Genomic DNA, 47,965 nt, shown 5'->3' with positions numbered 1-47,965 from the left:
AGACTGGAAAGGGAACTACCGAGACCAGGTACTATATAACTTCCCTGAAAGCGGATGCAAAGCTGATCCATGATGCGGTAAGGAGTCACTGGGCGGTGGAAAACAACCTCCATTGGAGTCTGGACGTGATCTTCAGAGAAGATGCCTCACTAAAGAAGAAAGACCACTCAGCACTCAACTTCAATATAATCGCCAAAATGGCGCTTACACTGATCGATCAGGAGAAATCAACCAAAAATAGTAAGCCCTCCAAAAGACACCTGGCTGCACTGGATGACGGGTATAGAGCTAAAATCCTTAAAATCTAAAAGCGATTTCCCTGGGTTCAAACACATTTCATTTCCCTCTTAAGCATCTTTAACTTCCATAAATTTAATAGCTACCAAAAGCCTTCTTATTTTTGGACTTCATGAAATTCACATTCTTAGTCATTTTATATTTTGCTTTTGCGCCAGCTATCCTAGCGCAAAGAACCTACTCTGGGAATGTTCTAGATGCTACTGATAAGACGTACTTAGAAGGGGTAAATGTGGAAATACTAGGTTCTGGAAGCTCAGATATCACCAATATCCGAGGGTACTTTTCGGTAAAGGGAAACTTAGGGGATACCTTGAAAATCTCTTTTCCTGGATTTATAGAGCAAAAAATACCCTTAGGTGAAGAGACTTTTTTGATGCTTCAGATTCAGGATAGGGCGAGATTACTTCCAACGTTTGAAGTGAAATCTGAACCTTATGCCTTTCGGTTCAAAGACGGAAAATTAACCTTGATCGATCCAGATGAGGAGAAAGCTACTTCTAACAAGGGAGGAATCAGCGCAGGATACCTAGATTCTCCAAATGGAGGAATTGCAATTGCAGGCGTTTTGTCATCCCTGACTAAGCGGGCAAGATTGGAACGGGAATATCAGAAAAAGCAGGAATGGATGAGGAGACGCGCCGGGTACTACGCAGTAGTTGAATCAGATACAATCCGTCAAAATCTTATGGTAAAATACCAGCTTCAGCGCTCAGATTGGGATAGAATGATCATTCGCTTCAATGAAGGGAATGCTTATCATGAATTTTTGGACTGGAGCAAAGAGCGTGTCTATGCGACGCTGAGCGAGTTTATTGACCGAGAAAGACGTTGGATTAATTAGGATTTTCTTTTGAATGACCAGGTCACATGAAATCGTGCAACCTCTTCTCCTTGGGGATTTTTGCCAGAGGAAATCATAGTTAGTTTTCCTGTGTCATTTGGTTGTAAAGATTCGAGAAGGCTACCTAATTCCTGCCCTTGGCCACAGGTAAATGTGATTTTCTGATTCGCTTTTTTAGAGTATTCTGCCCTAAAGTCCACGACGAGCATAGAAAATTTTCCCAAGCCACTGATCGCTAATTGGCAAAGAGCACCAGTGCTAAGTTCTGCCGCACCAGCCAAAGCAGCGAAGTAAATGGAGCTAAAAGGATTTTGTGTTCTCCAGGAATAGGGTATGGTAACTATGCATTTTTCAGCATCAAGCGATTTGATCCTAAAGCTCCAAAAAACGGCAGACGGTAGCTTAATAAGCATGCCAAACCAAAAATAGAGTGGGTTGCTCATTTTTCTTTGATAGGCTAAAGCAGCTGGTTTCAAAGTAGTTTGGGTTTTTTCAGTCTGCATTGTTTATTTGTTTGAAGTCTTAAAGTAGTAAAAATTGCTTTCTGGTATTTAATTTGGGTCTATTGAAAGAAAAAATAACCACCATGAAAAAAATAGCAATTTTGTTTTGTGCCGGACTTGTACTTTACTCCTGCGCAAAAGTGCCTTTGACAGGGAGGAATCAACTTGCATTGATTTCTAATGAAGAAATACAACCTTTAGTAGATGAGCAGTACGATCAGGTACTGAAGGAGGATAAGGTAGTTACCAATACTGCCGATGGGCAAAAAGTACTCAAAGTGGGGAAACGCATGGCTGAAGCAGTTGAGAGTTACTTGGTCTCCCAAGGCTATCAAGAACTCGCAAACTCCTTCGATTGGGAATTCAACTTGCTTCAAAGCGATCAAGTAAATGCTTGGTGTATGCCTGGCGGAAAAGTTGCTTTTTACACAGGAATAATGCCGCTGACTCAAACTGAAACGGGAATTGCAGTAGTGATGGGGCATGAGATTGCCCACGCCGTAGCATCTCACTCAGCAGAGCGTATGTCAAATGGTATGGTCACTAACTTAGGCGTGAGTGTTTTGTCAAGTGCCATTGGACAGAACCCTTCTATGACTCAGGCGATTTTCTTACAATCTGTAGGTATCGGCGGAGAGTTGGGAATGTTGAGTTTCTCTAGGAAACATGAATTAGAAGCAGACGAACTTGGCTTGACCTTTATGGCGATAGCGGGATATGATCCTCGTGAAGCTCCGATTTTCTGGGAAAGAATGCTGGCAAATGAAAATGGCCAGGCACCACCTGAGTTTCTCTCTACTCACCCAGCTTCGCAAACAAGGATTGATAAGCTAAATAAGCATATGTCTAAAGCATTGACTTTTTACAAAGAGTAGAATTCTAAGAGGAATTTTAATTTAAAAAAGACGGGCATATGTCCGTCTTTTTTGCTGATAATCGTAGTTTTAATAGATTGAATTAGAACAAGATAAATAATAGAGCAATGAGAAAATTAATGATTATAAGTTGTTTGCTTGTTATCGGTTTGGCTGGATGCGAAGAAGAAACGCCTACTGGAATAGACTACTCCTTGGATCAAGTTCTTTTTGCCTGCAATAGCAACAACAGCGCTGATTTTGTCTGGCTCGATAAGTTTGTCGCCAATGCTGAAGCACAAGCTTCAGGCTATTATGGGGTAGATTTGATGAACTATAATTCCTCGGTATATATCATGCTTCATAATAATTTGAGCGCAAGTCCACCTGCAATTTATAACTGCAATGGAGAACTTGCCTTGGCGGATTTAGGCTTGACCTATAATGAGTTTGTGGATCAATCTACCAAACTGAAAACGGTGTATTCAAAATAATAAACCAAAAATCCAGAAATGAATTTATTCTTGGATTTTTGTATTTTGTAGGTATGGAAAAAGAAAAATCTTTAGGTAAGCTTTCAAATCTTCAACTTGAGTTGCTAAAAGTTTTTAGTCAAAACCTAGACGATACCCAGCTTTTAGAAATAAGGGAGCTATTAGCAAACTACTTTTCCGAGAGGACCACCAATGAAATGGATAAACTGTTTTCTGAAAAGAATTGGGGTGCTGAGAAGATTGAGGAATGGGCAAGTGATCATATGAGAACAAAGTATGAGAAAAAATGAAAGTCATATTGGATACCAATGTGCTCCTAGTTTCTATTCCAAGATTATCTCAATATCGGCTTATTTTTGATAGCCTACTTCAAGGCAAATTCAGTATGGCTGTTAGCGAAAGCATTTTACAAGAATATGAAGAAATTATAGCTATAAAGACGAATAAAACGATTTCAAATAACTTAATCGAGCTGATTTATTCTCTTCACAATGTAGAATTAACAGATGTCTATTTCCATTGGAATTTGATTGACCTAGATCCTGACGACAATAAATTCGTTGATTGCGCGATTGCAGCAAATGCAGATTATATCATTACCAATGACCATCATTTTCAGATTCTTAAACAAATAAAGTATCCTATTACAACCACCTTGAGTGCTGATCAATTTCTAGAGTTATTGTAGAAAAACCCGAAGTTTCCTCCGGGCTTTTTGTTATTGATTAAATCCTCTCAGTTTGATCTGGGTTAGTTTTCGTTTGGTATCCAGCGGGAAGTCTCCTCGCATCATCCAATCGTAGTAGCCTGGCTCATCTTTCAATACCTGTGTAACCGGAGTTCCTTTTTGCTTTCCGAAGTTAAATACTTCTAGACCTTCATTATTAAAGACAAACCTTCCAGCTAGATCTACCATTTTTTCATTGAGCAGATCGTGTAGTTTCTTCATGTCATTCTCGATCACTCCCATTTTATTTCCTTGGAGATCTTCCATTTCCTCACCTAAATAGCGCTCTATTTGTGCTTTAAACACATCTAGTGTAGCTAGCGTGTCGGCTTCTGCACTGTGTGCATTCTCGAGTTTTTGGCCGCAATAGAATTTATAGGCAGCAGATAGATTTCTCTTTTCCATCATGAAAAAGATCTTCTGAGCATCCAACAGGTTTCTTTTGTCCAAGTCAAACTCAATCCCGGCCCGAAGAAATTCTTCTACCAATAAGGGGATATCATATTTCAATACATTGAATCCTGCCAAATCTGACTGACCTATAAACTGGAAAATTTCTCTAGCCAGCTCTTTGAAGGTTTTCTCTTCTTTCACATCCTTGTCATAAATACCATGGATGAGGGAAGATTCCAGAGGAATTGGGATCGTCGGGTTTATCTTTCTCGTATAGATTTCCTGTCCGCCATCGGGAGTTACCTTGACGATGGAAATCTCCACGATCCGGTCTGTTGAGATATTGATTCCAGTTGCTTCTAAATCAAAAAAAGCAATCGAATTCTTTAAGTTTAATTTCATGGTTAATTGAATTTAGCTTTAATCGGCTCCAGATCCATTTTGTCATAGGATCCTGAGCTCATCAAAAGTAGGTTGGAATTAGTATAGTCTTGTGCCAAAAGGAATTCTTTCAGGCTTCTACTATCGGTAAATAATTTTAAATCAGGTCGTTGGAATCCCTCTCTCAAGGTTTGCTCGTCCATTAGCTCTAGTTTTTTCAAAGCCACAGCATGAGGGTCAAGATACACAATTGCTAGGTCTGCTGCCTCCATTGATTTGGCATAATTTGGTAAAAACTCCTTATTCAGCGAAGAGTAGGTATGCAATTCCTGCACAGCGATTAGCTTTCTGTTTGGGAACTGAGTTTTCACTGCGGAGACTGTTGCCTTCAATTTGGATGGCGCATGGGCAAAGTCTCTATAAAGACTGGAGTTATCTGTTTCCACCAGAAGTTCCTGACGCTTTGCTGCACCTTTAAACGTCTGAATGCTTTGGTAAAACTGCTCTTTAGTCAATCCCAAAGCCAGGCAGATATCCATGGCGCCTTGCAGGTTTTGAAGATTATGCTCTCCGAAAATGTATATAGGAATCAAGCCATTCTCAGTTTCCAAGAATGTCTTTCCATCTTTTATTATCGCTGGGTGAGCTTTATATGCCGTTTTCGTTGCTGAAATACTTGTATTCTCTGCTGCTTCTTTCACTAAAGGATCAGCTTCGCAGTAAATCAATTCTCCAGTATCAGGAGTCAAATTCATTAGTTTGCTAAACTGCTCTTTGTACTCGTCAAAATCAGGAAATACGTTGTAATGATCCCAGGCAATTCCACTCACTAAAGCAATGTCATGCTTGTAATGGAAGAACTTCGGAGTTCTGTCCAGTGGAGAAGTGAGGTATTCGTCGCCTTCAATGATGATTACAGGCGCATCTGAGAGTTTCACCATTAGGTCAAAACCTTCGATCTGAGCACCAACCAAATAGTCAAAATCTACATTCTGATCTTTCAGTACATGCAGGATTACTGAAGTGATTGAAGTCTTTCCGTGTGAGCCCGCTACGATCACTCGCTTCTTATTCTGGCTTTGATTGAAGATGAATTCGGGAAAAGAGTAAACTGGAATTCCCAATTCCTGTGCTTTGACAAGTTCTGGATTGTCTATTCGAGCATGCATTCCCAGAATAATCCCGTCTAAATCAGTTGTTATTTTCTCGGGATACCAGCCATACTCAGCGGGTAAGATTCCTGCTTTTTCCAGTCTAGTCCTTGAAGGTTCATAGATTTCATCATCAGAACCTGTGACCTGATAGCCTTTTTCTACAAGTGCAAGAGCGAGATTGTGCATTACTGCTCCACCGACAGCTATAAAGTGATATTTATTCATTGGGTAAAATAACGAGTGGGAATTGTTCTCCAAACTTAAAAATAATTATTGGCTGCATGGGAGCATAGCAGTTCTATTTCAAAAGAATTTCTCAGGATGTTGAACTTCAATTGTAATTGATGGGAAGAATTTAGAATAATTGGTTTCAATCGTTGCAACTGCCTGAGAGTCTGAATTAATCTATGATAGTAGAGTCTAAAGTAAGTTTTGGGGAAAATAGTTAGCACTTTTTGCCTTTCTGGGCTTGGTTATTGAGACCTTTTGATTGTTGATAACTCTGGCAAAAATTGTTTAAAACTCTTGCCTTTTTCCCAATACATTTGTTCCATGGCCGAAAATAGTAGCAATCCCCGAATCACGCGTAACAAACCAACCCATCAAAATTCCAGCATGCTGGGCAAAGTGCCACCTCAAGCAATTGACCTTGAGGAAGCGGTGCTGGGTGCCTTGATGTTGGAGAAAGATGCGTTGACCAATGTGATTGATATTCTAAAGGTGGAGAGTTTCTACAAGGATTCCCATCAGGTTATTTTTCAGGCGATTCTCGACCTTTTTACTGAGAGTCAGCCAATTGACTTGCTTACGGTGACTTCCCAGCTTCGCAAAAGTGGGAATCTTGAGATAGCTGGTGGAGCATTTTATGTGACCGAACTTACTTCAAAAGTTGCATCGGCAGCGAATATAGAATACCACGCCAGAATAATCACTGAGCAATCCATCAAGCGGGAGATGATCAGAATCGCTTCTGATATCCAAAAAGATGCTTACGAGGAGACTACAGATGTTTTTGAATTGCTGGACAAAATGGAGCAAAATCTCTTTGAAATTTCTGAAAAGAATATCCGAAAGAATTACTCCGATATGAAGTCCATCATGCGTGAAGCCATCATAGAATTGGAAGCTAGGAAAGGCCAAAAAGATGGTCTTACAGGCGTTCCTTCTGGATTAACAGCTTTAGATCGTGTGACTTCAGGTTGGCAAAAATCCGATTTGGTGATTATTGCAGCGCGTCCTGCAATGGGTAAGACGGCTTTTGTACTTTCTGTTTTGAGAAATGCAGCAGTAGATCACAGTCGTCCTGTGGCCATTTTCTCTCTGGAAATGTCCTCGGTTCAGCTGGTGAATCGTCTGATCTCATCTGAAGCAGAACTGGACTCTGAGAAAATCAAAAAAGGAACGCTAGCTGAGCATGAATGGGCTCAGTTGGTTCATAAAACTGCAAAACTTTCCAAAGCTCCGCTTTTTGTTGATGATACTCCGGCACTTTCTATTCTTGAGCTTCGGGCAAAATGTAGAAAACTGAAAGCTCAGCACGACATTCAGATGATCGTAATTGATTACTTGCAGCTGATGTCTGGTGATTCCAAAAGCGGGGGAGGAGGAAACCGAGAGCAGGAAATTGCGAGTATTTCCCGAGCTCTTAAGAAAATAGCTAAAGAACTGGAGGTTCCTGTAATTGCACTTTCACAGCTTTCCAGAGCTGTAGAAACTAGAGGAGGAGATAAGCGACCACAACTTTCGGATTTGAGGGAATCAGGAGCCATCGAGCAGGATGCTGATATGGTTATGTTCCTCTACCGTCCCGAATATTATGGAATCACCGAAGATGAAGATGGAAATTCCACTCAAGGAGTCGGAGAAGTGATTATTGCCAAGCATAGAAACGGTTCTTTGGATACAGTTAGACTTCGGTTTATCGGCCGTTATACTAAGTTCCAGGATTTGGATGGCTTTGGAAATATGCAGGATCCTCAAGGAGGTAATGCTGTTTATCGTCCAACTTTCGCGGCTCAATCCAGTGGCATTTCTGAATTTGACTCTGGCAACACCATTAAGCTTCAAAGCAAGGCAAACAGTGATGATGGAGACGATCTATTAAATAGAAATAACTCAGAAGACGCGTTTTAATTTCCCAATGAAAGCCATAACTCTAAATAGCGCACAGCAATCAAAATTGCTTCTGACCGACGTTCAAACCCGAAGTTTACTGCCAGGTGAAGTACGGGTTCTGATAAAAGCTGCAGCACTGAATCATCGGGATGAATGGTGTAGACAAGGCCTTTATCCAAATATTAAAGACGGTGTAATTCTAGGTTCTGACGGAGCTGGAATAGTGAGTGAGATAGGAGAGGGAGTTGATTATGAGCTTTTGCAGAAAGAGGTAATTATTAATCCTGCCTTAAACTGGGGTGATAATCAAAAAGTCCAAGGTTCTTCTTTTGAGATTTTGGGAATGCCACGCAATGGCACTTTGGCAGAATCTGTTATCGTTCCGGCCGATAGACTTTATTCCAAGCCGGCTCATTTGACTTGGGAGGAAGCTGCAGCGTTACCGTTAGCTGGTTTGACAGCGTACCGCGCAGTTACTTATCAGGGAAATATTCAACCTGGAGAAAACTTATTGGTAACGGGATTTGGAGGGGGAGTAGCTCAGTTCGCTGTACAGTTTGGATTGGCGCTGGGAGCTAATGTTTCCACAAGCAGTAGCAGCCCAGAGAAATTAGAAAAAGCTAAAGCTTTGGGTGTTTCAACGACTTTTAATTACTTGGATCACAATTGGATATCAAAGGCAAATGAAGATACAAATGGCTTTGATTTGATAATCGATGGAGCTGTGGGAGATACGCTGAATCATCTGATTCAAGTCGCAAAGCCAGGCGGGAAAATTGTTTTTTATGGTGCTACCCTTGGGAATCCTACAAAGTTGGAGGCTCGAAAAATCTTTTGGAATCAGCTTAAAATCATGGGTACCACCATGGGGTCTGACCTGGATTTTAAGAATATGCTTTCTTTTGTGTCTGAGAAGAAATTACAGCCTGTAATAGATCAGGTCTTCAGATTTGATCAAGCTGAAGAAGCTTTTGATCGCATGCGTGATGGGAAGCAAATGGGGAAAATTGTGCTGGTTCCTTAAATCTCCACGTAGGTTTCTCCGAATTCCTTTTTCGCGATTCTATATATTTCATCCTTTTCTGGAGGCACGACCAACATATCACCGGGTTTGACGACCATTGTATCTTTCCAGGGTGCCTGAAATTCCAATACATTTGTAGCATCCAAACCTTCTAAATGCTTCTCACTTACTATCAATCCCAATATTTCACCTTTCGGCTGATAGCAACCCCAGCCTTTTTCCAAGGATTGGATCAGTGAATATTTTTTCTGAAAAGTCTCAGCTTTTACCAAATATAGCTCGTTTGAGCTAGTCTGGTTTTCTACCAACCAATCTCCAGCTTCAGCAGTGTTTTTGGTTTCATCTCCATCTGAAGTTTTCGTTACTACCTCTAGTCCAGGCTGAGCTTTTTTTGCCCGAACCAAGCTCTTCTTTTTATAGCGTTTCCCGCTTTTTTCTAAAATGTGAAGAAAATGAGCCAGCATTTCTTTTTGGGTGATCATGGGGCGAAGAGATTTTATTATTTGATATAGATCATATAAAACTAAGAATAACAAATTAAGGATTGCTCACTTTTCAGATGTTTTTAGTACATTTTATCTATACTTTTAAGCCTCAATCCATATCATTTTCAAAAAGAAAATTCTGATAGGCATTTTGCAATTCCTGCTGGGTCTTCAAGTTCTTTTGCTCACGAGCTAGAGCTATTCCCTTTTCAAAAATCGTTTTAGATTGCTCTAAATCACCTATTTCTGCATACAAGTGGGCCGCCGGAAAGTAGGTGGGGAGATAAGTCGGATGCTCAGAAAGTAATTTTTCAAAGAGTGAGTAGGCTTCTTCTGGGTCAGTTTCCCGGAACTCTATCGCCAAAGCATACCAGTTGAAGGGATTTTCGGGTTCTTCTTCGGTAAATTGTCTAAGTAGCTGTATCCTGTCCAGATTGCTCATCAATAGTTTTTTTAATTAAGTCCATACTGTTATTTTCACGAGAAATAAATCTAAACTAATCTAATTCTAAACCAATGAAGATTCTTGTTTGTATCACCCATGTACCCGATACTACCTCCAAGATTCAGTTTACGGCCGACAATACCAAGTTTGATTCTACTGGAGTTCAATACATTATTGGCCCATACGATGACTATGCCTTGGCGAGAGCCGTAGAACTGCGAGATCAGGCGAGCGGAAAGTTAACAGTTTTAAATGTAGGAGAGGCGGATTCTGAACCAACTTTGAGAAAAGCATTGGCAATAGGCGCCGATGATGCTATTCGCGTGAATGCTGCTCCAAAAGATTCTTTTTTCGTTGCGCAGCAGATCGCACATTATGCTAAAGAAGGATCATATGATCTGATCCTGATGGGAAGAGAGTCCATTGATTTCAATGGTGGAATGGTTCACGGCATGGTAGGAGAATTGCTGGGAATGCCATCTTTTTCGCCAGTGATGAAGCTGGATGTAGATGGGTCTATGGTAAAAATGTCCAGAGAAATAGAAGGCGGTAAGGAACTGTTGGAAGCAAGTCTTCCGTTGATAGCAGGTTGCCAGGAGCCAATAGCAGAGTGGAAAATCCCAAATATGCGTGGTATCATGTCTGCCAGAACAAAGCCATTGAATGTAGTAGAGCCCGTTTCTCAGGAGACTCAAGCTGAAGCAAGTAAATATTCACTACCACCGGCTAAAGGTGCTGTGAAATTAGTTGATAAAGATAATGTAGCAGAGCTTGTGAAGCTTTTGAAAAATGAAGCAAAAGTGCTTTAATGAAACCCAATAACTTGTTATAAATTAGGATATTATGTCAATTTTAGTATATATAGAACAAGCTGAAGGAAAAGTAAAAAAGACCAGTCTTGAGGCTGTCTCTTTTGCAAATTCTTTAGCGGCACAGACAGGAGAAGGAGATGTAGTGGCAGTAGCACTTGGTACCATCGGAAACGAAGAGCTTGCTGCTATAGGAAAAGCTGGTGCAGCAAAAGTGCTTCACGGTGATGAAAGTAAGTTGGATGCAGGGGTAATCCAGGCACATGCTTCGGCGGTAGCTCAAGCCTTCAATCACATTGGTGCGAAAACCTTGGTTTTGGCTAAATCATCACTTGGAGATGCCGTAGCTGCTAGACTTGCGATCAAACTGAAAGCAGGCTTGGTATCCAATGTGGTAGAATTGCCGAAAACTGATGGGGGATATGTAGTGAAGAGGAGCATTTACACAGGAAAGGCCTTTGCGGAAACTTCCATAACAACGGAAAACAAAATTCTTGCAATCAAGAAAAATGCAATAGATCTGAAGCAAGACGGTGCTGACGCGCAAGTGGAGAACTTTAGCGTATCGATAGATGAAGCTGATTTTGCTTCCAAAATCACTTCTACAGAGCGTGCAACTGGAGATGTCTTGCTTCCTGAAGCTGATATCGTTGTGTCAGGAGGTAGAGGATTGAAAGGCCCGGAAAACTGGGGAATGGTAGAAGAAATGGCGAAGATTCTTGGTGCGGCTACTGCATGTTCCAAGCCTGTTTCTGATCTAGAATGGAGACCTCATCATGAGCACGTAGGGCAGACTGGAGTAAAAGTAGCTCCAACTTTGTACATAGCGATAGGAATTTCAGGCGCTATTCAACATCTTGCAGGGGTCAATTCTTCAAAGTGTATAGTAGTCATTAATAAAGACGCAGATGCGCCTTTTTTCAAAGCTGCGGATTACGGAATCGTAGGAGATGCTTTTGAGGTTGTGCCAAAATTAAACGAAGCATTTAAAGCTGAATTATAAATTTTTGTGGAAAAACTCATAGAACTTGAGATTTTGGGACTATCGTCCAATCATTCCCAATCAGGGTCATTTACCTTGGTGTTAGGGGAAGTTGGTGGAGCTAGACGTTTGCCGATTGTGATCGGTATGTTTGAAGCTCAGGCGATAGCTCTGGAAATCGAAAAGATTATTCCGAATCGTCCCATGACGCATGATTTGTTTAAGTCATTTGCCTCAGGGTTCAATTTTGATATTGAAAGAATCGTAATTACTGATATGAAAGAAGGAGTCTATTATGCTAAAATCCAGTGTAAAGGAGACACGATCGAGACTGAAGTAGATGCTCGTCCTTCTGATGCCATAGCAATTGCGATACGATTTGGAAGTCCCGTATTTTGTACTGAAAAAGCCATGGCCGAAGGAGCTGTGGAGCATTATGAGGTAGAAAAGAAGGACGAAAAATCTCCTCCAAAACCTTCCACACAAAAATTCACAACTAAAAAAGAACCTTCTTTGAAGGATTTCAGCTTGGACAAGCTTAATCAGATGCTCGATAAAGCAATCAACAACGAAGATTATGAGCGGGCAGCTCGGATCCGGGATGAAATCAATAAAAGAAACTAATATATTTTAAAGCCCGGGTTAGCTCGGGCTTTTTTTATGATTTTATTAACCGCAAAGAAAGTACAAAGAGCGCAGTTGTTCTGCTTCCCAATTTGGTTCAAGTCTTCTGACTTGGACTTCTTAGTTCTCATGACTTGGACTTTAGATGATTCAGTCTTCAGAATGTTATTTTTAAGCAAAACTCTAATTGCAGTCTGAAGACTGCAATTCAGGAGTCACAAGTCTGAAGACTTTCGCCAAAGATCTGAGAACTTGAACAGAAATCTGCTTACTGCGACTGATCACTGCTCACTAATTACCCTGAATTCTCAATTTATAGCTTAACCGCTTAAGCCATGATTGTTTTATGAACCTACGTTCCTTATTTTTAGGCCTTATCTGCAATAATTACTGAATGGATTACATAAGAGGAGTCTTTGGTCTGGCCGTCATCGTTTTGGTGGCTTTTGTTTTTTCTAGCAACAAGAAAAGAATCGACTGGAGATTAGTTGGAATCGGAATATTATTACAGCTGGTGTTCGGTTTTCTTATCACTCAAGTTCCTATCGTAGAAAGTGGCTTTGCCATGGTCAGTCGTGGCTTTGTGAAATTCCTAAGCTTTAGCCGGGATGGAGCAGCATTTATTTTTGGGGATTTGGCTGGCGACAGCTATGGTTTCATTTTCGCATTTCAGGTTCTTCCCACGATCATCTTCTTTTCCACAGTTTCAGCTGGGTTATATTATTTAGGAATACTTCAGAAAGTGGTTTTCGGCATTGCCTGGGTAATGGCAAGAACAATGAGACTTTCGGGGCCTGAGAGTTTGTCAGCAGCTGGAAATATCTTCTTAGGTCAAACGGAAGCCCCTCTTTTGGTACGCCCTTTTATCCCTCAAATGAGTAAATCTGAATTGATGTGTTTGATGACTGGAGGAATGGCGACAATAGCTGGTGGTGTTTTGGCTGGTTACGTGGCTTTTCTAGGTGGTGACAGTTTGGAGGAGCAAAGTCGGTTTGCAGCCTATCTTCTTGGAGCTAGTATCATGAATGCTCCAGCCGCAATTGTGATGTCTAAAATGTTTATTCCTGAAGTTGAAAAGGAATTGGTTCAGGATAAACTGGAAGTAAACGAAGAAGCGATGGGAGTGAACCTTATCGATGCGATGTCTATCGGAGCTTCAGAGGGTTTAAAGCTCGCATTGAATGTTGGAGCAATGCTATTGGCGTTTATCGCAGTGATAGCAGCCGTCAATTATTTGTTGATGGGAATCTTGGGTGATGTGACTGGCTTGAATGAATTTGTAGTAAGAACTACCAATGGACAGTTTCAAGGTTTTTCTTTGGAATATCTTTTTGGGCAGGTTTTCCGGGTCTTTGCCTGGGTGATCGGCGTGGATTGGGTGGATACCCTTCAGGTAGGAAGTTTGCTGGGACAGAAGACTGTAATCAATGAATTCGTGGCTTACCTCAGCCTTTCCGAAATGAAGGAATTGGCAAGTCTTAGTCCCAAGTCAATTGTGATCGCAACCTACGCACTTTGTGGTTTTTCCAACTTCAGTTCGATTGCGATTCAGCTGGGAGGAATAGCCATTATCGCTCCAAACCAGCAAGCAAATATTAGCCGCTTAGGTCTCAAATCACTGCTCGCAGCATCACTTGCCTGTTTGATGACAGCTACGATTGCTGGGATGTTATTTGGGTGATTTTTTAAGTATCAAGTAGCTAGACGTTAGATATAGGATTTTAGAATCAAGAATACTGTGTTCCATGTGATAATGATTAGATCATTGATATCAACTCTTTCTGCAATAAGTGGAACACTTGTGGTATATGGAATTTTGAAACTTGATTCTTTTATATCTTCAGTGAATAATCCTGAATATTACGATATGTTGAATGATTCAGCTGAATTTGCAATTCCGGATTTAGGATTGATTTTGTTATTTTTTCTTGTAGTCTTTCCATATCAATTTATTGCAATAACACCTCTCCAAAGGTTGTTCAAACAGTTAGGGATTTCAGTTTTAAAGTCATGTTCTATAATAGTTATTATTTCTATTCTTATATATTCTTTCGGATTTACAATAATCTTTAGAAGTCCATACTTAGGTATTATGGATACTTTACAAACATTCGGTTTTGGAGTCTTGATATTTGGGGTTTACTTCATTACTAATTTAGCTATACAACAGATTTTGTTAAAGAAATCCCTAAATGAATATCTTAATAGAAACTACGAGTAACTTTACCTGTTTAAAAAACCAAAAGAGGTAGAAAGTAAGATGAATTACATCTTTCTTTCTACCTCTCGTTTTTTACGATAAGAATTGCTTACAAGCGATACGACTTACTTATCTCCATAAAGCTTTTTTCCTGCCTCTTCGTACTTATCACCGGCAACCCACATTGGCTGATTTGCGGCGTTGGCGATATTTTGCGCAGCTAGGATATAAGACTTCCAATATAACGTCACGTAATCCAGATCAAGGGAATCTACTTCATCTCCTGCCTTGTGATAGTATTTGTTGATCTCATCATCAAATGCCGTGAATCCCAGGCTAAAAGTAGGAGCAGGGATACCTTCTTTGGCGAAGTTAACATTGTCAGACCTATCGTAAAGTCCCTGCTCAGGTGCCGGATCTGCAATAGCTTTCAATCCAAAATCTGCCACCGCTTCTGACACCAAATCATCAGCGGTAGTTCTACCCAAACCGATTACAGTAATAATAGAAGTGTCATTATACCCAGCTCCGTCAATATTCAGGTTGTATATAATCTGGTTCAATGGAATCAATGGATTTTCGGCAAAGTATCTACTTCCCAACAATCCCTTTTCCTCCGCAGTCCAAAGTGCCAATAGCACAGATCTCTTTGGTGGGTTTTTAGCAAAGAATTTGGCGGCATTCATCACGGCCACGGTTCCCACAGCATTATCTCTCGCTCCATTGTAAATTGAGTCACCTTCTGCATCTGGACGACCAATTCCTACGTGATCGTAGTGGGCAGAAAGCATCACATATTCATCTTTCAGATTTTTGTCAGTTCCCTCAATCCATGCAATCACATTTTTTCCATCAACAGGAGTGTTTGATTTACCTTCGATCTCCAAAACTGCTGATTTTGCACTTCTGGTTGCGATTGCTTTCGGCAAATCATTAGAGAGATCCTTCACCCAGATATAAGGCAATTTGCTGGATTCACCTTTATCGATGCCCATTTGAGCTCTGTTTAGGTAATTTGCAATCAGCTGCCAAGGAATAGAAGGGATGTTAAATCGTTCGATCAAAGCTACTGCACCTTGTTTTTTTGCATTGGCTGTTTTCTCATTTCCTAAAGCAAATAAATCTGCCGGGCTCATCTTATCCGGTGCACCTACACTGCTTACCGCGATTTTACCAGTGAGATCTTTTCCTTCAAAATCTTCGGGAGTACCAAATCCCACATCCACCAACTCGTACGATCCGCTAAGAGATTCCCCGTCTAATACCAGTAAGTTTTCACCTTGGTTATAGGTAGAATCACCCAGTGTGATTTTGCCTGTGGAAGGAGGAGATGAAAGCCGAAAAGGGATGTTTTGAAAGTAGCCATCAGCGCCTGGGACAGGTTTTGCACCTGCTTCTTTCAGTTGCAAAGCGATGTAATCATAAGCTAAGGCCATTTCGGGACTAGCTGGATCTCTTCCTTTCAACTCATCGGAAGTGAGGTAAGTCAGGTCGGTAATTGCATCTCGTTCATTGAATTTCTTTTCGATCTTCTTTTTTTGAGCTTCAGCCACAAACGTAAAAGAAAGCAGTAGGCTGAGGCCTAAAAGTGATTTTTTCATATGATTGTAATTTGATTTTTATTGGAAACTAAACGGGATGTTCTAACGAGAAATTCATCCAAGTAAAGTCCCCTTTGGTAGGGTTTATACAATGTATAATCTAAAGTAATTGAATTTTGGGAAAAGGTGACTCTCAACATTCCAATTGAAGTTCTGGCCAGCCCAAATCTGCAAGTGTTTTTTGGAAATGGGAGGGAAGCTTAGCGAAAAGAATGATAGTTTCATTTGATACCGGATGTCTGAATTCTAATTTTCTGGCATGTAACAGCAGATTTTCCATCCCAAATTGCTTCTGGAAAAATTGGTTCTGCTTGTTGTCTCCGTGCTTTTTGTCTCCCAAGATATAGTGCCTCAAATGGGCCAGATGGCGACGGATCTGATGAGTTCGGCCAGTTTCAGGTTTCAATTTTAACAATGCATATCTACTGGTGGGATATCTTCCGGTTGTATCAAATGGGATTTCCGATTCAGCTAAAACGTTATAATGGGTTTGTGCTTCCTGCAGTTTATTCGAGCGTTCGCTGGTCAAAGGATGATCAATCAAACCTGATTTAATTGCTGGAATTCCGCGTACAATCGCTAAGTAGGTTTTCTGAACCGATCTATTCGCAAATTGCTCTTTGAGTAGGGGCAGGATTTCTTCCTTCTTGGAAAACAGCAAAACACCACTGGTCGGCCTGTCCAAACGATGCGCCGGGGACACATGCTGACCAATCTGATCCCGTAGCATCTGTAAAGCAAATACTGTCTCCTCAGCAGCAATGGAGGTTCTATGAACAAGCAAACCCGAAGGTTTATTGATAGCGATAAGGTATTCGTCTTCGAAAAGGATTTCTAACACGGAAGAATTTGAAATTGTTATTTGAAATTGAACTAGTGGTCAGTCTTGGACCTTCAAAAATGCAGTCTCAGGATTGCGCTTTCTAATGATTCATTATAATAAAACTTGTCCAAAGATTGCAATACAATTGTACGAAAGTGTGGAAACCTTTTACAGGTTAGATTAATAGTCAGTCTTTAATCTGTAAAAAATCAAAACAGGGTTATCAGTACTTTCAGTACTAGAAACCATTTCCCTCAAAGTTTCACTAGCTGTGTTCGATTCTAGAATAACTTTTTTCTTAGCATAAATTTCTTCAGAAGATAGATAGCTAACTAAAACATTTTTCTCAGGAATAATTGTGGAAATTTGAAAAAAGCCTAGCGAATATATGTCATTATTAACTCTTCCATGAAATAGCTTTCCAGTGTTGTTAGATCTGAAAAGGTGTGATGTTTTACTACCTTCATATAAATGTTCAAAGTAGGTTATATCGTCTAAAAAATGAGCATTTCCTACCATATAGGAGTAATCAGGGTACTCTTCCCAAAAATCTCGTGCCTCTGAAAAATTAAAGTTCGTTTCTTCAGGTAAGGTTCTGTTTCCAAAGTCTATTCTGCAATAGGGAGTTAAGTTGTCTTGATCAATTCTATAAATGTCATAGGTGAAAGGGCGCAGGTAGAACAGTTCCTTCCCTTTTCTACTGAATACATCTCCGGTAAAAAACAACTTTTGCTCCTGTGCTGCATTATAGGCTCCTCCTTTTGCCAAAACCTTCCAAGTGGTGTCTACCAGCACCAATTGGTTGTTACTAATTTCTAAAATGTGGTCATTATATGTCTTGTTTAGATCGACGGCTATTATGCTATCATTTACATATTCGAAATCATTAAAACGATAAGCTACTCGATGTTCCCTAATAAATTCTCCTTGCAAAGTGTAGTAAAGCAGCTTTGACAGACGATCATCATGTACTACCAGCTGATCTCTAAAAGGGTCAATCGCTATGCTGCTTGCTCTAGTAAATTCGCCTGGTCCTTCACCTTTTGCATTCAAGGAGTACAAATGTTCTCCCTTTATACCAAAAACAAAAACTTCGTTTTTTTGCCCATCCATGAGAAAAATCCTGTCTTTATGGAATTTCAAGCCACGAGCCCAATCTGTCAAAAGGTCATTTGGAATATCTCCAAGCTTCACATACCAGACGCTGTCTATTACATCTGACATCAAAATTTCATTCTCATTATTCTCAGGCACCTTAATTTCCATTTGGAAGGAAACTGCTTGGCCTAAAGAGTCCAAATCTGTGAGATTCTGAGACAATACCTTGTTCACATCTATGTCACTGAATTTATTGCTTCTAGTTGAATTTGCTATTTTATCACATGATGTGAATAAGATATAAAAGAGGAATAGGAGGGATAAAAATTTTGGTTTGAATTTCATAGACTCGAGGTTTTTCAATTATCTCAAAAATTAAGTTCACTAATACTTATCAATGGAATGAGAATACTAAAAAAGAGAGAAATTATTATTTCATATTAATGATAACTAAAAAATTGCTTTTAATAAAGCATAAAGTGTAAGAATTACCTAAAGACTATATTTTCATTCCCTTAGGTTTATTTTCATTGAAAGAAACACCCCAGCTCAATAAATAAAAAGAGGCTAGGGAATTGAACCCATGTTCTCAAATATCCTTTTCGGTTCAAGTCTTCAGACTTGGACCGTCAATAATGTAGTCTTCAGACTGCCAGGCCGCCCATTTATGGTAAGTTACAAGCAGTCTGAAGACTGCAGCATAGCACAAGTCAGAGACTCATATCTTTAAATTGAATCAAAAAAACAGAATAAAGGTGTAGCCAGACTTCGAGACTAAGTACGGCAATGTCGATACTGTGCGCAAGGAATCACATCTTTATTCTTTCCTCTGCAAATCTGAATAGTACCTAAACATGGAGGCTATATATCTTTCAATGTTCCATACTATGAGTAAAGAATTAGAGGGGATACTGTTTTTTTAAACCATCAAATCACATGATAAAGTATTCTGTCGGACTGGACATTTCCAGTAAATCCATCTACGGCTGCCTATCTTCTATAGATAGCGGTCAAAAAGTAACAGTGAAGTCAACCCAGACTTTTCCCAATACCACGTCCGGCTTCAAATCCATGGATGGCTGGATAAGAAAACACAGGAAGGTTGAAAACATCCCTGTGGTGATTTGTATGGAAGCTACGGGGAATTACCATGAATCCTGTGCTCTGTGCCTGTTTGAGAAAGGTTATTCTGTTTCAGTGATCCTACCTACTAAAGCGAAGAATTACCTGCGGTCATTGGGAAACAAGTCAAAAAATGACAGCATAGACGCAAAAGGCCTTGCCCGGATGGGAGCAGAACAATGTCTGCGTGTCTGGTCGCCCTTTGGCAGGTTTTTCTATGAACTCCGATCTCTGACCAGACATCACCAAAGCCTGCAGGAACAAAAGACTGTTGTGAAAAACCAACTCCATGCCCTAAAAAGCGGCATGTATTCCTCAAAGGCCGTTGAAAAACAGTTGGAAAGCATGATCAAACTGATTGACAAGCAGCTCGAACAACTAGAGATAGCTATCAAGAATCTGCTCCAAACTGAAAAAGAAGTCTGGGAAAAGGTCTGCAACATCTGTATGATCAAAGGAGTAGGTGTATTGACAACTGCTATCCTGCTGGCCGAAACCAACGGCTTTGAACTGTTTGAAAATAGTAAGCAGCTGGTCAGCTATTCTGGATATGACGTGATCGAAAACCAGTCAGGAAAGCACAACGGAAAAACCAAAATCTCAAAAAAAGGCAATTCAAGAATCAGGCGGGCGATGTTCATGCCCGCATTCCAGGCTGTCACCTACCAAGTAAAACCTTTCTGCAACCTATTCGATCGTACCTTCGAAAAGCATGGCCTGAAAATGAAAAGTTATGTAGCTGTCCAAAAGAAAATTCTAACCACCATCTACGCATTATGGAAAAACAACACCCCTTTTGAAGATGATTATAAACCCCAAATATCCAAAGAACAGGAGCTGGAGCTTCCCTCTCCGGTCAGCTTTGCAAAAGCTGAAAAAAGTAGTGCCGATCAAGTCGGCACTACACAAGGTAAACATCCAAGTGAACGATCACTGTATGCTTCCTCTCCGGTATCGTAAAGGTAAAAATTTTCACAAAACTCTTGTTTCGAAAGATAGTACCTTGCGCTAATTGCCGAATAAAACGTAAACCCTAAAATATCGTACCAGAACCTATACATTCCTCACCTTCGTACCAAGCGACGAATTGCCCTGAAGCCACGCCTTTTTGAGGTTGATCGAAGATGACGTATAGTCCGTTTTCTTTTTGAATCAAAGTCGCTCCGCTGAGTGGTTGGCGGTATCTGATGCGAGCATCGTATTTTCTGGTCTCTCCCACATTTAGCGTTAAGTCTTCCCGGATCCAGTGGATATCTTCTGATTTGACAAACAAACCATCACGAAGTAACCCAGGGTGGGTTTCTCCCAAACCTGTGTAAATCACATTTTCCTGTGTATCAGTAGAGATCACAAATAGCGGTTTACCAGTTCCTCCTACATGAAGCCCTTTTCTTTGGCCTACAGTGAAATAGTGTGCACCGTTATGTTCGCCAAGTACTTTTCCTTGATCAGCGGTATAGTGAATAGGAAGAGAAATAGCATCCAAGGTCTCCTGATCGTAATCTTCCGGAGCAATTCCAGCAGGAATCTGTTGTTTTTGGTAGATTGGAAGCTCTTCAGGAATTTGGATGATTTTACCTTTTTTCGGCTTTAGCTGCTGCTGTAGGAAGTCTGGAAGTCTTACTTTTCCGATAAAGCAAAGTCCCTGACTGTCTTTTTTGTCGGCTGTGATCAAGTCCATTTCCTTTGCTTTGGCCCGTACTTCAGGTTTCTGCAAATGACCGATTGGGAACAGGGCTTTTGCTAACTGACTTTGGTTCAATTGGCATAAGAAGTAACTCTGATCCTTGTTTGGGTCAGCTCCCGCCAGCAACTGATAGGCTGTTTTGCCATCAGCTCCCATGATTTCACCTTTTTGGCAGTAGTGACCTGTTGCCACAAAATCTGCTTTTAGCTTTTCTGCAGCTTTCAGAAAAATATCAAATTTTATTTCCCGGTTGCAAAGAATATCCGGATTGGGCGTTCTGCCGGCTTCATACTCCGAAAACATGTAGTTTACAATTCTTACTCGGTATTCTTCACTGAGATCTATAGCCTGAAAAGGAATCCCAAGTTTCTCTGCCACCAGCATGGCATCGGTGGAATCTTCAATCCAAGGGCATTCGTTAGAAATGGTGACAGATTCATCGTGCCAGTTTTTCATAAACATCCCGATGACTTCGTAGCCTTGCTCGATGAGTAAGTGAGCGGCGACGGAACTATCGACCCCTCCGGAGAGGCCGATTACTACTCTTGGTCTTTCTTTCATACGCTGTAATAAGTAATGGATTCAAGGTCCATTAAGTTACAATGAATTGCAGAACAAAATTTCGACTGAAATTGGTTCTGCTTAGCGCAAAGTTAATGAAATCTAAGCTGGATTTTTTTATCGTTCGTGAAGACACGAACGATGGCTGTGCAGAGTATCCTAACCGCTATTGGTTCTGTTCAGAAGAAATTAATCTGAAAGTGGAGAAACTTTAAAACACGATAAATTCTTTAAATTTGAGAAAATCAAACTCTTTGAGGATGAACTTACTAAATAGAATTACGATAGATGCCGGGATATGTCATGGGAAACCCTGTGTACGAGGCATGAGGTGGCCAGTTGAGGTGGTTTTAGACATGCTGGGTACTGGCATGAGTGTGGAAGAAATTTTAGATGATCATCCTGAATTGGAAAGACAAGATATATTAGCCTGCCTTCAGTACGCCAAACTTTCTCTTTCTGGACATAACATCGTGGATGTGGCTTGATGAAATTTCTCTGTGATGTTCATATATCGTATAAAATAGTTAATCATCTCAGATCTTTGGAATTTGAAACAGTTCATGTCAATGAAATCTTGGATAGATGGTTCACTAATGATAGAGCAATTTGTGCCTATGCCGACACGAATGATTTTATAGTGATATCCAAGGATGCTGATTTTAAGAACAGTAAACTCATCAGCAATACGCCAAAAAAATTAGTGAAAGTTAATCTTGGCAATATTTCAAACTCAGTTTTAATAGATGCGATTACTAAAAATCTGGGTGCTATTCAAAAATTAAATGTAAAGGGCGATTTTTTGATTGAACTTGATCAGGCTTCGGCAACTTTCATCAAAAATTTAAAGTAAAATTCAGCCCTTTCTTCGGAGAAATGCTATCCTTAAATTTTTCTGACAACTACTCAATTATCAAAATTTTCTTAATCAGTTTTTGGATACTGCAGGCTGATATTTCCCATATACAGCATCTTTAAACTTTTTGTGAAGCTTAATCTGATCGTAAGGGTAAAGCTGTACGAAAAGCACGGCCGTGATTTCATTGACTGGATCTACCCAGAAAAGTGTGCTGGCGGCTCCATCCCAAAAGAATTCACCCACAATTCCATTGACTTCCTCAGCACTTGTAGGTTGGGCTACTCTCACTGCAAAATCAATTCCGAAACCCACATTTCCTTTGCTTGGCAGCCAAGATCTCTCTGTCACGGAATCCGGAAGCTGATTGGTACTCATCAGTTCTACCGTTTCAGGTTTTAGGACTCTGACACCATCAAACTCCCCTTTATTTACCAGCATTCTGGCAAAAGTCATGTAATCATCCAAAGTAGATGTAAACCCAAATCCACCTGGGGTTAAAGGCCATTCGTTGATATTGAATCGATGAGCTTCTTCATTTGGAAGTTGCTCCAGCTGCCCTTCACCGGTTCTTCTGTAAGAAGCGGACATTCTAGCTCTATCTGATTCTGGGACAAAATATCTGGTTTCGCTCATCTTAAGAGGATCAAGCACATGCGTTTGCACATATTCTTTATAAGGAATTCCTGCGATTCTTTCAACCAAAAATGCCTGTACATCTACGGATTGTCCATATTCCCACTGTGTTCCTGGCTGAAACCAAAGTGGTACTTCTCCGATTCTTTTGGCCATTTCATTCAAATCAATTTCAAAGCTCCTTGGGTCTTTTTCTGCAAGAAGTTCACTTAAGCCAGGAATATCGGCCCGATTGGGAAAGCCTGCGGTATGACGTGTGATATCACGAATAGTTACAGGTCTTTCGGCATCTACCAATTTGATCTCACCGTTTTCATCTACACCGTCATAAACTTTCATTTCGGCGAACTCGGGCGCATACTTTGATAGGGGATCATCCAATTGAAATTTTCCTTCTTCGTAAAGCGTCATTAACGCGGTGCCTGTGATCGGTTTGGTCATGGAATAGATCTGCACAATCGTGTTTCTATCCATTTTAACCTGATTCTCCCGATCAGCATACCCAAAAGCATTGTAGTAAACCTCTTGATCCTTTTCGAAAATCAATGCAGAGACTCCAGCTAAATTACCGCTTTCTACAAAGCTCGAAAGGGTAGAGTCGATTCTAGCTCGAACCTGATCATTTACCAGTAAAGTTTCGGTAGAATCCTCTGTTTGCTTTTTATCGCAACTGCTAGAAAAAATAGCAATTGCACAGGCATATAGGAATAACTTTTTCATAGGTTGTGGTTATTGTTGAAATAGGGTGAATTGTAATCTACAAAAAATGGGTTTCTGATAAATTAGGATTTAGAGCTTAAAATCCTCTTCCCAGAACTTAAATCCGCCTTTAAACGCATTTTCGTTTGTTCCCAATCTACATCCTTCAGGGATTTGTGTAAGCAATTTTGAGTTTCCACCACCTAAAAGAATATCATCAGGCTGAAAAGTTGCACGGAAGATCTCGACTGTTTTCAAAACATTTTTCTCCCATCTCTTTGAACCGCTTTTTACCAAGTATTCTTTACCAACGTACTCTTCAAAAGTTTTCTTTTTGAAAGGAAGATGTCCACCTTCCAGCGGGATGATGGTATTATGAATAACCATCGCTGTGCCCAATCCAGTGCCAAAACCCAAGAAAAGAAGTTTCTTGCCTTCATAACTTCCCAATGCCTGCATCGCGGCGTCATTGATGATTTTAATGGGGCAATTAAAAGCCGCATGAAAGTCGAATTGATTCCAGCCTTCCCCAAGGTTTACCGGCTCGCTGATAATTCTGTTTTCTTTGACAACTCCCGGGAAACCCATGGTGATCATGTCGTATTCCCACTGCGAGGCATTTTCTTTGACTAGCTCTACCATTTCTTCTGGCTTGAAATCAGCGCCAGATGGGATTTTGATTCGTTCTTCTGCACCTGTAGCCAGGATTTTTACATTTGAACCCCCAATGTCGATTACGAGGATTTTCTTTTTCTTTTTTTCCATCCACTGAAACTAAATAGAAATGTTTACTTACCGAAGAAGAATTTGATCCAATTCTGATTTTTGAGGAAAAATAGTGTCGAGTCCAATCAAAAGTAATTTCAAGTTGAATTGATTTTTCTTTTGTCAAATGCTGTGATCTCCCAATTCTTACTTTAAATTACAAGGATTACGAGCAGCCCAGATAACCCAAATCGTTTGCAATTATTAAATGATTTGATCTTTTTCAAGTAAAACTTTCAACCTAGCCTATGTCTATCAAAGTTGCTATCCGGCACTATACCAAGTACGAGTACGATCGTCATATTACTCTCAGTCCACAAGTGATTAGATTGCGGCCTGCACCGCATTCACGAACTCACATCAAGGGCTATTCCTTGAATATTAAGCCTGAAAATCATTTTATCAATTGGCAGCAAGATCCATTTGGTAATTATTTGGCGAGAGTAGTTTTTCCTGAGAAAATCAAGTTTTTTGAGATCGATGTAGAAGTCATTGCCGATATGGTAGTGATCAATCCTTTCGATTTCTTTGTGGAAGATTATGCTGGCAATTTCCCTTTTGAATATGACGAAAGCGTAAAACAGCAGCTCGGCCCATATTTGGAAATCAAAGAATCAGATCCTCTGCTGATGAAATTAGTAGAAAAGGCTAAAGCTTTGATTACTAAAGATATTGTAACCGTTGATTACCTCGTGGCCATCAATTCGATGATCAACCAGGAGCTCCGGTACAATGTTCGGATGGAGCCTGGAGTTCAATCTTGCGAGGAGACACTTACCCTAGGTTCTGGTTCTTGTAGAGACTTCGCCTGGCTCATGGTTTTGGTTTTGAGGCACGTGGGATTGGCTTCAAGATTTGCTTCTGGGTATTTGGTGCAATTGAAGTCAGATGAAAAATCCCTGGATGGTCCATCAGGTCCTGAGGAAGATTTTACCGATTTACATGCATGGACAGAAGTGTATGTACCTGGAGCCGGTTGGATAGGATTGGACTCTACGTCGGGTTTGTTTGCCGGTGAAGGGCATATTCCACTGGCATGTACACCTAGCCCGCAAGATGCCGCACCGATATCTGGTATGGCCGAACCTGCAGAGACTGAGTTTTTCTTTAAAAACGAAGTGACGAGAATAGAGGAAACTCCCCGAGTCACCAAGCCTTATTCTGAGGAACAATGGGAGAAAATTTTGGCAGTAGGGGATAAAGTCGATGAGGATTTGGAAGCCAATGATGTGCGACTGACAATGGGCGGAGAGCCAACTTTTGTTTCGGTGGATAATCAGGATGCTCCCGAATGGAATACTGCCGCTGACGGTGAGCATAAAAGAAGTCTTTCCAATATTCTTTTTCATAAGCTAAAGGGAGAATTTGGCAAAGGTGCATTGATGCAATATGGTCAGGGGAAATGGTATCCCGGAGAGCCTTTACCGAGATGGAAACTAGCCTGCTTTTGGAGAAAAGATGGTGAACCCATGTGGCATAACGATGCCTTGATGGCGGATTTAAGTGTTGATTATAAATTGACCAGCAGAAAAGCAAAGAGTTTTATAAATACGCTGGTCAAAGAATTGAGTGTGGATCCCTTGAACGTGACCCCACTATATGAAGATCCATTCTACTTTATTTGGCAGGAAGGAAAAGTCCCGGTAAATATCAATCCTGCGAAGTACAATCTTAAATCTTCTTTGGAACGCCAAAAACTTGCGAAGCTTCTGAAAAAAGGTCTGGGCAAGCCGATAGGGTACTCAGTTCCTTTGGAATGGGAATATGAAAAGCAAATGTGGCAAAGCTGCCGCTGGAAGTTCCGCTACAAAGACTTGTATTTAGTGCCTGGCAACTCCCCAGCAGGATTGAGATTGCCATTAGATTCTATTGAATTTACTCCACCGGAAGATGAGCCAATTAAACCTGAGAATGATCTTTTCGCTGAGGTACAGGCCTTGTCCTCAGGCAAAAAAGTCAAGCGGGTAAAAAGAAAGCCTATTAACTCTAAGTGGATTTTTAAGACCTCTTTAGTTGTTGAAGTTCGGGAGGGAAAGCTTTTTGTGTTTTTCCCTCCTGTATCTTTTATCGAGCATTATTTAGATTTAGTACGTGCCGTTGAGCGGACTGCCCAAAAGCTTAAAGTGCCTATTCTCATAGAAGGCTATGATCCGCCAGCAGATAAGCGAATAGAAAAGATGATGATTACTCCAGATCCTGGAGTAATAGAGGTAAACGTACAGCCCGCGAAAAGCTGGAAGGAAGTGACTCACAATTATGAGGTTCTCTATGAGAGAGCACGAGAATCACGACTAATCAGTGAGAAATTCAATGTGGATGGCAAGCATACTGGCACTGGAGGCGGAAATCATATTACGCTTGGCGGTTCTTCCCCGGAAAATAGCCCTTTGCTGAGAAGGCCTGATGTATTGAAGAGCTTTATTACCTATTGGCAGCATCATCCTGCTTTATCTTATTTGTTTTCTACCCAGTTTATTGGGCCGACCAGTCAGGCGCCAAGAGTGGATGAGGGTAGAGATGACATGCTATATGAGTTGGAATTGGCTTTTCAGCAGGTGCCAAATGGCAAAGAGAATGAGATTCCATTCTGGATGGTGGATCGGGTTTTCAGGAATTTGTTGGTAGATATTACCGGTAATACGCATAGAGCGGAGTTTTGTATAGACAAACTCTATTCACCAGATTCCAGCAGTGGCCGTTTAGGGATTTTAGAATTCCGTGGATTTGATATGCCCCCTCATTATCGAATGAGCATGGTGCAACTGCTATTGATTCGTGCCTTGATGAGTTGGTTTTGGAGAGAGCCATACGATCATAAATTGGTACGCTGGGGTACTTCGCTTCACGATAAGTTCTTACTTCCTCACTACTGCGAAAAAGATATGCTAGAAGTGGTCAATGACCTGAAAGGTGCGGGGTATGATTTTGACTTAGCATGGTTCGATCCATTTTTCTCTTTTCGCTTTCCTTTTATTGGAGAACTTCAAGTGGAAGGTATTCATGTGGATTTGAAAATGGCAATTGAGCCCTGGCATGTATTGGGCGAGGAAATGTCCAGCTCAGGAACAGCCAGGTATGTAGATTCTTCTTTGGAGAGACTTCAGGTGAAAATTTCAGGCTTGACAGAGTCCCGCTACCATTTGCTTTGCAATGGCCATAGAATCCCGTTGAAAAATACCGGAGTCCAAGGTGAGTACGTGGCTGGAATTAGATATAGAGCATGGCAACCTTATTCGGCTTTGCATCCTACCATAGGGATAGACACTCCTCTGGTGATTGACTTGTATGATACCTGGACCAAGAAATCTGTGGCAGCCTGTCAATACCATGTAGTGCATCCGGGAGGCAGGAGCTATGATAATTTCCCTATCAACAGCAATGAAGCTGAATCCCGCAGAATATCAAGATTCTTTGACTTTGGGCATACCATTACTCCTGCACCTGGTGCTCCTTTGACTGTACAAGATGAGCAGAAGTCTGGCAGATATATTACTAAAGTGGATCTGAAAACATCCTATGATGCATCTGCCGAGATTGTCAATCCTGAATTCCCCTATACAATGGATTTAAGGCGATATAAAAAACGATGATTTTATATTATTTCAGGGTTAATTAGTCCATTTTTGATGCATGATTGAGTCTTATCTTATTGACAAAATGTTCAATAACGAGCCGTTTCTGGATGAAATGGCCACCGACCAAGGTAAAATACGCCCACATTGGGAACGGCTAGCTAAATACTATGAGCAAACCGGCTCAGATCGCATGGGACAGTTCCATGAGGAAGTTGGTCGTCAACTGCGTGAAAACGGTGTGACATACAATGTCTATGGCGATCCCAATGGGATGAATAGACCTTGGATTCTAGACCCCGTTCCCATGGTTTTCAGTTCGGAAGAATGGGAAGGAATAGAGAAAGGCTTACTTCAACGTACCGAGTTGTTAAACCTGATATTAAGTGATTTATATGGAGACCAAACATTAATAAAAGAAGGCCGAATTCCATTTGAATTGATTTACAATCACGGAGGATTTCTTCGACAAGCTCATCACATTAAGCTAGGCGGGGAGCAACAGCTGATTCAGTATTCTTCAGATTTGGCACGTGGTCCAAATGGTAAAATGTGGGTGCTTCATGATCGTACCGATGCACCTTCCGGAGCAGGTTATACTTTCGAAAATAGAGCTGCAATGACCAGGGTTTTCCCAGATTTGATTCGAGAGAATCATGCTAGGAAGATCACTTCATATTATCAGACTTTTAAAAACACCCTTACTAATCTTACTAATAATAAGGAAAACCCTCGAGTAGTTTTACTTTCTCCTGGGCCGACCAATGAAACGTTTTTTGAGCATGCATACATCTCATCTTTTATGGGGTTTACACTGGCATTTGGTGAGGACCTAACAGTAAGTGACGGCTATGTTTGGCTGAAAACCATCAAAGGACTGGAGAAAGTTGATGTGATTATCCGTCGCGTGGATGATGTTTTCTGTGATCCGCTGGAGTTTAAGAGTAATTCTCACCTTGGAGTTGTAGGTCTAATGGAAGCGGTAAGGCAGCGCAAAGTTCTGGTGATTAATCCATTGGGATGCAGAGTGTTAGAGAACCCAGGGCTGATGGCATTTCTTCCTAAAATCAGTAAGCATCTCCTTGGTGAAGATCTAATTTTACCATCTGTGGCAACTTGGTGGTGCGGTCAGCCTACCGAAATGAAATATGTTTTTGAGCATATAGAATCATTGGTGATTCGAAACATCTATCGTGGCACCTATAAGAAATCTGTTTATGGCGGAAATTTAAGTAAAGCGGAGATAGAAGCTTTGAAGAGGGAGATAAGAAGAAGTCCCTACATGTATGTGGGGCAGGAAATGGTGGATTTTTCTACTACACCTTCTTGGATCAATAATAAATTGGAGGCTAGAAATGCTGTTTTCCGAAGTTATGTAGTAGCTGATACGGAAAACAAGAACTATAAAGTGATGCCTGGTGGCTTGTCCAGAAGTTCTCCTTCAAAAGGTGCTTTTTTGGTTTCAAATCAAACAGGTGGAATCAGTAAGGATACCTGGGTGCTGGGCAAGGCAAAAGAAATCACTACTTCAGCAGCCAAACCAATAAAGACTCAACCTTTGGTACGCAACGTCTTGCCGAGCCGAACTGGTGAACGCTTGTTTTGGCTTGGAAGGTATTTGGAGCGCTCAGCATATTCGGTGCGCTTGATGCGAATGACCTTGCTTTCTTACAACGAATCGGATGAGGATATTCACGTTCACGACAATCCAGTCTTAAGCACTTTGCTACAAACACTCACTGTCATGACGGGCACTTTGCCTGGGTTTACGCTAAAAAAGAACCTGAAGAATCCAGAAGCAGAGTTGTTGGCATTAGTACATGATGTGAAGCAATCGGGAAGTTTGGCCTATTCCATTCAGTGCTTTCTTACCAATGCTTATTCTGTCAGAGATAGGCTGAGCTTGGATACCTGGAGGATTCTGGACAGTATTTCTGAGGAGCTTACCAAAATGAGAAATGCAAATACCACCCTGATGCAGGCTTATCAAAGCTTGGATAATATGGTGGTAAAACTGATGGCTTTTTATGGGCTGAATATTGATAATATGACCCGTGAGCCTACCTGGCACTTGCTAAATATTGGACGATTTATTGAATCGGCTTCAAATAACTGTTTGATTCTGAAAGGGATGCTGAGCAAATCATTTGATTCTGAGTCAAACAAAGAGTTGATGGAAGATACTTTGCGATGCAATGAAAGTTTGGTGACATACAGGTATCGCTACAGATCAAACTTGGAAATGCACGGTGTGTTGAGTTTGCTGATTTTGCATGAGGATAATCCAAGATCTTTGATTTTCCAGCTTTTGGAGATCGATAGTCATCTGAGTACACTTCCAAATCAAGATGAAAAAGAGCTTTTCAGTATAGAGCGCAAGAAATTGCTCCAGGCGATCACCAAAATCAGGTTATGTGATATTGATGTAATCTCTATTCCAAATGTAGTTACTCAAGAATTTATAGAGCTGAGGATCCTATTAGATGAAATAATCGGGCTTTTGCATGAGACTTCTGATTCGATTTATGAAAAATACTTCAGTCATACCGATACCCGATATAGTATGATTCAATCTTCCTTAATACCAGAAATATGAAATCTAGCGCAATTCACTATTCACCAGTAGTGCTAGTTAAACTCAATACTTGCGTTTTTCCAATTTCCACCATAGGTTTTCTAAACAGCTCAGCCTTCAATAATCGCTGGTATGAAATATAAAGTAACCCATATTACCGACTACATCTACGAATTTCCGGCTACTTTATGCCACAATCTGATGTTTCAGGTACCTCCGGATTTGCCTTTCCAACATGTGGAAGAGCACCTCTGTGAGATTAGCCCAAAGCCAAGTGCGGAGATAGAGCGAGTCGATTTTTTTGGTAATAAGTACCTATACTTTTCAGTAGAAAGATCGCACAAGAATCTAAGTGTTACGTCCAAAAGTGTTGTCAAACTATCGGAGCCCCCATGGTTTGCAGTCAAACCTAGTGAAACCATGGCTTGGGAGAAAGTGGCTGATTTGCTCCATTCTACGAAGACATCTACAGATGTACGGCAATATTACTTGGAGTCAAAGCATGTGGACTTTATAGATGGAATAAGTGATTATGCTTTGAAATCCTTTACTCCAGGCCGTCCGATTATGGAAGCTGCACTTGATCTGAATACTCGGATTTTCAACGATTTTGCTTTTACACCTGGATTTTCAGATATAAGCACGCCATTGCACAAGGTGTTTAAACACAAAAAGGGTGTATGTCAGGATTTTGCCCATTTTGAACTCGCCTGTCTTCGGGTTATTGGCTTATCAGCAAGGTATGTGAGTGGATATTTGGAGACTTTGCCACCTCCAGGTAAAGCCAAGTTGATCGGAGCTGATGCTTCCCATGCTTGGGTTGCCATTTATATTCCAGGTCATGATTGGGTAGAATTTGATGCTACTAACAATCTTCTAGTCAATGACAAACATATCCGCGTGGCGGTAGGACGGGACTTTGCTGATGTGACTCCACTAAAGGGAATTGTGTACAGTGGCAGTAAACAGGAAATGAAAGTGAGTGTGGATGTGAGGAATTTGGATAATGCGTAAAAGCAATGCGCTATCGTTTGCATTTCACTCTTGAAATTAGATTTAGTACTTTCTTATAATCTTTGTCAAAATCAAAAGATTATCCGCTATTTAACTTGATTTCCGCCCTTTTTTGGGAGTTTAAAAAAGAATTTTTTAGAAAGTATTTTTCGTATAGTAGATAGGTTGCTTCTATAGAGTACTTAAGATCTTTAATCTATTGAATGTAAATAATTTATATTAAAAATGATGTGATGCTATCGTTTGCACTGCTAGCAATTATCCTCAGCTTTTTATTTCAAATTTAGCACTTCAGAGACATTTTTTAGGGTGGACTCATTGTTAGGATACACCGAATTCACCCGTGAAAGTGAAAAATCATCACTCTTTGTTCAGAACTAATTTTTCGACTAGCTAATATTGACTCAATCCACTTTCCAATTCTACCTTTTTTTATTTTTTAAAAAGGCCATTCTGGCATATTTAAGAAGGTTTATTAGAAATAATCACTCTATTGATCATGTAATTTCAGATTTTATAGTAAATAAATTTGCTATAAATCATTTGAATTACTAATATGCAATCGATTGCGCAATTCTAATTGCAGTTCTTTTTAAAAAATAAACCAAAATTCAAAATGCCTAAAAATCTACCCAAATTTCCGCCCCCTAAAATGCCTATTTCCTATGGCGTTTATTCAAGAAAGCTATGCCTTTCGTTGATTTTTACTTTAAGCCTAGCACTATCAGCCTTTGCTCAGCAAAGTGTCTCCGGTAAGGTTACATCGACTGATGATGAACTTCCAATGCCGGGAGTTTCGGTGGTTTTAAAAGGAACCACTACAGGAACTACCACAGACGTGGATGGGAATTACACACTATCTGTGCCTAGTGATGAAGCCATCCTTGTATTTTCCTTCATAGGATTTAATTCTCAGGAGATTTCAGTAGGAAGTCGATCCATAATTAACGTGGCCTTAGATGTCAATATTACTGAGCTAGAATCGGTAGTTGTAGTTGGATATGGCACCCAAAAGAAATCGGATGTCACTGGGGCTATAGCTGGAGTGGATAGCGAAATCATTACTGAGCGAGGTACAACTAGTGCTATACAGTCCCTTCAGGGAACAGTGGCAGGGGTACAGGTAAGTAATAATACTGGTCGTTTAGGGGATGGTTTTAGCATGACAATTCGTGGTAATAACTCCCTGTCTAGTTCATCTCCGCTATATGTAGTGGACGGTGTTATCACAAATAGCATAGACTTCCTGAATCCTAATGACATCGCCAAAATCGAAGTGTTAAAGGATGCCTCTTCTGCTGCTATCTACGGCTCTAGAGCTGCGGGTGGTGTGGTGATTGTACAGACCAAGGGAGGTACTAACATTCCTGACGCTACAACTTTCTCCTTTGAAACATTTTATGGTATAAAGAATCCCGCAAGACTCCCTGAAATGATGAGTCTGGAGCAGTGGAGAGATTACCATATGGCCGCCTATCTAGGAACCACCAATAATGGGGCTGGAATGAGTCAAGAGGCTTATGAAAATGTAGTCTTAGGAAATAATAACCCAGTTCTTAAAGAAAGATTTGAAAATCTGGACGGATATGATTGGTATGACGGCGTATTGCAGAACGGGATGCAAACCAACAATCACTTGACAATCTCTCATAGAAGCGGGCTTTCCACTTATAACATGGGGGTTGGATACCAGTTGGAGACAGGGAATATTGAAAATGAGTCCTTGGATAAGTACACTTTCAATATGAATATCAACCAGCACATCAATAGTAAATTTAGAGCTGGAAGTAATTTGGCCATGTCCTTTGGTACTAATCAAAGAGGTAGTTCCATTGCAATGCAGGAAGCATTTCGTCTGAATCCATTCCTTTCGCCATGGGCAATCGATGAGAATGGCGATGAAATAGTTGGACAGTTATACGGACAGCCAGGCAAGTTGCTATATCCTGATGGTAGATCTGCTGCGGACAAGACAAGTACCTATAACCCTCTTTTGGAAATCGCAAATACCAGTGATGAAACAAGATACTTAAGAGGTGTAGGTAATGTGTTCTTACAGTATGATCCGCTTGAATGGATGAGTCTGAAATCCACTTTTTCTGTGGGTGTGAATAATAACAGAAGAGGTTACTTCTGGGGTGCGCAGACTAACACCGGAATCAGTAATGGCAACTTGCCATCCTCTCAGGTGAATTATTCTGACAATATGAATACCACCTGGGACAATCAATTGAATCTTAACAAAACATTTAACGATCATTCCTTCAGCTTCCTGACATTGCAAAGTTTATTTGTTGACCGTTCAGAGACTGCAAATATGTCTTCTGCCAGACAGCCCTTTGAAACAGAGTTTTATAATGTAGGCTCTGGATTGCAAGAGACTTATGGATTAGGAAATGGGTTCCGCAAAAACCAATTGGCTTCTTTCGCCCTGCGATTGAATTATGCTTTCCAGGATAAGTATCTATTGACGGCTTCCAACCGATGGGATGGATCTTCTTTACTTTCCGAAGGCAATAAGTGGCAAGCATTTCCATCTTTGGCTTTAGGCTGGAGAATCAATAAGGAAGGTTTTATGGAAAATTCAGCTGTCATATCTGATTTGAAATTAAGAGCAGGTTATGGTACCGTAGGCAACAATAACGTGGCACCTTATACCACAGTAAATACCTTGACTACGCAGACCTATTACGATTTCAATGGTTCGACGGCAAATGGCTGGGTTCAAAATTCCATTGCCAATAAATCGCTGACTTGGGAAAAAACTACTGAAGTCAACCTAGGATTGGATTTCGGCTTTTTTATGAACAGACTTTCCGGTAGTATAGATTATTACAACAGACTTTCGGACGATCTCTTGGTCACCCAAAAACTACCATTGGAGATTGGCTTCAGTAATATCCGTTCCAATGCAGCTTCTGTAAGAAATAAAGGCGTGGAAGTGATGCTAAATGCGATTGTTTTTGAAAATAACCTAGTGAATTGGTCCACTACCTTGACTTTCACTAAAAATACCAATTCCATAGAATCACTCTATGGACAGTCTGAAACTGATGATGTGGGGAATGGTTGGTTTATTGGTGAATCAATTAATTCCCATTACAATTACGTGTATGATGGGGTATGGCAGGCTGGTGAAGATGCAGCAGCATTTAATCAAAAAGAAGGTCAAGCTAAAGTTAAAGATATCAACGGGGACGGGAGAATCGACCCTAACAATGACCGTGTGATTTTGGGAGCATCAAATCCTACCTGGACAGGAGGTATTATTTCCAGATTGCAAGTTGGCGGTTTTGATATGAATTTCACCGTAGCCACTCAGCAGGGAGTATTGGCATATAGTGATTTCCATAGCAATTTCACCAATGTGAACGATCGAGGACGTCAAAAAGCGGCCATTGAGAGTTATTATGTTCCTGAGAATACCGTCGGGGTTCCTGCTCAAGTATCAAATGTCTATCCGCAGCCTAGAAATGAAGGCCAATACTGGGGTACTGGGATCGCTTACTACAAGAATGCTTCTTTCGTAAAAATCAACAACATCTCCTTAGGCTATTCTCTACCATCAAGTATTTTGGAGAAAGCGAATATTGAAGGATTGAGAATCTATGTGAACGTGCTGAATCCATTCACATTTACAGATTATGAGGGATATGATCCCGAGTGGGCAGAGGCAAGTCTAGGTGTAGGACGTGTCAGCAACATCACTACGCAATTTGGTCTAAGCTTAAAGTTTTAATTCAAGAATCATGAAAAATATATTTTCTATAACCATACTGGCTTTTCTTCTAGTCGCCACTAGTTGTGCAGACTTTCTGGAAGAAGAGAACAAGTCTAACGTAACTGCCGAAGAATTCTATGGTACTTCGGAAGGATATAGTGCTTTGATCAATTCTAATTACTCTGCACTTAGAACCATCTATGCCAATAATCCATGGATGTTTGCCAGCGGAACGGATCTTTATCAAGAGGGAAGAGGACTAGAACCTGAAGGCCTGAGTAAGTATTTTGACCTGAACTCATCTTCTAGCGGAGTTGATTTTATCTATGTCAATTGCTATAAAGCTATTCAGTTGGCTAATTCGGCCATTCATTATTCGGATTTGACAGAGCAAACCTCTTCCATTCAGCAGTACTTGGGAGAAGTTAGATTCCTTCGTGCCAACGCCTACTTTCTTTTAGTTCAAACTTATGGAGGAGTAGGAATGATTACAGATTACATTGCTGAACCAATTTTGTCTTTTGACAGATCCAGCGCTGAGGAAGTTTATTCATTTATCATTTCTGAGCTAGAAGGAGCTATGGGCCAAGTGTCCACTGCTGACTACAATGGAAGAGTGAATAAAAGAGCAGTGGAAAACCTCCTCGCAAAAGTTCATTTGACGAGAGGGTATGAAGATTTCGCCGCCAGTGATGACTTTGCAAAAGCTGCATCCTATGCCGATAATGTAATTGGAGGTCAAGGTCTCAACTTGAGTTCAGAGGAGCTTTGGACACCAGGAAATGACCTAAATGAGGAAACAATCTTCTCGGTACAGTTTAGCCCAGGATCTATCAGTGCCAACCCATCAAGCATAGGAAATAAACAGCAAAATTACTTTGGCTCCTATCTTGGAGGGTCAGAAGTGGCTGGAGATGCCCCTTATAAAACCTACAACTTACTTCCTACACGATTTGCATTGGATCTATTTGAAGAAGGAGACGAGCGTTGGAGTTCAACCTTTATGACAGAAATCTATGAAAGGTATTACGATTATTTTGACGTAGATGATCGAAGTACATTGACTGTTACAGATTTCTATGAGCCTAAATGGTTTTCTGCTGAAGACAGTATTGCCTATGTTGCTGCTCATCCTGGAGTTGTATATCATTCCTACGGTACATTTGACCCTAATGGTGGTCTGGTTACGGCTGATAAAGCAACGATCATTGTGAAGAAATTTGACGACCCAAATTCTTTGTTTGCTGCTGGAGGTAATGGCACAAGCACACGCGATTTTGTTGTTGCTAGACTTGCGGAGACCTATTTGGTAGCAGCAGAAGCTTATCTTCAATCAGGGGACGCAGCTACAGGCTTGGCTAGATTGAATGTGGTTAGACAAAGGGCTGGTGTGGCAGACGCTACTTTAGCAGATTTTGATATCGATTATATTTTGGATGAAAGAGGCAGAGAGCTACTGGGAGAGTATCATAGATGGTTTGACCTGAAAAGAACCGGTAAGCTGGTAGAAAGAGCTTCTGCCTACAATAGCTGGATCACTGAGGCTAATTTTGCAGGTATAGGTGGAAATCAAAAAATATTAAGACCCATTCCTCAATCTGCTTTGGACTTAAATCAAAATAAGGACTTTCCGCAAAATCCAGCATACGAGTAAAATGAATTAAAATCATAGTATAATAAGAGGTTTATTGATTAGGTAAATCCGCATTCATATTGAGTGCGGATTTTTACGTTGGAAGCATTTCTTTTTGCTGATTATCCGCTTTTTTGCCAGTTAAGAGTCCAAAGCATTGTAATAGTTGGTTATTACATCATTTTACAAGGTTTCAGTCTTTACCACCATTGCGTGAACCATTAGTCTTCGGGCTCCTGAGCTATCTGGATTGATGGATGAGCAAAGAAATATAAGTTTACTGGCATCATTTCGTGTATCCATGGAAAAGTATTATTAGCACTGACCCAATGATCATTATGGTCGAACCTATTAGTTTTTTACAAATATTAGATTCCTGAAATATTCTGTACCCTAAAAGAACCGCCACGACTATCGAAAGTTGAAAAAGCGAAAGTGCATAGCCCACGTCCATATTTTTAAAGACATAATTGGTGGAAAGTTGCATCATTCCAATGCAAACAATCAATAAAAGCAGCTTACTCACAGCATTAACGGTGAGATGTTTCAATTCATGGCGTAGATTTATTCTGAAAGCCAACACTAGTAAAAATGAAAAGATTGCCCCAAAGATGCTCCAAGAAGTAAATGCGATGGTAGGTGAGGAGGCAAGAATGACTTTCTTCACAAACACTGCTTCCACTGCCGTCAGAATCATCGCTCCGATTCGGAATTGAATTTCCTTATTTCTCAATAAAGCCAGTGTAAAACGCTCTTCCGTAGTATCTAGAACCAAATAGCTACCGTAGATGATGATGAAGATTCCTACAATGCCCCAAAGATTTGGTATTTCGCCCAAGAGAAAAATTCCAAAAACTAACCCAATTACAGACTTGTAGGAATTTATTGGACCTAAAATAGAGAGATCTCCCTTTTGTAGTGCTTTGACTAAAAGTCCATTACCCACAGCTCCGAATATGCCTCCAAGTATGGAATATATCCAGAAGTCTTTGCTGAGTTCTATAGCATCGAGAAAAATTAATCCGATCAAACAAATCGTCGCTAGAAGTAGGTAGGTAAGAAAATTAACCCAAAGTGGGTGAGAGCCTTGTTGGGTGAGTTGTTTTTGAAAGACATTACCCTGGGGATTGGAGACTACTCTGAGTAAAACTGCCAGTGAGATGAATACTATTTCAGTCAAAAAATCTTCTGTTTAGTATGCTGAATCTTCCTTTTTGATCAAAAAAGCCGAAGGTTTTATCCCCCGGATTTCTTTGCTTTATAACCAGCTGCTGAGAGAACTTGTACTACTTTGTCCCGGTGATCACCTTGGATAAGAATTTCTCCATCCTTCGCTGATCCACCTACGCCGCATTTGTTTTTTAGCATTTTTCCTAATTCCTTCAGGTCATCATCACTTCCAACAAAGCCTTCGATTAAGGTTACTTTCTTGCCTGCACGCGCTTTTTTGTCTAGCAATACTTTCAAATTTTGCTGATTTGCTGCGAGAGTCTCCTGATCTTCCTCATCTCCGGTCTGAAATTCAAAATCATCACTTGTGGAGTACACTACCCCGTCTCGCTTTTTCCAATCGTTACTTTTCTTTGCCATATTAAATTGAATACTTATCTAATTTTTTTAATCTCCAGATTCACAAATTTCTACGGTGATTTTGTGGAGTCTTTGCAAGAATGCAAATACCTGCCCCGATTACAGAGCAGGTATAGAACTAAATCACTACTTCTTATTTTTTGACTTTAAAAGTCCACACAGGACGTTTTGCGTGGTTGACAACATCCTCTGCGATAGATCCTGTCAATAGATGCGCCAGACCTGTTCTGCCATGTGTGGCCATAGCGATCAAGTCCGCATCGATATCCTCAGCAAATTCCACTATTCCCTCTTCCTCAGAATTGGAATTGTAAATCTCCGCTACGGCATGTTCAATATCATATCTGTTGGCAAACATCTTAATTCTAGAGGCTGATTCTCTGGTAGTTTCGAAGCTGCCTGGAGTATTGATGATAACTAAATAGAGATCAGCATCAAACCACTTCTGTAGCGCCTTGATGCGATTGGCCAGCTCATCCTGACTTTCCCTGAAATCACTCGCAAAGACGATCTTTTTGAATTTAGTTGGATCGGTTGCCGCTTTTACAGTCAAAACAGGGCACTTGGCATTACGGACTACCTTCTCCGTATTACTACCGATTAGGATCTCTTCCAATCCGCTAGAGCCTTTGGAGCCCATCACTACCAAGTCAGGCTCTTCGTCTGCTATGGAAGCTGAAATTCCTTGATAAGCATTTCCCAAAACAATTTTAGTTGATAGGGAAAAGTTACTTTCAGCATATTTTTTCTTCAAAGCTTCAAACTGTTCCTTGCGCTTATCCACCAGCTCGATGAAAAAGATTTGGTTATCCATATCAGGAACCATATCACCTCCGCCCATAGTTTGGAATCCGGAGGTAGAAGGGAATTCTACTACATTTAGAACTGATACCTCGATAGTGTCAAATTTGCCAGCTAGAGCAATAGAAAAATCGAGTGCGTTCTGAGCTTGCTCAGAGAAATCAAAGGGGACAAGAATTTTGGTCATGGTTGAGTTAAATTGGTTTATGCCAAATTACTCTTAAATGAAAGATAAGAAAAGGACTTTTGTCAGCTTTTTCCTAAAAAAACTAAACCTATTCCAAATAGAAGTACCCAAAATAAGGTGCTTATTGCCATTTTTTTCAGATTTGGATCGATAGCTTCTGAATCTTTTCCTCGCTGTACATTCATCGCAATTCTGATCATCAGCGGAAAAATAGCTAGTGCGAGTAGGGAAGTCCATTCATTGGTGATAAAAGCGAACACGATCAAGCAGTAATTTCCACCCAGAATTAAAAACCAATTGTAGATAATAGCTGCTTTTTTCCCAATTCGCACCGGAATAGATTTCTTGCCTGCAGTGGTATCGGATTCTATGTCCCGGATGTTATTGATGTTCAGTACAGCTGCGCTGAATAGTCCAAGTGCTATCCCTATCCAAATCACCGCATCATCCCAAGAAAGACTATGCAGGAAATAAGTACCATAAACTCCCAGGAGTCCGAAGAAAATAAATACGGAAATATCTCCCAAACCAGCGTATCCGTAAGGATTATTTCCTGAAGTGTAGCTAACAGAAGCCCAAATTGCAGCTAGTCCAAGACCCAGGAAAACACCAAACAGAACCCAATCCTGGACTGCGAGAAAGAGTAGGAATAAACCTGAAATCAAAGCTAAACCACCAAATAAGTACATGGCCTTTTTCATCTCAGGTAAGGAAATCAAACCAGACTGCACCGCCCTCACTGGGCCCTTTCTATCCTGATGATCTGCTCCGTGGACAGTGTCACCATAGTCATTAGAGAGGTTGGAAAGGATTTGTAGGAATATGGTGGTAAGCGAAGCAAAGAGTAATATTTCCCAGCGGAAAACTTCCTTGTAGGCTGCTAAAAAAGACCCTGCAAAAATACTTGCCAGGGCCAGAGGTAATGTTCGAAGCCTGACCGCATGCAGCCAGGCTTCTTTTTTTGTTTGAATTGTCTGTATCACTCAGTCAAAAATTCTGATTAGGCATTAATGATAGCTAGGATTTCCTGATCCAAAGGATCCACTTTGGATGGGAAAAACTTGATCAATTCACCTTTTTCATCAATCATGTATTTGCAGAAATTCCAGCTTGGCTCTTCGTTGTTCCAACCGTTTTGCTCAGCATCCGAAAGCCATCTGTAGATAGGGTGTTTGTCAAAGCCTTTTACCGATACTTTCTCAAACATCGGGAAAGTCACGCCGTAGTTTTCTGAGCAAAACGATTTGATCTCTTCACTTGAGCCAGGCTCTTGACCTCCGAAATTATTTGCTGGAAAACCCAGGATCACCAGCTTGTCACTGTTTTCGGAATATAGCTTTTGTAAAGCTTCGTATTGCGGCGTGTAGCCACATTTGGAAGCTACATTGACCACCATGATTTTCTTTCCTTTGAAGGAGCTGAAGTCAACTTCCTTTCCGTCCAAATCTTTCATGGTGAAGTCGTAAAAGGATTTTGCCATGGTGTTTTTGGTTTTGGAAGGATTCTTTGATTTGGATGCATGTGAATTGCTGATGGCATAAGCAGTGACCAGCAAAATAAGACATCCTAGAAATACTAGATTCTTCATAATTACATTCGTTCAGGTACGGCGATTCCAAGTAGTTGCATTCCTTTTTTCAGGGTTTTAGCGGTGTGGGATGATAGCGCTACCCGGAAAGCAAGGATGGTTGGGTCATTTTCCAGAAATATAGGAAGATCTGCGTAGAATCTATTGTATTCCTTAGCTAAATCAAATAGGTATTGTGCTAAAATCGCTGGAGAATAATCCAATCCGGCTTGGGAGATTTTCTTTTCAAAATCATTAAGCAGGTATATTAAGCTTGATTCTGATTCTTCTACTTTAGTAAGTTTTGAGAAATCTGCCTCCTTGTAATCCACGCCAATTTGAACTGCTTTTCTTAAAATAGAAGCAATTCGTGCATGTGAATACTGGATAAAAGGACCCGTATTTCCCTGAAATTCTATGGACTCCTGAGGATTGAAGAGCATTCTCTTCTTTGGATCTACTTTCAGCAGGAAGTATTTCAATGCGCCCATTCCAAGTGTTTCGTAAAGCTCAGTTGCCTGCTCCTCATTGAACCCATCGATTTTACCGAGCTCTTTGGTGTGCTGAGCAGCAGTATCAACCATCTCTTGCATTAGGTCATCTGCATCCACGACAGTTCCTTCGCGGGACTTCATTTTACCCGTAGGCAAATCCACCATTCCATAGGATAAATGGTATAGTCCTTCGCCATATGGACGGCCTAGTTTACGCATAATCTTAAACAAGACATCGAAGTGGTAATCTTGCTCGTTACCAACTACATATACTGACTTGCTAATTCCAAAATCATCATATTTCAAATCAGCAGTACCCATATCCTGAGTGATGTAAACGGAAGTACCATCACCGCGGAGAACTAGTTTTTCGTCCAGTCCTTCATCCGTTAAATCCACCCAAACTGATCCATTTTCTTTTTTGAAGAAAACCCCTTTTTCCAATCCTTCGGTGACAATGTCTTTGCCTAGAAGATAGGTGTCAGACTCGTAGTAATACTTGTCAAAGCTGACACCCATCCGCTTGTAGGTTTTTTCAAAACCTTCATAAACCCAAGTATTCATTTGCTTCCAAAGCGCTACAACTTCCTCATCATTTGCTTCCCATTTGCGGAGCATTTCCTGTGCTTCCAAGAAAAGCGGAGCGTTCTTTTTGGCATCTTCTTCCGATTGCCCATTCTCCTTTAATTCAGCGATTTGCTCTTTGTATTTCTGGTCAAAGATCACATAATATTTACCAGCCAAATGATCGCCTTTTAGCCCGGAAGACTCAGGAGTTTCTCCATTACCAAAATGCTGGTATGCAACCATAGACTTACAAATGTGAATTCCGCGGTCATTTACCAAGTTGGCTTTGATGACTTCGTATCCATTTGCTTCGAGAATGTTTGCGACCGAGAAACCCAAAAAATTGTTTCTCAAATGGCCTAGGTGAAGCGGTTTATTGGTGTTTGGCGAAGAGTATTCCACCATCACTTTTTGACCGTTTGCAGGAAGTTGGCCTATGTTTTCGTTGGCAATAAGTTTCTGGAATACATCCACCCAGATCATGTTATTCAGTTCCAGGTTCAGGAAGCCTTTCACTACATTGAAGCCTGCGACTTCCGAAACATTTTCTTTTAGGTATTCTCCTATCAGGTTGGCGGTTGCTTCTGGAGTTGATTTTGAAATTTTCAGGTAAGGGAAAACAACAAAGGTGTAAGTACCTTCAAATTCCTTTCGCGTAGGAGCGAGGCTGATCTGATCCAACGGAAGATCGTGGTTGAAGATATTCTGAAAGGCAAGCTGAATGCCGTTATGTATTGATTCTTGTATGTTCATATTTAATTAACCACGGAGGGCACTGAGGGTGACACAGAGGCCACTATGAATATATTAAGTGTAATTATTTAGTATTTATTACTCTTCTAATCCCAAGCTTGAGTCTAGGAACATTGAAATTAATTAACAGTCCTAAATTGAATTTGCCAAGCTTAATGTAATTGAGTGTTTGGGCAAAATGTATGTCTGTAGTTCTCTCCACAGCTTTCAACTCCAAAACTAGCTTTCTTTCCACTAAAATGTCAATGCAATAGCCATTTTCTAGTTCTACTCCATCAATAATCAATGGCATCTTTTTTTCTACTTCGATAAATATTCCTTCCTTTTTGAGTTTAAATGCCAATGCTTGTTTGTAGGCATTTTCTAATAATCCAGGTCCTAACTGAGTATGAACTTCCATGGCTAATCCTATCACTTTTGTCGCAAGTTCATTTTCAAAAGCTAAATCAGAGTTGTCCATAGTCTTAAGAAATATAACCTATGAAAATAAGGATAAAATTTCTCATTGTGGCCTCTGTGTTACCCTCTGTGAACACCGCGGTAAAAACCTAAAAATTATCCACCAAACTTTTGGTTGTCGCTTCGAGCACTTCGAAAGCGTTTTCGGCCATCAAGTTCTCAGAATCAAGCGTAGGATTCACTTCAACGATTTCCCAGCAACAGACCCGCCTGTCTTGAATAAGTTTCACATTTAATTCTATCGCTTCCTGCACGGTCAATCCATCAGGAACGGGAGTACCAGTCCCTACAGAAATGGAGCTATCCAAGCTGTCCACGTCAAAGGAAATGTAGATTTGATCACATTCTTTAAGTGTTTCTAAAGCTTCTGCAGCGATCTGATCTATCCCTTTTTGCCTTACTTCTTTTGTACTGAAGTTTTTGATTCCATAGTTTTTGATCAAATGATCTTCTGGAGCTTCGGTGTCGCGGACGGTGATGAACACGATGTCATTTGGAAGGATTTTGGGGAAATCTCCGCCTATGGTTTTGATCTTTTTCCAGATGATCAGTGTCTCCTCAGACGGCTCATTGACCTGGCAATCGATATTGTCCAACTGAGCGACCATAGCTAACGGCATACCATGCATATTCCCCGAAGGAGTGGTAAAAGGTGTGTGCAAATCTGCATGAGCGTCAATCCAGATTACTCCCAGTCGTTTGTCAGGATCTGCGGCTTTTATTCCCATAATGGTTCCGGCCGCAGTGCTGTGATCGCCTGCAAGTACGATAGGAAACTTCTTTTCCATTCTCAACGACTCAATCGTGGAATAGACATTTTTCAAGACCTGATAAACACCATCTATGTATTTGGCGTGTGGGTAATTATTTCCTTTCCAGAGGTAATTATTAGCGTCAGGAACGTTGATTGGATCAAATTGGGTAAAGAAATCTGACTTTTTATCCAAGCTTGCAATCTTCAAGGCATCGATCCCCATACTTGCTCCACGTGTTCCCGCTGCAATTTCTGAGCGTACTTCTACTAGTTTTATATCGCGCATTCGTAAGGAGAATTTAAAGTTATATTGGGTTGGCTAAAGCGAGGCAAAAGTAGTTAAAAATGCCTGAAATTCATCTGGGGGGAAAGTCTTCAGACTTGTGTCTGTCATATTGCAGTCTTTGGACTGCCAAAAAACCCCTAAATATAATTAGTTGTAAAGCAGTCTGAAGACTTTATTATAATAGGGCCAAGCCCGCCTGTCGTCGGAAAGGTCATGAGACTTTGAACAAGGTAAAGACGTGCGCCAAACTGGTAGGAAGAAAGTAGTAGAAAATAGCGCCTTAGCGCCTCCTGATATTCTAGGGGCTGGAGTAAAATGCTTTAAAAAAGCCTTAAAACCTCTTCAGTGCTAAGTCCGCCACAGTTCCTCCGATCGCCAATGAACTTGTAGCTGCCGGAGAAGGAGCATTTAGTACGTTGATTGCGTGAGTAGATTCTCTGATCGAGAAATCATCCAGCAATCCACCTGTTCGGTCACAGGCTTGTGCTCTTACACCAGCACCGCCTTCGACGAGATCAGATTCTTGGATTTCGGGGATCAATTCCTGAAGGGCTTTGGTAAATGCGGCTTTGGAAAAAGATCTGTACATCTCACCAAAACCTGTTTGCCAGTATTTGGCAGCTACTTTTTGGAATCCTGGCCATGCCAATGACTCAGCAAGTTCCTTCAGGTTGATCTGGGATTTTTTATATCCCTCTCTGCGGAAGGCTAAAACAGCGTTTGGACCAGCTTCCACGCCACCTTTCATCATTCGGGTGAAGTGAACTCCTAGAAATGGGAAATTCGGATCTGGCACAGGATAAATCAGGTTCTTTACTAAGAATTCCCTGTCCTCTTTAAGCTTAAAATACTCTCCTCTGAATGGAATGATTTTAACATCAAGAGGATCTTTTTCACTCATTTGAGCTACTTTATCAGAATACAAGCCAGCACAATTAATTACAAGTTTACTTTGAAAGTTTTTCTTAGAAGTTTCAATGTAATTGATGCTTCCTTTCTGCTTTATTTCCAGTACTTTATGGTTAAGAAATATCTCTCCACCATTCTGAATTATCTTCCTGCCGTAGGCAAGCGCAACTTTGAAATAATCTACGATTCCAGTCTGCGGAACGTGAAGTGCTGCTACACCGGCACAATGAGGCTCGAACTCCTTCAACTCTTCCATGGTAATGTATCGCGTTCCTTCCAAGCCATTTTGAATACCTCTTTCAAATAAGTTATTCAAAAGCGGTTTTTGCTCCTCTCGGGTAGCCACGACCACTTTTCCTGTAATCTCAAACGGAATTTTTTCTTCTTCACAAAACTGAATCAATTCATGATATCCGCCTATGCAATTGGTGGCTTTCAGTGAGCCTGGCTTATAATATAAACCTGAGTGAATTACACCGCTATTATTACCAGTTTGGTGTTTTGCGAGCTGATCTTCCTTTTCCAAAATGGCGATTTTGAGCTCAGGACGTGCTTTTTGAATTTTGAGTGCAGTAGCCAATCCCACTATTCCACCACCGATTACTGTAATATCGTATATCATGTTTCTCCGTTTTCAGGCTCAAATATACTAGCGTATTTTTCATTTTTCCAGTAGCAGGAATTCGCGGAACTTTGGATTCTTTATAATTTTTAACCAGTCAATTAGCGATTTGCAGCCTTAATGAATTTATTTTGCAGGAATTACTCTCAGTGCCGCCACTATTACATGATCCGCAAGTATTTTTTCCTTTTCTTCTTTCTCGTTTCCTCTCAGACTTTTGCCCAATTTGTGGTAAAAGGAAAAGTGACTGACTCTGCCACTGGGGATCCAATTCCTTTTGCATCAGTATTGCTGAAAGGCACGACTTTAGGCATTTCTACAGATTTTGAAGGGAATTACACCATTGATGTTAGAAGCCTTACTGATAGTATTACCGTTAGCTATTTGGGATACATCAGTGCTGCGAAATCGCTGGAACAAGTCCCTGAGCAAACAGTCAATTTCCAGCTTAAACCATCTGATTTTGAGATGGAAGCTTTTGTTTTTGAAGCTGGAGAAAACCCGGCTTTTGAGGTGATTCGCAAAGCAGTGGATCGCAAAAAGGACTTTGATAAAAGAGAGTTATCTGCTTATCAGACAAAGAACTATACCAAAATAGAAATAGATATTGATCATGTGTCTGAGGAGTTTACCCAGCGGAAAACTGTACAGAAAGTGACTGCCATTTTGGATTCTATTAAGCAGCTGACGAATGATGAAGGTGAGAAGATTTTGCCTGTTTTTTTCTCGGAGACAATTTCGAAGTTTTACTTTAGATCTAATCCCGAACTGAGAAAAGAGGTAGTAGAGAAATCCAAAGTTACCGGAGTGGGTATCACCGACGGATCTACAACTTCACAGATCACAGGGTCTGCATTTCAGGAATACAACTTTTATAAAAACTGGTTATCCATTGTAGGTAAGGAGTTTGTATCGCCGATTGCAGATGGATGGAAGCAGTTTTATGATTATGATCTAATCGATTCGGTGCTAGTGGGAACTGATTCCTGCTATTTATTGAAAGTATATCCTTTGAGAGAGCAAGACTTGGCATTTTCCGGTACGATCTGGATCAATAAGGAAACCTATGCGCTCAAACAGGTGGATCTGACGATTCCGAAAGAAGCAAATCTGAATTTTATCGAGCGGATCAAAATACAACAGGAATTGCAGCCTACATCTGCAGGCCCTTTGATTCCTGCCAAAACTCGTGTTCAAATTAAAATAGGGCAAATTACACCTAAAACCGCTGGTCTTTTGGCCAAGTTCTACACCTCAGCTGATAGTGTGAAAGTGGGGGAACCTCAGCCTACTTCATTTTTTAACCAATCAGTGACCTTGCTGCCGGGTTACGATGAGGCGAGTGAGGAATTTTGGAAGGAGAACCGACAGGATATTTTGTCTCAAGAAGAAATAGCGGTGCTTCAAATGGTAGATACGCTGAAAAGGATCCCCATCGTGCGCTTTTATTCGGAGGGGCTTAAGTTTTTTGGAACTGGGTATTTGCCATTCAAAAAAGTAGATATAGGCCCGTGGCCAGGCTTTTTCAATTACAATGATATAGAAGGAATAAGGCTGGGAATGGGCTTCCGAACCAATCTGAAATTCAGTGATAAATGGGTACTCTACGGTTATGGCGCTTATGGTTTCAAAGATGCAGAACTGAAATATTCCGCAAAAGTAACCCGCATTTTGGATAGAATGCACTGGACTTCGGTTTCCTTATCTACCCAAAAAGAAATTGATCAAGTAGGATTAGAGATTTCCAGTTTGCAAGGCAACAGTATTTTTCTGGCAGCTAGTAGGTTTGGCACGTTGAGAAGACCTTATTTCACAAACAAACACCAGGTGAATTTCCAACGGGAGTTTTTCAAAGGATTCCTGATGTATTCTGATTTGAGTTTTATGGAATTTGAGCCCTTATATGATTTTTATTACTTAGAAAAAGGCACAGGGGAATATAAGTCGAATTTTCAAACCACTGAAGCTAAGATTGGATTGCGCTATGGACGGGACGAAACCATCCTGATCAACGACAACGAGCGAACGTCGTTAGGGCCATTGCGATGGCCGATTTTTGAGTTGAGTTATGCGAAGGGTATGAATTGGCTAGGTGGAGATATTACTTATTCGAAAATAAATTTCTACGTGTATCAGCGGCTTAATATGGGCATGTTTGGAGTGTCACGATATGAATTTGATGCTGCCAAAGTGTTTGGAGAGGTTCCTTATCCCATATTGAAAAACCACTTGGGTAACGAAACTTTATTCTATACCTCAGCAGCTTTTAATACGATGAATTT

At 40.7% G+C, this 47,965-nt stretch carries 41 protein-coding genes (1 of these 41 running past the window's edge); 21 read left to right on the top strand and 20 right to left on the bottom strand.

What is annotated here, in order from left to right; translation table 11 throughout:
* On the top strand, positions 1 to 308 hold a 308-nt coding region (locus BM386_RS04780), incomplete at its 5' end, for an ISAs1 family transposase (protein WP_139235844.1).
* Between the two features lie 101 nt (positions 309 to 409).
* Positions 410 to 1,141: a carboxypeptidase-like regulatory domain-containing protein gene (locus BM386_RS04775; RefSeq protein ID WP_091691887.1), complete on the top strand. Its 732-nt coding sequence runs from the start codon at positions 410 to 412 to the stop codon at positions 1,139 to 1,141.
* Here BM386_RS04775 and BM386_RS04770 read toward each other — a convergent pair.
* Positions 1,138 to 1,644 carry a DUF4442 domain-containing protein gene (locus BM386_RS04770; RefSeq protein ID WP_091691886.1) on the bottom strand — a complete coding sequence of 169 codons (507 nt, stop codon included), beginning with the start codon at positions 1,642 to 1,644 and terminating at the stop codon, positions 1,138 to 1,140. The genes BM386_RS04775 and BM386_RS04770 overlap by 4 nt on opposite strands.
* Before the next feature lie 83 nt (positions 1,645 to 1,727).
* Between BM386_RS04770 and BM386_RS04765 the strand changes: the two genes are divergently transcribed.
* From BM386_RS04765 to BM386_RS04750, 4 genes are all read left to right on the top strand, one after another.
* On the top strand, positions 1,728 to 2,519 hold the full coding sequence (locus BM386_RS04765; RefSeq protein WP_091691885.1) for a M48 family metallopeptidase: 792 nt from the start codon (positions 1,728 to 1,730) through the stop codon (positions 2,517 to 2,519).
* Between the two features lie 107 nt (positions 2,520 to 2,626).
* Positions 2,627 to 2,992 (top strand): hypothetical protein, encoded by a 366-nt coding sequence (locus BM386_RS04760; RefSeq protein ID WP_091691884.1) that lies wholly within the window; start codon positions 2,627 to 2,629, stop codon positions 2,990 to 2,992.
* 53 nt (positions 2,993 to 3,045) lie between these two features.
* On the top strand, positions 3,046 to 3,282 hold the full coding sequence (locus BM386_RS04755; protein ID WP_091691883.1) for a hypothetical protein: 237 nt from the start codon (positions 3,046 to 3,048) through the stop codon (positions 3,280 to 3,282).
* Entirely contained in the window at positions 3,279 to 3,680 is a 402-nt protein-coding gene (locus BM386_RS04750; RefSeq protein ID WP_091691882.1) for a putative toxin-antitoxin system toxin component, PIN family, read from the top strand. Before BM386_RS04755 ends, BM386_RS04750 begins: the two co-directional genes overlap by 4 nt.
* Positions 3,681 to 3,710: 30 nt before the next feature.
* Here the strand turns inward: BM386_RS04750 and BM386_RS04745 are convergent, their stop codons facing one another.
* Entirely contained in the window at positions 3,711 to 4,514 is an 804-nt protein-coding gene (locus BM386_RS04745) for a 3'-5' exonuclease (protein ID WP_091691881.1), read from the bottom strand.
* A 2-nt stretch (positions 4,515 to 4,516) separates the two neighbouring features.
* Entirely contained in the window at positions 4,517 to 5,872 is a 1,356-nt protein-coding gene (locus BM386_RS04740; protein WP_091691880.1) for a UDP-N-acetylmuramate--L-alanine ligase, read from the bottom strand.
* A gap of 327 nt (positions 5,873 to 6,199) precedes the next feature.
* Between BM386_RS04740 and dnaB the strand changes: the two genes are divergently transcribed.
* Positions 6,200 to 7,780, top strand: coding sequence for a replicative DNA helicase (dnaB, locus tag BM386_RS04735; protein WP_091691879.1), 1,581 nt, complete (start codon positions 6,200 to 6,202; stop codon positions 7,778 to 7,780).
* Between the two features lie 7 nt (positions 7,781 to 7,787).
* The gene (locus BM386_RS04730; protein WP_091691878.1) at positions 7,788 to 8,786 is read left to right on the top strand and encodes a quinone oxidoreductase family protein; all 999 of its coding nucleotides are present in this window, start codon (positions 7,788 to 7,790) and stop codon (positions 8,784 to 8,786) included.
* Here BM386_RS04730 and BM386_RS04725 read toward each other — a convergent pair.
* Positions 8,783 to 9,268 carry a hypothetical protein gene (locus BM386_RS04725; RefSeq protein ID WP_091691877.1) on the bottom strand — a complete coding sequence of 162 codons (486 nt, stop codon included), beginning with the start codon at positions 9,266 to 9,268 and terminating at the stop codon, positions 8,783 to 8,785. The genes BM386_RS04730 and BM386_RS04725 overlap by 4 nt on opposite strands.
* A gap of 112 nt (positions 9,269 to 9,380) precedes the next feature.
* On the bottom strand, positions 9,381 to 9,713 hold the full coding sequence (locus tag BM386_RS04720) for a tetratricopeptide repeat protein (protein ID WP_091691876.1): 333 nt from the start codon (positions 9,711 to 9,713) through the stop codon (positions 9,381 to 9,383).
* A gap of 74 nt (positions 9,714 to 9,787) precedes the next feature.
* Between BM386_RS04720 and BM386_RS04715 the strand changes: the two genes are divergently transcribed.
* From BM386_RS04715 to BM386_RS04695, 4 genes are all read left to right on the top strand, one after another.
* A complete protein-coding gene (locus BM386_RS04715) occupies positions 9,788 to 10,525 on the top strand; it encodes an electron transfer flavoprotein subunit beta/FixA family protein (RefSeq protein ID WP_091691875.1) in 738 nt (245 codons plus the stop codon).
* Between the two features lie 34 nt (positions 10,526 to 10,559).
* On the top strand, positions 10,560 to 11,528 hold the full coding sequence (locus BM386_RS04710) for an electron transfer flavoprotein subunit alpha/FixB family protein (protein WP_091691874.1): 969 nt from the start codon (positions 10,560 to 10,562) through the stop codon (positions 11,526 to 11,528).
* A gap of 6 nt (positions 11,529 to 11,534) precedes the next feature.
* A complete protein-coding gene (locus BM386_RS04705; protein ID WP_091691873.1) occupies positions 11,535 to 12,131 on the top strand; it encodes a bifunctional nuclease family protein in 597 nt (198 codons plus the stop codon).
* A 394-nt stretch (positions 12,132 to 12,525) separates the two neighbouring features.
* Positions 12,526 to 13,812 (top strand): NupC/NupG family nucleoside CNT transporter, encoded by a 1,287-nt coding sequence (locus BM386_RS04695; RefSeq protein ID WP_091691871.1) that lies wholly within the window; start codon positions 12,526 to 12,528, stop codon positions 13,810 to 13,812.
* Positions 13,813 to 14,456: 644 nt separating this feature from the next.
* Here the strand turns inward: BM386_RS04695 and BM386_RS04685 are convergent.
* From BM386_RS04685 to BM386_RS04675, 3 genes are all read right to left on the bottom strand, one after another.
* Complete coding sequence (locus BM386_RS04685; RefSeq protein ID WP_091691869.1) at positions 14,457 to 15,932, bottom strand: M28 family peptidase; 1,476 nt, start codon at positions 15,930 to 15,932, stop codon at positions 14,457 to 14,459.
* A 133-nt stretch (positions 15,933 to 16,065) separates the two neighbouring features.
* The gene (locus tag BM386_RS04680) at positions 16,066 to 16,773 is read right to left on the bottom strand and encodes a pseudouridine synthase (protein WP_091691868.1); all 708 of its coding nucleotides are present in this window, start codon (positions 16,771 to 16,773) and stop codon (positions 16,066 to 16,068) included.
* Between the two features lie 162 nt (positions 16,774 to 16,935).
* Positions 16,936 to 18,021, bottom strand: coding sequence for a 6-bladed beta-propeller (locus BM386_RS04675; protein ID WP_170857034.1), 1,086 nt, complete (start codon positions 18,019 to 18,021; stop codon positions 16,936 to 16,938).
* 768 nt (positions 18,022 to 18,789) lie between these two features.
* Between BM386_RS04675 and BM386_RS04670 the strand changes: the two genes are divergently transcribed.
* Positions 18,790 to 19,935 (top strand): IS110 family RNA-guided transposase, encoded by a 1,146-nt coding sequence (locus tag BM386_RS04670; protein ID WP_091691866.1) that lies wholly within the window; start codon positions 18,790 to 18,792, stop codon positions 19,933 to 19,935.
* A gap of 73 nt (positions 19,936 to 20,008) precedes the next feature.
* Here BM386_RS04670 and mnmA read toward each other — a convergent pair whose 3' ends face one another.
* Positions 20,009 to 21,223, bottom strand: a complete 1,215-nt coding sequence (gene mnmA / locus BM386_RS04665; RefSeq protein WP_091691865.1) for a tRNA 2-thiouridine(34) synthase MnmA — start codon at positions 21,221 to 21,223, stop codon at positions 20,009 to 20,011.
* A gap of 260 nt (positions 21,224 to 21,483) precedes the next feature.
* Between mnmA and BM386_RS04660 the strand changes: the two genes are divergently transcribed.
* The gene (locus BM386_RS04660) at positions 21,484 to 21,711 is read left to right on the top strand and encodes a DUF433 domain-containing protein (RefSeq protein ID WP_091691864.1); all 228 of its coding nucleotides are present in this window, start codon (positions 21,484 to 21,486) and stop codon (positions 21,709 to 21,711) included.
* Positions 21,711 to 22,076, top strand: coding sequence for a DUF5615 family PIN-like protein (locus tag BM386_RS04655; protein ID WP_091691863.1), 366 nt, complete (start codon positions 21,711 to 21,713; stop codon positions 22,074 to 22,076). The genes BM386_RS04660 and BM386_RS04655 overlap by 1 nt, the downstream gene beginning before the upstream one ends.
* Before the next feature lie 75 nt (positions 22,077 to 22,151).
* Here the strand turns inward: BM386_RS04655 and BM386_RS04650 are convergent, their stop codons facing one another.
* Both BM386_RS04650 and BM386_RS04645 read right to left on the bottom strand, forming a co-directional pair.
* Complete coding sequence (locus tag BM386_RS04650; RefSeq protein WP_091691862.1) at positions 22,152 to 23,435, bottom strand: serine hydrolase domain-containing protein; 1,284 nt, start codon at positions 23,433 to 23,435, stop codon at positions 22,152 to 22,154.
* Between the two features lie 69 nt (positions 23,436 to 23,504).
* Complete coding sequence (locus BM386_RS04645; RefSeq protein ID WP_091691861.1) at positions 23,505 to 24,179, bottom strand: ROK family protein; 675 nt, start codon at positions 24,177 to 24,179, stop codon at positions 23,505 to 23,507.
* A gap of 248 nt (positions 24,180 to 24,427) precedes the next feature.
* Between BM386_RS04645 and BM386_RS04640 the strand changes: the two genes are divergently transcribed.
* The 5 genes from BM386_RS04640 to BM386_RS04620 all read left to right on the top strand — a co-directional run bounded on the left by BM386_RS04640 (position 24,428) and on the right by BM386_RS04620 (position 36,715).
* A complete protein-coding gene (locus BM386_RS04640; protein WP_091691860.1) occupies positions 24,428 to 27,769 on the top strand; it encodes a transglutaminase family protein in 3,342 nt (1,113 codons plus the stop codon).
* A 40-nt stretch (positions 27,770 to 27,809) separates the two neighbouring features.
* A complete protein-coding gene (locus tag BM386_RS04635; protein ID WP_091691859.1) occupies positions 27,810 to 30,347 on the top strand; it encodes a circularly permuted type 2 ATP-grasp protein in 2,538 nt (845 codons plus the stop codon).
* A gap of 111 nt (positions 30,348 to 30,458) precedes the next feature.
* Positions 30,459 to 31,340, top strand: coding sequence for a transglutaminase family protein (locus tag BM386_RS04630; protein ID WP_091691858.1), 882 nt, complete (start codon positions 30,459 to 30,461; stop codon positions 31,338 to 31,340).
* A 616-nt stretch (positions 31,341 to 31,956) separates the two neighbouring features.
* A complete protein-coding gene (locus tag BM386_RS04625) occupies positions 31,957 to 35,079 on the top strand; it encodes a SusC/RagA family TonB-linked outer membrane protein (protein WP_091691857.1) in 3,123 nt (1,040 codons plus the stop codon).
* A gap of 10 nt (positions 35,080 to 35,089) precedes the next feature.
* Positions 35,090 to 36,715, top strand: a complete 1,626-nt coding sequence (locus BM386_RS04620; RefSeq protein ID WP_091691856.1) for a RagB/SusD family nutrient uptake outer membrane protein — start codon at positions 35,090 to 35,092, stop codon at positions 36,713 to 36,715.
* Positions 36,716 to 36,980: 265 nt separating this feature from the next.
* On the opposite strand, the gene BM386_RS04615 is transcribed toward BM386_RS04620, so the two are convergent.
* The 9 genes from BM386_RS04615 to lhgO all read right to left on the bottom strand — a co-directional run bounded on the left by BM386_RS04615 (position 36,981) and on the right by lhgO (position 45,683).
* Complete coding sequence (locus tag BM386_RS04615; protein ID WP_091691855.1) at positions 36,981 to 37,874, bottom strand: DMT family transporter; 894 nt, start codon at positions 37,872 to 37,874, stop codon at positions 36,981 to 36,983.
* A gap of 56 nt (positions 37,875 to 37,930) precedes the next feature.
* Positions 37,931 to 38,284, bottom strand: a complete 354-nt coding sequence (locus BM386_RS04610; protein WP_091691854.1) for a translation initiation factor — start codon at positions 38,282 to 38,284, stop codon at positions 37,931 to 37,933.
* A 133-nt stretch (positions 38,285 to 38,417) separates the two neighbouring features.
* Positions 38,418 to 39,272: a universal stress protein gene (locus BM386_RS04605; protein WP_091691853.1), complete on the bottom strand. Its 855-nt coding sequence runs from the start codon at positions 39,270 to 39,272 to the stop codon at positions 38,418 to 38,420.
* Positions 39,273 to 39,334: 62 nt separating this feature from the next.
* Positions 39,335 to 40,252 carry a 1,4-dihydroxy-2-naphthoate polyprenyltransferase gene (locus tag BM386_RS04600; RefSeq protein ID WP_425285302.1) on the bottom strand — a complete coding sequence of 306 codons (918 nt, stop codon included), beginning with the start codon at positions 40,250 to 40,252 and terminating at the stop codon, positions 39,335 to 39,337.
* A gap of 20 nt (positions 40,253 to 40,272) precedes the next feature.
* Positions 40,273 to 40,860 carry a glutathione peroxidase gene (locus tag BM386_RS04595; protein ID WP_091691851.1) on the bottom strand — a complete coding sequence of 196 codons (588 nt, stop codon included), beginning with the start codon at positions 40,858 to 40,860 and terminating at the stop codon, positions 40,273 to 40,275.
* Between the two features lie 2 nt (positions 40,861 to 40,862).
* Positions 40,863 to 42,653, bottom strand: a complete 1,791-nt coding sequence (argS, locus tag BM386_RS04590) for an arginine--tRNA ligase (protein WP_091691850.1) — start codon at positions 42,651 to 42,653, stop codon at positions 40,863 to 40,865.
* Positions 42,654 to 42,717: 64 nt separating this feature from the next.
* Positions 42,718 to 43,113 (bottom strand): GxxExxY protein, encoded by a 396-nt coding sequence (locus tag BM386_RS04585; protein WP_091691849.1) that lies wholly within the window; start codon positions 43,111 to 43,113, stop codon positions 42,718 to 42,720.
* An 88-nt stretch (positions 43,114 to 43,201) separates the two neighbouring features.
* On the bottom strand, positions 43,202 to 44,152 hold the full coding sequence (locus tag BM386_RS04580; RefSeq protein ID WP_091691848.1) for an arginase: 951 nt from the start codon (positions 44,150 to 44,152) through the stop codon (positions 43,202 to 43,204).
* Positions 44,153 to 44,483: 331 nt separating this feature from the next.
* Positions 44,484 to 45,683, bottom strand: a complete 1,200-nt coding sequence (gene lhgO / locus BM386_RS04575; RefSeq protein ID WP_091691847.1) for an L-2-hydroxyglutarate oxidase — start codon at positions 45,681 to 45,683, stop codon at positions 44,484 to 44,486.
* A gap of 165 nt (positions 45,684 to 45,848) precedes the next feature.
* On the opposite strand from lhgO, the gene BM386_RS04570 reads away from it, so the two are divergent.
* A protein-coding gene (locus BM386_RS04570; protein ID WP_091691846.1) for a DUF5686 and carboxypeptidase-like regulatory domain-containing protein crosses the window boundary here: on the top strand, positions 45,849 to 47,965 show its 5' portion. It continues 361 nt past the right edge of the window; only the first 2,117 of its 2,478 coding nucleotides appear in the window; the start codon lies at positions 45,849 to 45,851; the stop codon falls past the right edge of the window.

The organism is Algoriphagus locisalis (assembly GCF_900116615.1).
Taxonomy (GTDB): Bacteria; Bacteroidota; Bacteroidia; order Cytophagales; family Cyclobacteriaceae; genus Algoriphagus; species Algoriphagus locisalis.
The sequence above is the reverse complement of the archived record's forward strand: the minus strand, read 5'-3'. Positions and strand labels throughout refer to the sequence as shown.

Bases quoted from the DNA above. Each gene is read 5' to 3' on its own strand.
- BM386_RS04765 (WP_091691885.1), top strand. From the start codon at position 1,728: ATGAAAAAAATAGCAATTTTGTTTTGTGCCGGACTTGTACTTTACTCC.
- BM386_RS04740 (WP_091691880.1), bottom strand. From the start codon at position 5,872: ATGAATAAATATCACTTTATAGCTGTCGGTGGAGCAGTAATGCACAAT.
- BM386_RS04645 (WP_091691861.1), bottom strand. From the start codon at position 24,179: ATGGAAAAAAAGAAAAAGAAAATCCTCGTAATCGACATTGGGGGTTCA.
- lhgO (WP_091691847.1), bottom strand. From the start codon at position 45,683: ATGATATACGATATTACAGTAATCGGTGGTGGAATAGTGGGATTGGCT.
- BM386_RS04745 (WP_091691881.1), bottom strand. From the start codon at position 4,514: ATGAAATTAAACTTAAAGAATTCGATTGCTTTTTTTGATTTAGAAGCA.
- BM386_RS04630 (WP_091691858.1), top strand. From the start codon at position 30,459: ATGAAATATAAAGTAACCCATATTACCGACTACATCTACGAATTTCCG.
- BM386_RS04620 (WP_091691856.1), top strand. From the start codon at position 35,090: ATGAAAAATATATTTTCTATAACCATACTGGCTTTTCTTCTAGTCGCC.
- BM386_RS04710 (WP_091691874.1), top strand. From the start codon at position 10,560: ATGTCAATTTTAGTATATATAGAACAAGCTGAAGGAAAAGTAAAAAAG.
- BM386_RS04660 (WP_091691864.1), top strand. From the start codon at position 21,484: ATGAACTTACTAAATAGAATTACGATAGATGCCGGGATATGTCATGGG.
- BM386_RS04770 (WP_091691886.1), bottom strand. From the start codon at position 1,644: ATGCAGACTGAAAAAACCCAAACTACTTTGAAACCAGCTGCTTTAGCC.
- BM386_RS04685 (WP_091691869.1), bottom strand. From the start codon at position 15,932: ATGAAAAAATCACTTTTAGGCCTCAGCCTACTGCTTTCTTTTACGTTT.
- BM386_RS04610 (WP_091691854.1), bottom strand. From the start codon at position 38,284: ATGGCAAAGAAAAGTAACGATTGGAAAAAGCGAGACGGGGTAGTGTAC.
- BM386_RS04655 (WP_091691863.1), top strand. From the start codon at position 21,711: ATGAAATTTCTCTGTGATGTTCATATATCGTATAAAATAGTTAATCAT.
- BM386_RS04695 (WP_091691871.1), top strand. From the start codon at position 12,526: ATGGATTACATAAGAGGAGTCTTTGGTCTGGCCGTCATCGTTTTGGTG.
- BM386_RS04675 (WP_170857034.1), bottom strand. From the start codon at position 18,021: ATGGAAATTAAGGTGCCTGAGAATAATGAGAATGAAATTTTGATGTCA.
- BM386_RS04595 (WP_091691851.1), bottom strand. From the start codon at position 40,860: ATGAAGAATCTAGTATTTCTAGGATGTCTTATTTTGCTGGTCACTGCT.
- mnmA (WP_091691865.1), bottom strand. From the start codon at position 21,223: ATGAAAGAAAGACCAAGAGTAGTAATCGGCCTCTCCGGAGGGGTCGAT.
- BM386_RS04755 (WP_091691883.1), top strand. From the start codon at position 3,046: ATGGAAAAAGAAAAATCTTTAGGTAAGCTTTCAAATCTTCAACTTGAG.
- BM386_RS04650 (WP_091691862.1), bottom strand. From the start codon at position 23,435: ATGAAAAAGTTATTCCTATATGCCTGTGCAATTGCTATTTTTTCTAGC.
- BM386_RS04580 (WP_091691848.1), bottom strand. From the start codon at position 44,152: ATGCGCGATATAAAACTAGTAGAAGTACGCTCAGAAATTGCAGCGGGA.
- BM386_RS04775 (WP_091691887.1), top strand. From the start codon at position 410: ATGAAATTCACATTCTTAGTCATTTTATATTTTGCTTTTGCGCCAGCT.
- BM386_RS04640 (WP_091691860.1), top strand. From the start codon at position 24,428: ATGTCTATCAAAGTTGCTATCCGGCACTATACCAAGTACGAGTACGAT.
- BM386_RS04715 (WP_091691875.1), top strand. From the start codon at position 9,788: ATGAAGATTCTTGTTTGTATCACCCATGTACCCGATACTACCTCCAAG.
- BM386_RS04670 (WP_091691866.1), top strand. From the start codon at position 18,790: ATGATAAAGTATTCTGTCGGACTGGACATTTCCAGTAAATCCATCTAC.
- BM386_RS04760 (WP_091691884.1), top strand. From the start codon at position 2,627: ATGAGAAAATTAATGATTATAAGTTGTTTGCTTGTTATCGGTTTGGCT.
- BM386_RS04720 (WP_091691876.1), bottom strand. From the start codon at position 9,713: ATGAGCAATCTGGACAGGATACAGCTACTTAGACAATTTACCGAAGAA.
- dnaB (WP_091691879.1), top strand. From the start codon at position 6,200: ATGGCCGAAAATAGTAGCAATCCCCGAATCACGCGTAACAAACCAACC.
- BM386_RS04750 (WP_091691882.1), top strand. From the start codon at position 3,279: ATGAAAGTCATATTGGATACCAATGTGCTCCTAGTTTCTATTCCAAGA.
- argS (WP_091691850.1), bottom strand. From the start codon at position 42,653: ATGAACATACAAGAATCAATACATAACGGCATTCAGCTTGCCTTTCAG.
- BM386_RS04725 (WP_091691877.1), bottom strand. From the start codon at position 9,268: ATGATCACCCAAAAAGAAATGCTGGCTCATTTTCTTCACATTTTAGAA.
- BM386_RS04585 (WP_091691849.1), bottom strand. From the start codon at position 43,113: ATGGACAACTCTGATTTAGCTTTTGAAAATGAACTTGCGACAAAAGTG.
- BM386_RS04730 (WP_091691878.1), top strand. From the start codon at position 7,788: ATGAAAGCCATAACTCTAAATAGCGCACAGCAATCAAAATTGCTTCTG.
- BM386_RS04635 (WP_091691859.1), top strand. From the start codon at position 27,810: ATGATTGAGTCTTATCTTATTGACAAAATGTTCAATAACGAGCCGTTT.
- BM386_RS04605 (WP_091691853.1), bottom strand. From the start codon at position 39,272: ATGACCAAAATTCTTGTCCCCTTTGATTTCTCTGAGCAAGCTCAGAAC.
- BM386_RS04625 (WP_091691857.1), top strand. From the start codon at position 31,957: ATGCCTAAAAATCTACCCAAATTTCCGCCCCCTAAAATGCCTATTTCC.